The 55,257-nt window shown below is 68.1% G+C and carries 45 protein-coding genes, 3 tRNA genes and 3 pseudogenes; 24 read left to right on the top strand and 27 right to left on the bottom strand.

Features of this window, described 5'->3' with window-relative positions; genetic code table 11:
- Position 1 precedes the first annotated feature (1 nt).
- Positions 2-340 (top strand): helix-turn-helix domain-containing protein, encoded by a 339-nt coding sequence (locus tag H623_RS22350; protein ID WP_084485478.1) that lies wholly within the window; start codon positions 2-4, stop codon positions 338-340.
- On the opposite strand, the gene H623_RS0100955 is transcribed toward H623_RS22350, so the two are convergent.
- From H623_RS0100955 to H623_RS17085, 5 genes are all read right to left on the bottom strand, one after another.
- Positions 299-374 (bottom strand) — tRNA-Lys (locus H623_RS0100955). The genes H623_RS22350 and H623_RS0100955 overlap by 42 nt on opposite strands.
- A 161-nt stretch (positions 375-535) precedes the next feature.
- Entirely contained in the window at positions 536-1,276 is a 741-nt protein-coding gene (locus H623_RS0100950) for a class I SAM-dependent methyltransferase (RefSeq protein ID WP_022899077.1), read from the bottom strand.
- A 13-nt stretch (positions 1,277-1,289) separates the two neighbouring features.
- The gene (locus H623_RS17090) at positions 1,290-3,116 is read right to left on the bottom strand and encodes a 2-isopropylmalate synthase (RefSeq protein ID WP_022899076.1); all 1,827 of its coding nucleotides are present in this window, start codon (positions 3,114-3,116) and stop codon (positions 1,290-1,292) included.
- Between the two features lie 275 nt (positions 3,117-3,391).
- Complete coding sequence (locus tag H623_RS0100940; RefSeq protein ID WP_022899075.1) at positions 3,392-4,123, bottom strand: VIT1/CCC1 transporter family protein; 732 nt, start codon at positions 4,121-4,123, stop codon at positions 3,392-3,394.
- Positions 4,124-4,132: 9 nt separating this feature from the next.
- On the bottom strand, positions 4,133-5,965 hold the full coding sequence (locus H623_RS17085; protein WP_022899074.1) for a glycoside hydrolase family 15 protein: 1,833 nt from the start codon (positions 5,963-5,965) through the stop codon (positions 4,133-4,135).
- A 30-nt stretch (positions 5,966-5,995) separates the two neighbouring features.
- Here H623_RS17085 and H623_RS0100930 point away from each other — a divergent pair, with 30 nt between their 5' ends.
- A complete protein-coding gene (locus H623_RS0100930; protein ID WP_211217954.1) occupies positions 5,996-7,372 on the top strand; it encodes a glucose-6-phosphate dehydrogenase in 1,377 nt (458 codons plus the stop codon).
- Positions 7,373-7,507: 135 nt separating this feature from the next.
- Here H623_RS0100930 and H623_RS20800 read toward each other — a convergent pair whose 3' ends face one another.
- Together H623_RS20800 and H623_RS0100920 are read right to left on the bottom strand one after the other, a co-directional pair.
- The gene (locus H623_RS20800) at positions 7,508-8,137 is read right to left on the bottom strand and encodes a hypothetical protein (RefSeq protein WP_022899072.1); all 630 of its coding nucleotides are present in this window, start codon (positions 8,135-8,137) and stop codon (positions 7,508-7,510) included.
- 132 nt (positions 8,138-8,269) lie between these two features.
- The gene (locus tag H623_RS0100920; RefSeq protein ID WP_022899071.1) at positions 8,270-8,470 is read right to left on the bottom strand and encodes a hypothetical protein; all 201 of its coding nucleotides are present in this window, start codon (positions 8,468-8,470) and stop codon (positions 8,270-8,272) included.
- A 181-nt stretch (positions 8,471-8,651) separates the two neighbouring features.
- On the opposite strand from H623_RS0100920, the gene otsA reads away from it, so the two are divergent.
- From otsA to ilvC, 6 genes are read left to right on the top strand one after another with little or no spacing between them, the layout of a single operon-like run.
- Complete coding sequence (gene otsA / locus H623_RS17075; protein ID WP_245558843.1) at positions 8,652-10,247, top strand: alpha,alpha-trehalose-phosphate synthase (UDP-forming); 1,596 nt, start codon at positions 8,652-8,654, stop codon at positions 10,245-10,247.
- Entirely contained in the window at positions 10,244-11,026 is a 783-nt protein-coding gene (gene otsB / locus H623_RS0100910) for a trehalose-phosphatase (RefSeq protein ID WP_022899069.1), read from the top strand. The genes otsA and otsB overlap by 4 nt, the downstream gene beginning before the upstream one ends.
- A 60-nt stretch (positions 11,027-11,086) precedes the next feature.
- A complete protein-coding gene (gene ilvD / locus H623_RS0100905) occupies positions 11,087-12,781 on the top strand; it encodes a dihydroxy-acid dehydratase (RefSeq protein WP_022899068.1) in 1,695 nt (564 codons plus the stop codon).
- A 53-nt stretch (positions 12,782-12,834) separates the two neighbouring features.
- On the top strand, positions 12,835-14,655 hold the full coding sequence (locus H623_RS0100900) for an acetolactate synthase large subunit (protein ID WP_026939771.1): 1,821 nt from the start codon (positions 12,835-12,837) through the stop codon (positions 14,653-14,655).
- A gap of 3 nt (positions 14,656-14,658) precedes the next feature.
- Entirely contained in the window at positions 14,659-15,168 is a 510-nt protein-coding gene (gene ilvN / locus H623_RS0100895) for an acetolactate synthase small subunit (RefSeq protein WP_022899066.1), read from the top strand.
- 54 nt (positions 15,169-15,222) lie between these two features.
- Positions 15,223-16,251 (top strand): ketol-acid reductoisomerase, encoded by a 1,029-nt coding sequence (ilvC, locus tag H623_RS0100890; protein WP_022899065.1) that lies wholly within the window; start codon positions 15,223-15,225, stop codon positions 16,249-16,251.
- A gap of 142 nt (positions 16,252-16,393) precedes the next feature.
- Here the strand turns inward: ilvC and H623_RS0100885 are convergent, their stop codons facing one another.
- Positions 16,394-17,266: an NAD-dependent epimerase/dehydratase family protein gene (locus H623_RS0100885; RefSeq protein ID WP_245558841.1), complete on the bottom strand. Its 873-nt coding sequence runs from the start codon at positions 17,264-17,266 to the stop codon at positions 16,394-16,396.
- A 195-nt stretch (positions 17,267-17,461) separates the two neighbouring features.
- Between H623_RS0100885 and serA the strand changes: the two genes are divergently transcribed.
- Positions 17,462-19,057 (top strand): phosphoglycerate dehydrogenase, encoded by a 1,596-nt coding sequence (serA, locus tag H623_RS0100880; RefSeq protein ID WP_022899063.1) that lies wholly within the window; start codon positions 17,462-17,464, stop codon positions 19,055-19,057.
- Between the two features lie 17 nt (positions 19,058-19,074).
- On the opposite strand, the gene H623_RS0100875 is transcribed toward serA, so the two are convergent.
- A complete protein-coding gene (locus H623_RS0100875; protein ID WP_022899062.1) occupies positions 19,075-19,323 on the bottom strand; it encodes a DUF6458 family protein in 249 nt (82 codons plus the stop codon).
- A 374-nt stretch (positions 19,324-19,697) separates the two neighbouring features.
- Here H623_RS0100875 and H623_RS0100870 point away from each other — a divergent pair, with 374 nt between their 5' ends.
- The 4 genes from H623_RS0100870 (at position 19,698) to H623_RS0100855 (ending at position 23,283) form a co-directional block, all read left to right on the top strand.
- Complete coding sequence (locus H623_RS0100870) at positions 19,698-20,759, top strand: 3-isopropylmalate dehydrogenase (protein ID WP_022899061.1); 1,062 nt, start codon at positions 19,698-19,700, stop codon at positions 20,757-20,759.
- A 98-nt stretch (positions 20,760-20,857) separates the two neighbouring features.
- Entirely contained in the window at positions 20,858-21,967 is a 1,110-nt protein-coding gene (locus H623_RS0100865) for a branched-chain amino acid aminotransferase (protein WP_022899060.1), read from the top strand.
- A 15-nt stretch (positions 21,968-21,982) separates the two neighbouring features.
- Positions 21,983-22,756: a fumarylacetoacetate hydrolase family protein gene (locus H623_RS0100860; protein ID WP_022899059.1), complete on the top strand. Its 774-nt coding sequence runs from the start codon at positions 21,983-21,985 to the stop codon at positions 22,754-22,756.
- 38 nt (positions 22,757-22,794) lie between these two features.
- The gene (locus H623_RS0100855; RefSeq protein WP_022899058.1) at positions 22,795-23,283 is read left to right on the top strand and encodes a hypothetical protein; all 489 of its coding nucleotides are present in this window, start codon (positions 22,795-22,797) and stop codon (positions 23,281-23,283) included.
- 20 nt (positions 23,284-23,303) lie between these two features.
- Here H623_RS0100855 and H623_RS0100850 read toward each other — a convergent pair whose 3' ends face one another.
- Positions 23,304-24,467 carry an aminotransferase class V-fold PLP-dependent enzyme gene (locus tag H623_RS0100850; RefSeq protein WP_022899057.1) on the bottom strand — a complete coding sequence of 388 codons (1,164 nt, stop codon included), beginning with the start codon at positions 24,465-24,467 and terminating at the stop codon, positions 23,304-23,306.
- Positions 24,468-24,548: 81 nt separating this feature from the next.
- On the opposite strand from H623_RS0100850, the gene H623_RS0100845 reads away from it, so the two are divergent.
- From H623_RS0100845 to H623_RS22300, 4 genes and pseudogenes are all read left to right on the top strand, one after another.
- On the top strand, positions 24,549-25,523 hold the full coding sequence (locus H623_RS0100845; protein ID WP_033371020.1) for a LysR family transcriptional regulator: 975 nt from the start codon (positions 24,549-24,551) through the stop codon (positions 25,521-25,523).
- Positions 25,524-25,577: 54 nt separating this feature from the next.
- Complete coding sequence (gene gltX / locus H623_RS0100840; protein ID WP_026939768.1) at positions 25,578-27,107, top strand: glutamate--tRNA ligase; 1,530 nt, start codon at positions 25,578-25,580, stop codon at positions 27,105-27,107.
- 234 nt (positions 27,108-27,341) lie between these two features.
- Positions 27,342-27,413 (top strand) — tRNA-Gln (locus H623_RS0100835).
- Positions 27,414-27,533: 120 nt separating this feature from the next.
- Positions 27,534-27,987: pseudogene (locus tag H623_RS22300) on the top strand (transposase family protein); the annotation flags it as partial.
- Here the strand turns inward: H623_RS22300 and H623_RS0100830 are convergent.
- Both H623_RS0100830 and H623_RS17070 read right to left on the bottom strand, forming a co-directional pair.
- Complete coding sequence (locus tag H623_RS0100830) at positions 27,960-28,595, bottom strand: acyl-CoA-like ligand-binding transcription factor (RefSeq protein ID WP_211217953.1); 636 nt, start codon at positions 28,593-28,595, stop codon at positions 27,960-27,962. The pseudogene H623_RS22300 and the gene H623_RS0100830 overlap by 28 nt on opposite strands.
- On the bottom strand, positions 28,552-30,102 hold the full coding sequence (locus H623_RS17070; protein WP_022899055.1) for an MFS transporter: 1,551 nt from the start codon (positions 30,100-30,102) through the stop codon (positions 28,552-28,554). Before H623_RS17070 ends, H623_RS0100830 begins: the two co-directional genes overlap by 44 nt.
- Before the next feature lie 72 nt (positions 30,103-30,174).
- Between H623_RS17070 and H623_RS17065 the strand changes: the two are divergent.
- Positions 30,175-30,732 (top strand): annotated as a pseudogene (locus H623_RS17065) (transposase); the annotation flags it as partial.
- Between the two features lie 60 nt (positions 30,733-30,792).
- On the opposite strand, the gene H623_RS0100815 reads toward H623_RS17065, so the two are convergent.
- From H623_RS0100815 to H623_RS0100805, 3 genes are all read right to left on the bottom strand, one after another.
- Positions 30,793-32,583, bottom strand: a complete 1,791-nt coding sequence (locus H623_RS0100815; RefSeq protein WP_022899053.1) for a DEAD/DEAH box helicase — start codon at positions 32,581-32,583, stop codon at positions 30,793-30,795.
- 56 nt (positions 32,584-32,639) lie between these two features.
- Entirely contained in the window at positions 32,640-34,094 is a 1,455-nt protein-coding gene (locus H623_RS0100810; protein WP_022899052.1) for a sugar porter family MFS transporter, read from the bottom strand.
- A gap of 95 nt (positions 34,095-34,189) precedes the next feature.
- Complete coding sequence (locus H623_RS0100805) at positions 34,190-34,822, bottom strand: TetR/AcrR family transcriptional regulator (protein ID WP_051143029.1); 633 nt, start codon at positions 34,820-34,822, stop codon at positions 34,190-34,192.
- 169 nt (positions 34,823-34,991) lie between these two features.
- On the opposite strand from H623_RS0100805, the gene H623_RS0100800 reads away from it, so the two are divergent.
- Positions 34,992-36,683: a CocE/NonD family hydrolase gene (locus tag H623_RS0100800; protein WP_026939766.1), complete on the top strand. Its 1,692-nt coding sequence runs from the start codon at positions 34,992-34,994 to the stop codon at positions 36,681-36,683.
- 73 nt (positions 36,684-36,756) lie between these two features.
- Here H623_RS0100800 and H623_RS20795 read toward each other — a convergent pair whose 3' ends face one another.
- From H623_RS20795 to H623_RS20790, 8 genes are all read right to left on the bottom strand, one after another.
- A complete protein-coding gene (locus H623_RS20795) occupies positions 36,757-38,001 on the bottom strand; it encodes an MFS transporter (RefSeq protein WP_022899050.1) in 1,245 nt (414 codons plus the stop codon).
- Positions 37,998-38,714: an NUDIX hydrolase gene (locus H623_RS0100790; protein ID WP_022899049.1), complete on the bottom strand. Its 717-nt coding sequence runs from the start codon at positions 38,712-38,714 to the stop codon at positions 37,998-38,000. Before H623_RS0100790 ends, H623_RS20795 begins: the two co-directional genes overlap by 4 nt.
- A gap of 425 nt (positions 38,715-39,139) precedes the next feature.
- The gene (locus H623_RS0100785; protein ID WP_022899048.1) at positions 39,140-39,943 is read right to left on the bottom strand and encodes an HpcH/HpaI aldolase family protein; all 804 of its coding nucleotides are present in this window, start codon (positions 39,941-39,943) and stop codon (positions 39,140-39,142) included.
- The gene (gene hpaH, locus H623_RS0100780; protein ID WP_157560850.1) at positions 39,928-40,752 is read right to left on the bottom strand and encodes a 2-oxo-hept-4-ene-1,7-dioate hydratase; all 825 of its coding nucleotides are present in this window, start codon (positions 40,750-40,752) and stop codon (positions 39,928-39,930) included. The genes H623_RS0100785 and hpaH overlap by 16 nt, the downstream gene beginning before the upstream one ends.
- The gene (gene hpaD / locus H623_RS0100775) at positions 40,713-41,879 is read right to left on the bottom strand and encodes a 3,4-dihydroxyphenylacetate 2,3-dioxygenase (RefSeq protein WP_022899046.1); all 1,167 of its coding nucleotides are present in this window, start codon (positions 41,877-41,879) and stop codon (positions 40,713-40,715) included. Before hpaD ends, hpaH begins: the two co-directional genes overlap by 40 nt.
- A gap of 126 nt (positions 41,880-42,005) precedes the next feature.
- Positions 42,006-43,547 (bottom strand): 5-carboxymethyl-2-hydroxymuconate semialdehyde dehydrogenase, encoded by a 1,542-nt coding sequence (gene hpaE, locus H623_RS17055; protein WP_211217955.1) that lies wholly within the window; start codon positions 43,545-43,547, stop codon positions 42,006-42,008.
- Positions 43,548-43,567: 20 nt separating this feature from the next.
- Complete coding sequence (locus tag H623_RS17050) at positions 43,568-44,398, bottom strand: GntR family transcriptional regulator (RefSeq protein ID WP_022899044.1); 831 nt, start codon at positions 44,396-44,398, stop codon at positions 43,568-43,570.
- Positions 44,395-46,098 carry a fumarylacetoacetate hydrolase family protein gene (locus H623_RS20790; protein WP_022899043.1) on the bottom strand — a complete coding sequence of 568 codons (1,704 nt, stop codon included), beginning with the start codon at positions 46,096-46,098 and terminating at the stop codon, positions 44,395-44,397. The genes H623_RS17050 and H623_RS20790 overlap by 4 nt, the downstream gene beginning before the upstream one ends.
- Before the next feature lie 86 nt (positions 46,099-46,184).
- Between H623_RS20790 and H623_RS0100755 the strand changes: the two genes are divergently transcribed.
- Positions 46,185-47,582 carry an MFS transporter gene (locus H623_RS0100755; protein WP_022899042.1) on the top strand — a complete coding sequence of 466 codons (1,398 nt, stop codon included), beginning with the start codon at positions 46,185-46,187 and terminating at the stop codon, positions 47,580-47,582.
- Positions 47,583-47,622: 40 nt separating this feature from the next.
- On the opposite strand, the gene H623_RS0100750 is transcribed toward H623_RS0100755, so the two are convergent.
- Entirely contained in the window at positions 47,623-49,296 is a 1,674-nt protein-coding gene (locus tag H623_RS0100750) for a thiamine pyrophosphate-binding protein (protein WP_026939764.1), read from the bottom strand.
- 447 nt (positions 49,297-49,743) lie between these two features.
- On the opposite strand from H623_RS0100750, the gene H623_RS0100745 reads away from it, so the two are divergent.
- Positions 49,744-50,382 (top strand): histidine phosphatase family protein, encoded by a 639-nt coding sequence (locus H623_RS0100745; RefSeq protein ID WP_022899040.1) that lies wholly within the window; start codon positions 49,744-49,746, stop codon positions 50,380-50,382.
- A gap of 82 nt (positions 50,383-50,464) precedes the next feature.
- Here H623_RS0100745 and H623_RS0100740 read toward each other — a convergent pair whose 3' ends face one another.
- A complete protein-coding gene (locus tag H623_RS0100740; protein ID WP_022899039.1) occupies positions 50,465-51,103 on the bottom strand; it encodes an MBL fold metallo-hydrolase in 639 nt (212 codons plus the stop codon).
- A 53-nt stretch (positions 51,104-51,156) separates the two neighbouring features.
- Here H623_RS0100740 and H623_RS0100735 point away from each other — a divergent pair.
- Together H623_RS0100735 and H623_RS0100730 are read left to right on the top strand one after the other, a co-directional pair.
- Positions 51,157-52,020, top strand: a pseudogene (locus H623_RS0100735) (diacylglycerol/lipid kinase family protein); the annotation flags it as partial.
- Between the two features lie 286 nt (positions 52,021-52,306).
- Complete coding sequence (locus H623_RS0100730) at positions 52,307-53,809, top strand: HNH endonuclease signature motif containing protein (protein WP_022899037.1); 1,503 nt, start codon at positions 52,307-52,309, stop codon at positions 53,807-53,809.
- Here the strand turns inward: H623_RS0100730 and H623_RS0100725 are convergent.
- The gene (locus H623_RS0100725) at positions 53,793-54,449 is read right to left on the bottom strand and encodes a hypothetical protein (protein ID WP_245558839.1); all 657 of its coding nucleotides are present in this window, start codon (positions 54,447-54,449) and stop codon (positions 53,793-53,795) included. The two genes, H623_RS0100730 and H623_RS0100725, sit on opposite strands and share 17 nt — an antisense overlap.
- A 308-nt stretch (positions 54,450-54,757) precedes the next feature.
- On the opposite strand from H623_RS0100725, the gene H623_RS0100720 reads away from it, so the two are divergent.
- Positions 54,758-54,830: transfer RNA gene (locus H623_RS0100720), tRNA-Glu, on the top strand.
- Between the two features lie 109 nt (positions 54,831-54,939).
- Here H623_RS0100720 and H623_RS0100715 read toward each other — a convergent pair.
- On the bottom strand, positions 54,940-55,257 hold a 318-nt coding region (locus H623_RS0100715), incomplete at its 5' end, for an integrase core domain-containing protein (protein WP_022899035.1).

Here is a 55,257-nt window from a genome sequence, read left to right as displayed (position 1 = left end):
TATGTTCGACATCGCGATATTGAATATTCCGGCCACCACGTCTAATGTGGGACGCATGAGCATTACGATGCCGAATGTCAACGCCGGCCGAATTCCAGAGTGGAGCGTCGCCGATAGGCTGCGGAAGGCACGCGAGTCTGCTGGGCTGGAGCAGGTCGAGCTCGCGGACGCCGCGGGTATCTCGCGAGGGACGATCAGCGCCGCGGAGAACGGTTACCGCGTGCCGAATCGCGCCACGCTTCAGATGTGGGCGCTCGCGACCGGCGTGCCGCTCGGATGGATCGAGCAAGGGGAAGTGTGGTGCACCCCCAGGGACTTGAACCCTGAACCCACTGATTAAGAGTCAGTTGCTCTGCCGATTGAGCTAGAGGTGCATGATTCGTCTCTCACTTGGAGTGCCGAACCGAAGCACAACGATAGCATCCACCTCGGGCTCAGGTCGAATCGGCTCCGGGCTCGAATCCGCTGACGCTTCGGCACTGAGCTCGCACCGTCACGCTTCAGGTTCCGACGCTCGAGACTCGGTCCCGCACGCTCACTGTTCGGGCTTCGTCGCGATGAGGAGCCGGGTCGGGAACCACGGGCCGGTCCACCACATGCGCCAGCCGAGCCCGCGATTCTCCGCCACGGTGAGCCCGGCCTCGCGCACTGTCGCGTCGTATTCGCGCACCTTCTCGATATCCACGATCGCCAGGCGTCCGCCGGGCCTGAGCACCCGCACGGCCTCGAGTACGGCGGTACGGCGCGCCTGGGCGCTGCGGATGTTGTGGATGGCGAGGCTCGCCGTCACAAGATCGAACGACGCGTCGGCGTAGGGAAGAGAGGTCATGTCGCCCGTGTCAAAAGTGATGCGGGCATCCACGTCGTTGGCACGCGCATTGCGCTGCGCCGCCTGAACCGAGTTGCGGGACTGGTCGACGCTGCGCCACAGGTCGATCCCCGTCACGTGCCCGGTCGGCAGCTGTTCGGCCAGCAGCACCGACACGGAAGCGTGGCCGCACCCCAGGTCGAGCGCCTCCTCGTCACCGCGCAGGCGGAGCGCCGCGATGACGCCCCGCCAGACTTCGAACTTTCCCACCAGTGTGGAGCGCAGGTAGAAGAACGTGCCGATGGCAGCGATCACCGCGAGCACGGTGAAATATATGGGCAGCCACAGTGCGGAGCCCAGCACGCTCACGACGATCGCCGCTATCGCGAAGACGACGGCGCAGCCGCCCCACCCCCAGGGCACTCCTGGGGCGTCGATACCGTAGTTTCCGGCGGGGCGTGCGGACATCGTCGTCTCCTCCTCACACCGCGGAGAAGGCCGACTCGTGCCTCAGGACACGAGCCGCCGCCATCACGGCCGCCGTGGTCGAGGTGAGAACGGAGCGGTCGCGTCCGGCGACCCATCGGGGACCGTCGGCACCGCGGAACTCCACCAGAGTAACGGCGTCCGAGTCGTTTCCCGCGGTCATCGATGCTTGCACCAGTGACAGCACGTCGAGCCGGATGCCCCGCGCAGCCAACGCCTGCGCGATCGCCTCCACAGGTCCGACGCCCACGTGCTCGCTGACGTGCTCCGCTCCGTCGACGCACAGACCGACGCGGACGCGCTCGACCGCCTCGTGGTCGGTGACGGCCTCCTCGGTGACGTCGAGGGCGACCAGCTCGAGAGCAGCGGAGGAGTCGGGCGTCGGCAGGTAGGCATCCTCGAACAGCGACCACAGGTGCTCTGCCGTGACCTCGGCGCCAGTGTCGTCGGTGTGCTGCTGCACGTGGCGCGCGAAGTCGATCTGCACGCGACGCGGAAGCGTCAGGCCGTACTCGGTCTCGAGCAGGTAGGCGATGCCGCCCTTGCCGCTTTGCGAGTTGACTCGGATGACCGCGTCGTAGCTGCGCCCGATGTCCGCCGGATCGATCGGCAGGTACGGCACGCGCCACGCTGCCTCGGACTCGGGCACGCCTTGCGCCGCGGCGCGCTCGCGATGCTCGGCGAAGCCCTTGCGGATGGCGTCCTGGTGAGTGCCGCTGAACGCCGTGTGCACGAGGTCGCCGACGTACGGATGGCGCTCGGGCACGGGCATCCGAGTGCAGAACTCGACGGTGCGCCGCACCTCGTCGATGTCGCTGAAGTCGATCATCGGGTCGATGCCTTGGGCGTGCAGGTTCAGGGCGAGCGTGGCGATGTCGACGTTCCCGGTGCGCTCGCCGTTGCCAAACACGCAGCCCTCCACGCGTTGTGCGCCGGCGAGCACTGCCAGCTCGGCGCACGCGATTCCCGTGCCGCGGTCGTTGTGCGGATGCACCGACAAGATCACCGAGTCGCGCCTCGCCAGGCTGCGGTGCATGTACTCGATCTGATCGGCGTACACGTTCGGCGTCGCCACCTCCACGGTGGCCGGCAGGTTGAGGATGACGGGCCGATCGTGCGAGGCATCCCACAACTGCGTGACCTCGTTGCACACGTCGAGCACGAAGTCCGGCTCGGTGAGGTTGAACACCTCGGGCGAGAACTCGTACCGCACATTCGCCGCGTCGCCGGTGAGTCGCAGGATGTCGGCCGCACCGTTCATGATCAGTCGCGTCAGCGACGTGCGGTCGTGGTTGAGCACGATATCGCGCCACGTCGGTGCGGTAGCGGCGTACATGTGGATGACGACCGGGTTGCGGATGCCTCGCACCGACTCGACAGTGCGCTCGATGAGCTCGCGTCGTGCCGGGGTGAACACCACGATCGTGACGTCATCCGGGGCGATCGGCTCGCCCGACGCTGCGGTCTGTGCGATCAGCCGCACGAAATCGAAGTCGGTCTGCGAGGCAGACGGATAGCCGATCTCGATCTCCTTGTATCCCATCGCCACGAACAGCTCGAAGAGCCGTCGCTTGCGCGCGGGATCCATCGGCTCGGCCAGTGCCTGGTTGCCGTCGCGCAGGTCGACGGGCACCCAGAGCGGGGCGTGCGTCAGCCGGTTCGACGGCCACGAGCGCTCGGTGAGCGGCACGGGAACGCGATGGAAGACATCCGTGTAGCGATGCGAGGGCATCTGCGAGTGACGTTGACGGTTCCACGCCGGGGCGTCGGCGGGAACGGCGCCGGAGGGCGTGGCGATGGTGGGAAAAGCGGTGCCGGGCATGATCGTGTGATCCTTCTTCTTCTGGTCGTGTCGACCGGCACGCGACGACCTCCACGGCGGGAGGCCGGTCGTCGATCAGGCCCCGCCGTGGCGGCGAAGAAGAAGGAGCCCGGAACGAAGCATGGGGCGAAGGTAGCACCGACGAGGCCGGCGCGTCCAGCGCCGCGGCGTCGGCCTCGTCCCTCGGCGCGGCGGTAGGCCGGCCGCCGGCTTGCCGGTTGCGGGCTCCGGTTCCCGACTGCCGGTTCCCCGTTCACGCATTCCCGGTTGCGGGATCAGGCGCCGTTGACGCCCAACAGGTGTCCCACGAGGTATGTCGCGGCAACGGCGATCGCGCCGAAGATGAGCTGGCGGATCGCCCCGCGCCACCATGCCTTGCCCGTGAAGTGGGCGGCGAACGCGCCCGCCACGAGCAGCCCGACGCCTCCGACCCCGAGTCCGAGCCCGAGCGAGGACGAGCCGAACAGGAACGACAGCAGCGGAACGATCGCCCCGATCGAGAACATCACGAACGACGAGATCGCGGCGATCCAGGGCGACGGCTTGGAGTCGGGATCGACGCCGAGCTCCTGAGTGACGTGCACGCGCAACGCCCGGTCCGGATTGCCGTGCACCTCCTCCGCCGCTTTAGCGGCGGTCTCGGACGACATGCCCATCTCCTGGAACATGCCGGAGAGCTCGCGCATCTCGCCGACCGGATTGCGGGTGAGGGCGCTGCGCTCGACCGCCGCCTCCTTGTCGACCTGTTCGTTCTGCGTCGTCACCGAGGTGTACTCGCCGAGTGCCATCGAGAACGCGCCGGCGACGAGTCCGGCGAGACCCGTGATGATGATCGTGTCTCGGGATGCCCCTGCCGCGCCGATCCCCGCGATCAGCGCGATGTTCGTGACGAGGCCGTCCATGGCGCCGAAGACGGCCGCGCGCAGCCAGCCGCCGGAGACATCCGAGTGGCTGTGGTCGTAGTCGTGGGGATCGCGAAAGTGGCTCGGCGCGAGTGGATCGGGCACCCCGACAGCCTACTGATCGGTCGCGTCGATCCGCCGTGACGGGGAGCCGCCGCCGACGAGCTCGTCGGCGAACCCCTCGGCTCGTGCGATGGCGTCGGCGGCCCGCACGAGCGCCAGGTGCGACAGCGCCTGCGGGGTGTTGCCGGCCTGACGTCCCGACGTGGGGGAGTACTCCTCGCTCAGCATTCCGACGTCGTTCGCCAGATCGCACAGTCGATGCATCAGGTCGTTCGCGGCGTCGAGCCTTCCGGATCGTGCGTATTGCTCCACGAGCCAGAACGAGCACGCGAGAAACGGATACTCCGTGCCCTGCAGGCCGTCCAGCCCGGTCTCGGAGCGGTAGCGGAGCAGGAAGCCGTGGTGCATCAGATCCTGCTCGATCGCCTCGACGGTGCCGAGCATGCGCGGGTCGTCGGGGGCGACGAAGCCGACCTGTGAGAGCTGCAGGAGCGAGGCATCCACCTCGGCCGTCTCGAAGTGTTGGGTGAACGTGTTGCGTCGTGCGTCGTAACCGCGGTGCTCGATCTCATGGCGGAGCGCGGCACGACGCTTGCGCCAGTGGGCGACGGGCCCCTCGAGGCCGAACTCCTCGGCGCCGCGCACCGCGCGGTCGTAGGCGGCCCACACCATCACGCGCGAGTGCGTGAAGTCGCGGGCCGGCCCCCGGATCTCCCAGATGCCCTGGTCGCGCCTGGCGCCGACCTTGTCGAGCTGCCCCATCAGGGCGCACTGCAGTGACCACGAGAAGTCGTTCTCGGGGATGCCGCCGAGCCGCGCATCGTGGAGAGCGATCATGACTTCGCCGATGACATCCGCCTGGAACTGCGTGGCAGCGGCGTTGCCGATGCGCACGGGGGATGCCCCGTGATAACCGGGCAGCGAGTCCACGACGTACTCCGGAAGGAAGCGCTCCCCGGAGAGCCCGTACATGATCTGCACGTCGACCGGGTCTCCGGCCAGTGCCCGTAACAGCCACCAGCGCCAGTGGTCGACCTCGTCCTTGTAACCGTGGCCGAGCATGGCGCTCAGCGTCTGCGATGCATCGCGCAACCAGACATAGCGGTAGTCCCAGTTGCGACTGCCGCCGAACTTCTCGGGCAGCGACGTAGTGGCTGCTGCGGCGACGCCGCCGGTCTCCGCGTGGGTGAGGGCACGCAGCAGGAGAAGCGAACGCAGTACCTCGTCGGAGTACGCACCGCGGTGCCGGAAAGTCGACGCCCAGTCGGTCCACCATTTCTCGGCCATGCGCAGGTCGGCCTCAACGTCGACGGGATCTGGAACCGGCTTGTGCGACGGGTACCAGCTCAGCGTGAGCTCCACCAGGTCGCCCTCGCGCACCGTGAACGTCGCTTCATGGGCGTGGTCCGTCGCCTTCAGCGGGATGCCGCGCATGACGAGGGCGTCCGGACCGGCGACGGCCTGCAGCGTGTGATGTTCGTCGTGCAACTGACGCACCCACGGCACGCTGGACGCGTAGGCGAATCGCATGCGCAGGTCGACACGCATCTCCACTTCTCCGGAGACACCGCGCACCCGCCGCACGAGGTCGGCGCGGTGGTCGCCGCGCGGCATGGCGTCGATCACTTCGACCACGCCGGTCGAGGTGGTCCAGGTGGTCACCAGCACGAACGTCGAGCCTCGGTACTCGCGTGTCATCGTGGCGTTCTCGTCGGTCGGCGCCAGCTTCCACCTGCCGTGATCCTCGGTGCCGAGCAGAGCGCCGAAGACCGATCCGGAGTCGTAACGGGGCAGGCAGAGCCAGTCGATGCTGCCGTCTTTGCCGACGAGTGCCCCGGTGTAGCAGTCACTGATGAGTGCGTAATCCTCGATTCCCAACGCCATGAGGCCATCCTCGCAGGTAGCGTGGACGGCATGGCTGAGGCAGTGCAGACCCTGATCATCCTCGGTGCAGGCGGCGACCTGACTTCGCGCCTGCTGCTTCCGGCGCTCGGACAGCTGCTCACGAAGGAGGACTCGCGGCGCGTCACACTGCTCGGCGCGGGATCTCAGGCCTGGAGCGCAGCGCAGTGGAAGGATCGCGTACGCGAGGCGTTCGCCACGGTGCAGGCGGAAGGTCCCGCCGTCGACGCGCTGCTGGAGAGCACGGACTATCTGACCGCCGACGTGACGAAGCCCGACGAACTGCGAGGACTGCTCGGGGAAGCCCACGGCACGCCCGCGCTGTACTTCGCGCTCCCGCCCGCCGTGACGAAGCGGGTCTGCGACGCGCTCGCCGATGTCGAGCTTCCCGAGGGGACGCGGCTCGCGCTGGAGAAGCCGTTCGGAACCGATCGTCGAAGCGCTGCGGCGTTGAACGGAAGGATCGCGACTCTGGTTCCGGAGAACCAGGTGCACCGCATCGACCATTTCCTCGGGAACTCGACAGTGCAGAATCTGTTCGGACTGCGATTCGCGAACCGCATCTTCGAGCCGGTCTGGAACGCGGAGCACATCGCCCGCGTCGACATCGTGTTCGACGAGACGCTCGGGCTGGAGAACCGGGCGGGCTACTACGACCACGCGGGCGCGCTGATCGACATGCTCCAGAGCCACCTGCTCCAGGTGCTCGCCGTCACGGCGATGGAGCCCCCGGCGACCATGCACGCGGACGACCTGCGCGATGCCAAGGGGATCGTGCTGCGCGCCACACGGGTGCGAGACGACGATGCCGAGGCGAACAGCCATCGCGGGCGCTACACCAAGGGCAAGATCGAGGGCCGCACCCTGCCGTCGTACGTCGACGAAGAGGGCGTGGATCCCGCGCTGGGCACCGAGACGCTGGCCCAGGTGGAGTTCGCCGTCGACACCTGGCGGTGGGCAGGGGTCCCCTTCACGCTGCGCTCCGGCAAGGCGATCGGCGTCTCCCGGCACGAGATCGTGATCACATTCCGCGACGCGCAGCGGGTTCCGACCGGGCTCCGCGGGCCGGTGCGGCCGACCCGCCTGCGCATCACGCTCGGACCCGACCGGATGACGCTCGAGTTGAACACCAACGGTCCGGGCGACCCGCGGCACCTCGACCGATCGGTGCTCCAAGCGGACTTCGGTCCGGGCGGCCTATTGGCGTACGGCGAGGTGCTGGGCCAACTGTTGGACGGCGACCCGTCGCTTTCGGTACGCGGCGACACCGCCGAGGAATGCTGGCGCATCGTCGCACCGGTACTGAAGGCATGGCGTGACGGCGACGTGCCGCTCGACGACTATCCCGCCGGGTCGGAGGGACCCGCGGACTGGCCGGCCATTCCGTAGGCGTTCCGCTCGGGCGCCGTATCGTTCTCCGCGAGTGGCCGCCCGCGCTCCGGGCCACCGCCCGTGCTCTACGCGACCGACCAGGACACTTCTCGTGAGGGCCGCGTCAGCGAGGGCCGGGGGAGAGAACGCGCGTCATCGCACCAGTTCGCGCTCGAAGTGCGCTCGTGCCACCTCGCCGGTGACGGGACGCTTGAGGTCGGTCCATACGGTGATGGGTGCCGGCTCCCACTGCAGCGCAACCGCCTCTTCGTCGAGCACCGCCTCGTCGTCGACATCGGGCTCGTCGTGCCGGTGCGCCGGCCCGTGACCGTCGTCGGGCTCATCCGCTCCCGCAGCCGCGACGACGGGGGCTTCGTCGAACTCGGAGTCGTCCTCGGCGACGACCGTGCTCGCGGCGTCGGCCACAGCCGTGTCGCTGCCGTCACCGGAGGCCTGTCCGCCCGTGACGATCGGAATCGCGCCGGTGCGCGTCTCCACCGTGATGGTCTGGCCGGCTTCCAGCTGAAGCTGGGCGCTGCGGAGCGCATCCGTCACATCGGCCGCCACCTGGTGCGCGAGCACGGTGCGGAACAGGTCGTCGGTGTCGTCGGGCCGCCGGCGCCTCACCACCCACTCGCCGCCTTCTCCGATCGCGGCGGCGATGCGGGTGTGCACGAGCTCGAAGATCTGCTCGTCGGCGAGGCGGGGACGAGGGGTCTCGGCCGGCGCGACCGAGACGATGGGGGCCACCGCAGGTGCGGCGTGCCTCCGGCGACCGAACATGGTGGAGCTCCTTACGATGTCACGGCGGTGAACCGTTCCGTGACAGTCTGACGGATGCCCCGCGGCGGCCCGGCCAGACACGCCGCCGGCGAGTGCAGCCAAGCTTCGCCCACGCGCGTTTCGCCTCGGCCGCTACTTCTTCTTGTTCTTCTTCGTCTCGAGCTCGCGCGACCTGTCGTGAACGCTGGTGACGACGACCACGAGGGAGAGCAGCCAGCTCGCCCACGCGAGCGCCAACCGCCAGTCCCGAGGGCCCCGGCGGGTGGCCTGCGCGACGCCGATCACGCCCATGGCAGTGCTCACGACACCCCAGTTCAGCAGGTACTTGCGCATGCCGCCCCCTTACGCTCCTCCCACACGGTACACACCGTGGAGGGCGTGTGTCAGCCCCAATCGGGGCCTCCGGTCGGCTGGTAACGTTGCCCTACGCCGACCATGGTTCCAGCTCAGGAGGCGGTCACCGGTGCCGAAACAAGAACGCGACGCGCCTGCAAGTGGCACGCGGGCGTCCCGCATTCCGAAGTCCCGCAAGTTCGACCTGGTGATCGTGTCGAACCGGCTCCCCGTCGACCACGTCTCCGGCGAGGGCGCGAACGCGGTCTGGCGTCCGTCGCCCGGCGGCCTCGTCGCCGCTCTCGAGCCGATCATGAAGACCGAGGACGGCGTCTGGATCGGGTGGGTGGGCATCCCCGATGCGCACTTCGATCCGTTCTCGGCCAACGGCATCGACATCAAACCCGTCGCACTGAGCGCGCAAGAGATCGAGTACTACTACGAAGGTTTCTCGAACGACACGCTCTGGCCGCTCTACCACGATGTGATTGCACCACCGAGCTACCACCGGGAGTGGTGGGATGCCTACGTCAAGGTGAACCGACGGTTCGCGGATGCCGCGATCGCCTCGGCCGCGCCCGGTGCCGTCGTGTGGGTTCACGACTACCAGCTGCAGCTCGTGCCCAAGATGCTGCGCGACGCGCGACCCGACCTGGTGATCGGGTTCTTCGACCACATTCCGTTCCCGCCGTACGGCATCTACTCCCAGCTCCCGTGGCGCCGGCAGGTCGTCGCGGGGCTGCTGGGCGCCGACGTGATCGGATTCCAGCGGCTCGCGGATGCCGGCAACTTCGCCCGTGCGGTCCGTCGCCTCTTCGGATACGAGACCCGCGGCTCCGTCATCGACGTGCCGCTGGCCGAAGGGGAGGCCGACGGCCACCGGCATGTCAAGATCAACCGACGCGGTCAGCGCGTGCGCACCGTGCTCGCCAAGCAGTTCCCGATCTCGATCGACGCGCAGCACTACCAGGAGCTGGCGACCCGCCCCGAGATCCAGGCCAGAGCCAAGGAGATCCGCGAGGAGCTCGGCAATCCGACGACGATCATGCTCGGCGTCGACCGCCTCGACTACACGAAGGGCATTCACCATCGTCTGAAGGCCTACGGTGAGCTCTTGCGCGACCAGGCGATCCCGGTGGACGACGTCACACTCGTGCAGGTCGCGAGCCCGTCGCGCGAGCGCGTGGAGACGTACAAGGTGCTCCGAGACGAAGTCGAGCTGACCGTGAGTCGCATCAACGGCGACTACTCCACGATCGGGCACACGTCCATCGGCTACCTGCATCAGGGCTACCCGCGGGAGGAGATGGTCGCGCTCTACCTGGCGGCCGACGTCATGCTGGTCACGGCGCTGCGCGACGGCATGAATCTGGTGGCGAAGGAATACGTGGCGAGTCGCGTGGACAACGACGGCGTGCTCGTCCTCAGCGAGTTCACCGGAGCATCCGACGAGCTCAAGCAGGCGCTGCTGGTGAACCCGCACGACATCGAAGGGCTCAAGGCGGCCATCGTTCGGGCGATCGAGATGCCGAAACGGGAGCGCACGCACCGCATGCGTGTACTCCGCAAGCGCGTGATGACGCACGACGTGCAGCGCTGGTCGGCGACGTTCCTCGACGCGCTCACGCACGTGACGCAGAACGACGACTTCGGCGCGCACGAGAAGACGCAGGCGCCGTCACCGGCACCGGGGGCGACGTCCACGGCGTCGGCGGCCGCAGGGGCCAGCGCCGACACCGGCGACGCATCGGGCGCGACGGAGCCGCGCGCATCGTGAGCACGACGACCGACACTTCCGAGATCGAGCGCGCCGTGGCGCATCTGGCCGACGCGAAGCGACTGCTCGTCGCGCTGGACTTCGACGGCACGGTCAGCCCGCTCGTCGACACCCCCTCCGAATCCCGGGTGATCCCGGAGGCGAGAGCCGCGTTGACCGCGCTGGAACGGATGCCCGACACCTGGGTCGCGTTCGTCTCCGGACGGCCGCTGGACGGGCTGGTGCGCGTGACCGAGGCCGACGACTCCGCGCTCCTCATCGCCTCGCATGGAGTGGAGGTGCGCCTCACCGGCGGCGGCGTGGACGTCGGCCTCACCGACACGGAGCGGGTGCGACTGGCCGCGCTCGCCGCCGACCTGGAGCTGATCGTCTCCGAGACGCCGGGCTCGAAGCTCGAGCGCAAGCCGGTCGGGCTCGGACTGCACACGCGCGGCGTCGAGCCCGACGTCGCCCGAGCTGCCGACGACCGTGCTCGCGAGGCGGCACAGCGGCGCGGGGGGTTCCTCGAGCGCGCGGGCAAAGACATCCTCGAGTTCGCCGTGCGCGACGCGACCAAAGGCGACGGCATCGAGCGGCTGCGCAAGCACGTGCGGGCGACCGCCGTGCTCTACGCCGGAGACGACGTCACCGACGAGGACGGCTTCGCCGTGATGCACGCCGGCGACGTGGGGGTCAAAGTGGGCACGGGGCGTACGGCTGCACGCTTTCGGGTGGCGGATCCTGATGCCGTCGCGGCCCTCCTGACGCGCCTCGCCGAACTGCGCGGTCACGTCGCGTGAGAGCGCCGGCCGCGCACCGCTGGCGCGCGGCGGGTGCCACCGACCTCTAAACTCGACCTCATGCCAGAGATCGACATGAAGCCGCGCAGTCGGGTCGTCACGGACGGCATCGAAGCCACCACCAGCCGCGGGATGCTCCGCGCGGTCGGCATGGGCGACGAGGACTGGGACAAACCCCAGATCGGCATCGCGAGCTCGTGGAACGAGATCACGCCGTGCAACCTCTCGCTCGATCGCCTCGCCCAGGCGGCGAAGGAAGGCGTGCACGGCGGGGGAGGGTACCCGCTCGAGTTCGGCACGGTCTCGGTCTCCGACGGCATCTCGATGGGTCACGAGGGCATGCACTTCTCGCTCGTCTCGCGCGAGGTCATCTGCGACTCGGTCGAGACGGTCATGATGGCGGAGCGGCTCGACGGCTCCGTGCTGCTGGCGGGCTGCGACAAGTCGATTCCCGGCATGCTGATGGCGGCCGCCCGCCTCGATCTGGCCTCGGTATTCCTCTACGCGGGGTCGATCGCCCCCGGTTGGGTGAAGCTCAGCGACGGGACTGAGAAGGATGTCACGATCATCGACTCCTTCGAAGCCGTCGGCGCCTGCAAGGCCGGCACCATGAGCCTGGAGGATCTCAAGCGCATCGAGTGCTCGATCGCGCCGGGTGAGGGTGCCTGCGGCGGCATGTACACCGCGAACACGATGGCGTCGGTCGCGGAGGCGCTCGGCATGAGCTATCCGGGCTCTGCGGCGCCGCCCTCGGCCGATCGTCGTCGCGACTACTACGCGCACCGCTCGGGCGAGGCCGTCGTGAACATGCTGCGACTCGGGTTGACGGCCAGGGACATCCTCACCAAGGAGGCGTTCGAGAACGCCATCACGGTGGCGATGGCGCTCGGTGGTTCCACCAATGTCGTGCTGCACCTGCTCGCGATCGCGCGCGAGGCCGAGGTGGACCTGACGCTCGACGACTTCAACCGCATCGGCAACAACGTGCCGCATATCGGCGATCTGAAGCCGTTCGGCAAGTACGTGATGAACGACGTCGACCGGCACGGCGGCATCCCGGTGCTGATGAAGGCACTTCTCGACGCCGGCTTGCTGCACGGCGACTGCATCACGGTGACGGGCAAGACAGTCGCCGAGAACCTGGCGGAGTTGAGCCCGGAGCCGCTCGACGGCGAGGTGCTGCGCAAGCTGGACGACCCGCTGCATCCCACCGGTGGCCTGACCATTCTCAAGGGCTCGTTCGCGCCCGACGGCGCCGTGGTGAAGACCGCAGGGTTCGACGCCGCCGTCTTCGAGGGGCCGGCCCGCGTGTTCGAGCGCGAGCGCGAGGCGATGGACGCCTTGACCGAGGGTCGGATCGTGCACGGTGACGTGGTCGTGATCCGCTACGAGGGACCCAAGGGCGGTCCGGGCATGCGCGAGATGCTGGCCATCACGGCGGCCATCAAGGGCGCAGGCCTCGGCAAGGATGTACTACTATTGACAGACGGTCGATTCTCAGGCGGCACAACCGGTCTGTGCATCGGCCACATAGCACCCGAAGCAGTGGACGGTGGTCCCATTGCCTTCGTGCGCGATGGTGATCTGATACGGGTCGATATCGCGGCTCGCTCCCTCGACCTACTTGTCGACGAGTCTGAGCTGGCCTCCCGCCGGGAAGGCTGGGAGCCTCTTCCCCCGCGCTATACCCGTGGCGTTCTCGCGAAGTACTCCAAGCTCGTGCACTCCGCTGCGGAGGGCGCGATCACGGGGTAACCGACGCGATCAACTCTCTTCATCGTTCGCAGCGTAAGGAAAACCGTCCCCCCATGACAACGGAACCTCGAGCCGTGCCGACTTCGGCAGCGCGTGCTGCCGGGGCCGACGGCACCTCCGACAAACCAGATCTCATCACCGGCTCCGCCGCGATCCTGCGATCGCTGGCCCGCCTCGGCGTCACGGATGTCTTCGGCATTCCGGGCGGCGCCGTCATCCCGTTCTACGACGAGCTGATGGCGCAGAACGCCATCCGGCACATCCTCGTGCGGCACGAACAGGGCGCCGGGCATGCCGCCGAGGGCTACGCCTCGGCAAGCCGCCGCGTCGGCGTCGCCATCGCCACCTCCGGGCCCGGCGCGACCAACCTGGTCACGGCGATCGCGGATGCCCACATGGACTCCGTGCCGACCCTCTTCATCACGGGCCAGGTGTTCTCCACCTCGATGGGGACGGATGCCTTCCAGGAGGCGGACATCGTGGGGATCACGATGCCGATCACCAAGCACTCCTTCCTGGTGAAGCGGGCGGAGGACATCCCGGCGACGATCGCGGCCGCGTACCACATCGCCTCGACCGGGCGCCCCGGTCCCGTGCTCGTGGACATCACGAAGGACGCGCAGCAGAACCTGATGGAGTTCTCCTGGCCGCCCGTGGTCGACCTGCCCGGGTACCGTCCGGTGACCAAGGCGCACGGAAAGCAGGTTCACGCGGCGGCACGTCTGCTCGCGGAATCGAGCAAGCCCGTGCTGTACGTGGGCGGCGGGGTCGTTCGTGCCCACGCGTCCGATGAGCTCGCCGCCCTCGCCGAGGCGACAGGGGCGCCCGTGGTCACGACGCTGATGGCGCGTGGCGCGTTCCCCGACTCGAACAAGCAGCACCTCGGTATGCCCGGCATGCACGGCACGGTGGCCGCGGTGCTCGCGCTGCAGGACGCCGACCTGATCATCTCGCTCGGCGCGCGCTTCGACGACCGCGTCACCGGCTCGGTGGCGGGCTTCGCGCCGCACGCGAAGATCGTGCACGTCGATGTCGACCCCGCCGAGATCTCCAAGATCCGGCACGCCGACGTCCCCATCGTCGGCGATGCCAAAGACGTCATCGCCGACCTGACCGCCGCCTTCGAGCACGAGGTCGCCGCCGTCGGCGGCCCGGACCTGAGCGACTGGTGGGCGAAGCTCGACGAACTGCGAACGCAGTTCCCTCTGGGCTACACGCCGACCAGTGACGGGCTCCTCGCGCCGCAGGCGATCATCAAGCGCATCGGCGAGCTGACCGGGCCGGAGGGCGTCTACGTCGCCGGCGTTGGCCAGCACCAGATGTGGGCGGCGCAGTTCATCCAGTACGAGCGGCCGAACGCCTTCCTCAACTCGGGCGGTGCAGGCACGATGGGCTACGCGGTGCCTGCGGCGATGGGCGCGAAAGTCTCGCAGCCCGACCGGGTGGTGTGGGCGATCGACGGCGACGGATGCTTCCAGATGACCAATCAGGAGCTCGCCACCTGCACGATCAACGACATTCCGATCAAGGTCGCGATCATCAACAACTCGTCGCTCGGCATGGTGCGCCAGTGGCAGACCCTGTTCTACGACGGCCGCCACTCGTTCACCGACCTGAACACCGGTCACGAGACGGCGATGATTCCCGACTTCCTCAAGCTGGCGGAGGCGTACGGTGCCCTCGGCATCCGCGTCACCAAGGAAGAGGAAGTGGATGCCGCCATCAAGCTCGCGCTCGAGACGAACGACCGCCCGGTGGTGATCGACTTCATCGTGAGCCGCGACGCCATGGTGTGGCCGATGGTTCCGCAGGGCGTCAGCAACTCGAACGTGCAGTACGCGAAGGACCACGCACCGAGTTGGGGAGAGGAGTAGGCCATGGCCACGCACGTGCTGTCGTTGCTCGTCGAAGACAAGGCGGGTCTGCTCACCCGCGTCGCCGGGCTCTTCGCCCGCCGCGGATTCAACATCTCGTCGCTCGCCGTCGGCGTGAGCGAGGTGCCCGGACTCTCGCGCATCACCGTGGTGGTGGACGTCGAGGACGCCCCGCTCGAGCAGGTGACCAAGCAGTTGAACAAGCTGGTCAACGTGATCAAGATCGTGGAGCTCGACATCGATCAGTCGGTGCAGCGCGAGCACCTGCTCATCAAGGTGCGCGTGGACCACACCACGAGGTCGCAGGTGCTGGAGGCCGTGAACCTCTTCCGTGCTCGCGTCGTCGACGTGGCCACGGACGCGCTCGTCATCGAGGTGACGGGCGACACCGGCAAGACCGAGGCACTGCTGCGGGTGCTCGAGCCGTACGGCATCAAGGAGATGGCGCAGTCCGGTCTGCTGGCGATCGGCCGCGGGTCGAAATCGATCACCGACCGCGTCTTCAAGAACTAGCGAACCGTCTTCAAGAACTAGCGAACTTCGAACAACAAGGAGAAACAACACCCCATGGCTGAGATCTACTACGACAACGATGCTGATCTGACGATCATCCAGGGCAAGAAGGTGCTCGTCGTCGGCTACGGTTCGCAGGGCCACGCCCACGCGCAGAACCTGCGCGACTCGGGCGTCGAGGTGCGGATCGGTCTGCAGGAGGGCTCCAAGTCCACGCAGCGCGCCCAGGAGGCGGGCTTCCAGGTCGTCACGCCCGCCGAGGGCACCTCGTGGGCCGACGTCATCGTCATCCTCGCCCCCGACCAGGTGCAGCGTCACCTCTACGCGAAGGACATCGCCCCGAACATCAGCGACGGCAAGGCGCTGGTCTTCGGCCACGGCTTCAACATCCGCTTCGGCTACATTCAGGCGCCGGAGGGCGTGGACGTGGTCATGGTCGCCCCGAAGGGTCCGGGTCACACCGTGCGCCGCGAGTACGTCGCGGGCCGTGGAGTTCCGGTGATCGTCGCCGTGGAGAACGACGCGACAGGCAACGCCTGGGCTCTCGCGCTGAGCTACGCGAAGGGCATCGGCGGCCTGCGCGCCGGCGGCATCAAGACCACGTTCACCGAGGAGACCGAGACGGACCTCTTCGGCGAGCAGGCCGTGCTCTGCGGTGGCGTCTCCCACCTCATCCAGGCCGGCTTCGAGACGCTGACCGCCGCCGGCTACCAGCCGGAGATCGCGTACTTCGAGGTGCTTCACGAGATGAAGCTCATCGTCGACCTCATCTGGGAGGGCGGCATCTCCAAGATGCGCTGGAGCGTCTCCGACACCGCCGAGTACGGGGACTACGTCTCGGGCCCGCGCGTGGTCGACGACCACACCAAGGCGGCCATGAAAGGCATCCTCGACGACATCCAGTCCGGCGCCTTCGCCGAGCGCTTCATCGCCGACCAGGATGCCGGTGCTCCGGAGTTCCTCGCCGACCGCAAGGCGGGCGAAGACCACCCGATCGAGTCGACAGGTCGTGAGCTGCGCAAGCTCTTCGCGTGGAACTCGTCGAACGACGATGACTACGTCGACGGCGAAGTCGCTCGCTGACGCCCGGATGTCGCTGGCCGCGGTGTGAGTCGCGGCCAGCGACGATCGACGGGAGACCGCGAATGCCGCAGCACCTCGCCGTCGAGATTGCGATGCACGTCCGAAAGCGCGCGTAGCGCTTCCATGCGGCGGCACGCGCGGTTCAGGGCTGAGCCACACCGCCTTCCGGCAGGGTGAATCCCTGGCGCCAGCTACTGAAACGCGGCCGCCATCCGCGGCTGCGCGCGAGTGCGTTCGACACCGGGCGGCCCTCGCGCAGGTCCGACGGGATGCTCGGCGGAGGTGCGCCGACCGCGGCGGCGTAGACGGGCATCCACTGGGCGGCCTCGGCCGGCTCGTCGTCGACGATGTTGACGACGCCGTGCGGCCAGTCGAGTGCGAGCACCGTGGCGGAGGCGGCATCGGCGACATGCACGAAGTCGATCACGCGCGCCATCGGGCGCAGCCGGCCCTCGAGCGCGGCGAGCGTCTCCGGCGCCCCGGGCGCGCGCCAGGTTCCCGGCCCGTAGAACTGGCCGTAGCGGAGCACGACGCCGTTCGGCAGTTCGAGCACCGTGCTCTCCAACTCGGGCACGCCCGGCGTGACGCCGGCGGCGAACGGTTCGTCCTCGGTGGCGAGCGTGTCGCCGTCGGGGACGACCCAGCTGATGCTCTGGGCGATCATGCGATCCACGCCGTGCCGGCGCGCGGCATCCACCAGCGTGCGCGTGCCCTCGATGCGCACGCGGGAGTTCGCGGCGAAGTCGAGGTCGGCGAGGGCGGTGAGCTCGTGGAGCACCGCGTCGGGGCGGGAGCGCGCGAAAGCCTGCTCGACGGACTCGGTGTCGTAGACATCCATCACGAGAGGACGTGCGCCGGTCGCCTCGATGACGCTCGCCTTGCCCGCGTCCCGGCTGGTGGCCCACACTTCGTGCCCGGCGGCGACGAGCGCCGGAGTGAGCTGTCGTCCGATGGCGCCGGCCCCGCCGGCCAGGAGTATGCGCATGCGCCGTTCCCTCGCTTCACAATTCGTCATGTTCGGTTGCGTCGCGTGCGCGGCTCGCGGCCGCGGCGATCACGTTCTTCCGCCAGGTTAGGCCCGTGGTGCACGTGCTCATGTGCGCAGGCGGGCCCAGGAGGACACTAAGGTTGAGGTGACCGCGCCCCGCTGCCGTGGCGTGCGGGCATCCGCCCACGCTCCCACCGCTCGCTCCACTCGAAGGGTTCCTCTGTGTCGAAACCGGTCGTTCTGATCGCCGAAGAACTGTCACCCGCCACGGTTGAGGCCCTCGGCCCCGACTTCGAGATCCGCCACGTCGACGGCACCGATCGTCCGGCGTTGCTGGAGGCGCTGTCCGACGCGGATGCCGTGCTCGTGCGTTCCGCGACCAAGGTGGACGCCGAGGCGATCGCGGCGGCGCCGAACCTCAAGGTCGTCGCGCGCGCGGGCGTGGGCCTCGACAACGTCGACATCAAGGCGGCCACGCAGGCCGGCGTCATGGTCGTGAACGCACCGACCTCCAACATCATCTCCGCGGCCGAGCTCACCGTCGGCCACATCCTGTCGCTCGCCCGGCACATTCCGGCGGGCAATGCGTCGCTGTCGGGCGGCGAGTGGAAGCGCTCGAAGTACACCGGGACCGAGCTGTACGAGAAGACCGTCGGCATCATCGGGCTCGGTCGCATCGGTGCGCTCATCACGGCACGTCTGCAGGCGTTCGGCATGTCGATCATCGCCTACGACCCCTACGTCACGTCGGCGCGCGCGCAGCAACTGGGTGTGCAGCTCGTCGGTCTGGACGAGCTGTTGCAGCAGGCCGACTTCGTGACCATCCACATGCCGAAGACGCCAGAGACCATCGGCATGATCGGCGACGACCAGCTCGCGCTGATGAAGAAGAGCGCGTACATCGTCAACGTCGCCCGCGGCGGCCTCATCGACGAGGACGCCCTCTACCGCGCCCTCACGAGCGAGACGATCGCGGGTGCCGGCCTCGACGTGTTCTCGGCGGAGCCGCCGCTCGAATCACCGCTGATCGCTCTGGACAACGTGGTCGTGACGCCGCACCTCGGCGCGTCGACGGCCGAGGCGCAGGAGAAGGCGGGTGTGTCGGTCGCGCGGTCGGTGCGGCTGGCGCTCTCCGGCGAGCTCGTGCCCGACGCGGTCAACGTGGCGGGCGGAGTCATCGACCCCTACGTGCGTCCCGGCATCCCGCTGCTTGAAAAGCTCGGCCAGGTCTTCAGCGGACTGGCGAAGAACAGCCCGATCACGAGCGTCGACGTCGAGATCCGCGGCGAACTGGTCGAGTACGACGTGAGCGTGCTGAAACTCGCGGCGCTCAAGGGAATCTTCACCAACATCGTGAGCGAGAACGTCTCGTATGTGAACGCGCCGGTGCTCGCCGAGCAGCGCGGCATCGAGGTTCGACTGCTGACGGATGCCGCCAGCGAGGAATACCGCAATGTCCTGACCCTGAGCGGTGCGCTGGCCGACGGTTCGCAGGTGTCGGTGTCGGGCACGCTGACCGGGCCGAAGCAGATCGAGAAGATCGTGGGCATCGACGGCTACGACGTGGAAGTGCCGCTCGCGAAGCATCTGATCGTCATGGTGTACGACGACCGCCCCGGCATCGTGGCCGTCTACGGCCGCGAGTTCGGAGAGGCCGGCATCAACATTGCGGGCATGCAGGTGGCACGCACCACGGCAGGCGGCAAGGCGCTGAGCGTGCTCACCGTGGACTCACCGGTTCCCGACGGCATCCTGGAATCGGTGCGGGCGGCGATCGACGCCGACGTGCTTCAGGCGATCGACATCACGGAGTCGTAGGGCGCGACGAGAGGCGTTCAGCCGCGGTCGTCGCGTCGCGTGCTATCGATCTGCTCGCCCGTGCGTGGGTCGATCGTGCTGCTACGGGTGACCCGCGAGGTGCGTTTGCGGGTGATCAACACGATTCCGATAACCGTGATCACCACCCCGGCACCCATCAGGATGTAGCCGACCAGTTGCAGGTCGATCCACGTCGGCGTGACGTTGATGGCGAACGCCAGTATGGCGCCCACGACGATGAGGAAGATTCCGCCTCCGAGGCTCACGCGTGCTCCTAACGGTCGTGACGATGGCGACAGCCTACGATCCGAAAGGGCGTGCAGCCACGGGGTTGCGCCGCCGCGGGCCATGTGTGTGCGTGCCGCCGCTGGCCATGTGCGTGCCGCCGCGGGGACGTGTGCCGGCACGTCCGCACGTGCCGAAGTCGTCAGACGCGTTCTGTATCGCGGGGCTGCCGGATCGGAAGGGGCTACCGCGTCAGAAGCGCCTGGCGCTCTTGCTGCCATCGCTGAGGAGTACGCGGACGTCGCGATCCCGTGGTGATACGAGGGAAAGTTGCGCCTCGGCATAAGCCATCGGTTCGTCGTCGAGTCCCCTCACAGCGCGATACGCTGGTATACCAAACGTTCGAAGGAGTTCCATGTCGCGTCAGGTCGCTCTCGCCGTCATCCCCGGTGATGGAATCGGTCCGGAGGTCGTCGCCGAGGCGATCAAGGTGCTCGACGCCGTCGTCGATCCCGCGGTCGACTCCGCCGACGTGGTCTTCGAGAAGACCACGTTCGAGCTGGGTGCCGCACGTTACCTGGCCACGGGCGACGTGCTCACTGACGACGACCTCGAGGCGATCTCCCGTCACGATGCCATCCTTCTCGGCGCCGTCGGCGGCAAGCCCGGCGACCCGCGATTGGCCGGCGCCAACATCGAGCGCGGCCTGCTGCTCAAGCTGCGGTTCGCGCTCGACCACTACGTGAACCTGCGTCCCACGACCATTCTCCCGGGCGTCAGCAGCCCGCTCGCCGATCCCGGCGATGTCGACTTCGTCGTCGTGCGCGAGGGCACCGAGGGCCCCTACGTCGGAAACGGCGGCGCCATCCGCGTCGGCACACCGCACGAGATCGCGAACGAGGTCTCCGTGAACACGGCCTTCGGCGTCGAGCGCGTCGTGCGCTACGCCTTCGACCAGGCCGAGAAGCGGCGCAAGAAGCTCACCCTCGTGCACAAGACCAATGTGCTGGTGCACGCCGGCGGTCTGTGGAAGCGGATCGTCGACGAGGTGGCGTCGGAGCATCCGGACGTCACCGTCGACTACCTGCACGTCGACGCGGCCACCATCTTTTTGGTCACCGACCCGGCGCGTTTCGACGTGATCGTCACCGACAACCTGTTCGGCGACATCCTCACCGATCTCGCGGCAGCGATCAGCGGCGGGATCGGACTCGCGGCATCCGGGAACATCAACCCCGACGGTGCGTTCCCCAGCATGTTCGAACCGGTGCACGGCTCGGCGCCCGACATCGCCGGGCAGGGCAAGGCTGACCCGACCGCCGCCATCCTCTCCGTCGCGCTGCTGCTCGATCACCTCGAGCTCGCGGACGCCGCCGCCCGCGTCCGTGCGGCCGTCACCGCGGACCTCGCCGAACGTTCCGGCGCACGCAGCACGAGCGAGATCGGCGACGCGATCGTCGCCCGCCTCGCGCGCTGATCGCCCGAGACACGCGTCAGCTCGCTGACGTAACCTGAATCCGACGCGAGAGCGCCTTCCGCTCGCACGCGTCTCACGACCTTCAAAGGGGAACACCGATGACCATCCCGCTCACCGACGTCACGCCACTGCTGTGGCAGGTCACGCCGAATCCGGAACCGACCAGCGTCGAAGAGCGGGAGAAGATCCTGACCGATCCGGGGTTCGGAGAGCATTTCACCGACCACATGATCGACATCTGCTGGTCGGCGCAAGGCGGCTGGCACCGGCCGCGCGTGAGCCCCTACGGTCCGATCCAGCTGGAGCCGTCGGCCGCCGTGCTGCACTATGCCCAGGAGGTCTTCGAGGGTCTCAAGGCGTACCGCCACGCCGACGGGTCGATCTGGACGTTCCGCCCGGAGTCGAACGGCCGCCGCATGCAGCGCTCGGCACACAGGCTCGCTCTGCCGGAGCTTCCGGTGGAGTACTTCGTCGAGTCGCTGCGGCGCCTGATCGCTCTCGACGGCGACTGGGTGCCGTCGGCGCCTGAGACGAGCCTCTACCTGCGGCCGTTCATGTTCGCCAAGGAGGCGTTCCTCGGTGTGCGGCCGGCCAACAAGGTGGCTTTTTACCTCATCGCCAGCCCTGCCGGTGCGTACTTCAAGGGGGGCATCGCACCCGTGTCCATCTGGCTCTCCGATCAGTTCTCGCGTGCCGGGGTCGGCGGCACAGGCTCGGCGAAGACGGGCGGAAACTACGCGGCCAGCCTGCTTCCGCAGTCCGAGGCCTATGAGCACGGCTGCGCCCAGGTGCTGTTCCTCGATTCCAACGAGGGCAAGTACCTCGAGGAGCTCGGTGGCATGAACGTCGTGCTCGTCTACAGCGACGGCACGCTCGTCACGCCGGCATCCGACTCCATTCTGGAAGGGGTCACGCTCGACTCGATCCTGCAGCTGGCCCGCGACCGCGGGCACCGCGTCGAGCAGCGGCCGGTCTCACTCGACGAATGGAAGGCCGGGGTCGCCTCCGGGGACATCGTCGAAGCGTTCGCGTGCGGCACCGCCGCCGTGGTCACCCCGATCGCGCAGCTCAAGGGCCGCGACTTCTCGATCGGCGCGGCGGATGCCCCGGCCGGTGAACTCACGATGTCGCTGCGCCAGGAGCTGACCGACATCCAGTACGGACGCGCCGACGACAAGCACGGCTGGCTGACGCGCCTGGACTCCTGAGAGGCACGACGAACAGTGAAGATCGCACGTTTCAGCCACGACGGCACGCTCGCATACGGCATCCTCGACGAGGACGAGCGCGAGTGGGTCGTGCTCGCCGGCGACCCGATGTACGCCGGCTTCGACACCACCGGCGAACGGGTGAAGGTGACGGATGCCACGTTGCTGGCCCCGGTGCTCCCGCGTTCCAAGGTGGTCGCCATCGGCAAGAACTACCGGGACCACGCCGCCGAGATGGGCGGTGAGGCTCCCGAGGCGCCCCTGATGTTCCTGAAGCCGAACACGGCGGTCATCGGACCGAACGACGCCATCGTCCTTCCGCCGCAGTCGGAGCGGGTCGAGCACGAGGGCGAGCTCGCTGTCGTGATCGGCCGCATCGCCAAGGACGTCTCCGCCGCGAACGCGCTCGACTACGTGTTCGGGTACACGGCCGCCAACGACGTCACGGCCCGCGACCTGCAGCGGGCGGACGGCCAGTGGGCCCGAGCGAAGGGGTTCGACACGTTCTGCCCGCTCGGGCCGGTGATCGAGACCGAGTTCGATGCGGCATCCGCGACCATCGAGACCACGGTGAACGGCGAGGTGCGGCAGTCGGGAAATGTCTCGGACCTGGTGCACGGCATCCCGGAGCTAGTGGAGTACGCGGCAAGCGTGTGGACACTGCTGCCCGGCGACGTGATTCTGACCGGAACGCCGGCCGGCGTCGGGCCGCTGGTGGCCGGTGACCGCGTCGATGTGTCGATCTCCGGCATCGGCTCCCTGTCGAATCCGGTGCGCGCGAAGGGTTGAGCATCCGCCCGACGCAGCCGCACCCCTAGACTGCGGGCATGACCGAGGGCTGGAGCGAACTCTTCGTCGCCGTCGCGGGTGCTGCCGCCGCGCTGGCCGGTCTGATCATCGTGGCCATGAGCGTCACGATCAAAGAGATCATCGCCTCGCGCACGCTGCCCTCGCGGGCGGCGGCGACCATCAGCTCGATGGTGCTCATCCTCGTGCTCTCCGTGCTCGGACTCATTCCCGACCAGAGCGACACGGCGTTCGGCGTCGAGGTCGTGGTGGCCAGCGCGATCGCGCTGGTCCCTCCGGTGCTCATGTCGCAGCGTGTGCTCAGCGATCGCAGCTACCACGCCAGCGTCGGCACCCGAGTGTTCCGCGTGGTGGTCGGTCTCGTCCCCGTGCTGCTCGCACTCGCGGGCGGCGTGCTCGTGATCGCCGGATCCGAGACGGGGATGTTCCTCATCGCCGCCTCGATCGCGCTGGTCTTCGTCACCTCGATGCTGAACGCCTGGGTGCTGCTCGTCGAGATCCAGCGCTAAGGCTGGCCAGCTCGCTCTCCTCAGCCGGCCAGAGCGGCCAGCGCTCGCTCGACATCGCCTTCGTCGTTCCAGACGTGGAAGGCGACGCGCGCCCGTCCTGCACGCCCCGACGCGACGAGTCCCGCCGAGGTGAGCCGTTCCAGCGCGGCTGAGCCGGGATCGCTCCACGTGACGATGGCGCTGCCGAGCTCGCGCGCGCTTCGCTGCAGCCCGAGTCCGTTCGCGAAAGCATCGGCCAGTGCCACGTCGTAATCGTGAACCCGACGGATGTTCGTGCTCGCGAACAGTTCGATCGCCGGCGCTCCTGCCGCGAAGGCCTGCCAGGCCGGCGAGACGTCGAAGCGGCGCGCGGAGGAGGCGAGCGGCGCCGACGGGCCGTAGCAGGCATCCCACGGGTTCTCGCCCGCATACCAGGCCGCGTGGATCGGGCGCAGCTCCTCGATGAAGCGCGGAGCGACGCTGAGGAAGCAGACGCCGCGCGGGGCGCAGAGCCACTTGTAGGTGTGGCAGACGAGGGCGTCGGCGGTGCACGGTTCCAGCGGCAGCCAGCCGGCGGCCTGGGTCACGTCGCAGAGCACGCGGGCTCCGACCGCGTCGGCGGCGGTCCGGATGCTCTGCGCGTCGGCCACCTCGCCGGTCGCGGACTGTACGAGCGAGTAGGCGACCAGGTGCGTTCGGGTGGTGATGGCATCCTCGAGTCCGGTCAGCGGCGCGTGACGCACGCGCACACCGCGGTGCTCCTGCTGCAGGAACGGAAAGACCATCGAGCTGAAATCGCCGTCGACGCAGAGCACCTCGGCGCCGTCGGGAATGGACGCGGCGATCATGCCGGCGAACACCGACGTCTGCGAGCCGATCGCGACGTTGGCGGTGTCGACGTCGGCGAGGCGGGCGAACGCGTGGCGGGCGCGGGTGACCGCCGCGTCGTAGTGTGCCGGGCCGGCGAATCCCGCGCTCCACAGGTCGAGGTCGTCGAGCGCCGCAGCCCGCGCGGCCGCGGGCGGGAGGCCACCGGTGCAGGCGGCGAGGTATCCGGCGCCCAGCCCCTCGAACTGAAGGCGCAGCCGGTCGAAGCCGTCGTCGGTCGCCGAGTCGTGGGTTGTGGGCCTGTCGTAGGCACCGGCTGTGTCGTCGGCAGCCGAACGCGGCGCGGCCGGTGCGGCCGGGGCGGAGGAGGAGCTCATGCCTCGAGTCTCGGTGCCACTCGAATATTGCACAATCGCAGGTGTTCGATCGATTCCATAACGCGCGCTTATGATTTGTGGATGACCTTGCAGCTCGATCCGTCCGGCTCGCTGGAGCTCGACGCGCACACGCTCCGCATCGTCCGTGCGCTCGTGGAGCACGGCTCCCTCACCGCGGCGGCCGCGGCACTCGGCTACAGCCAGCCGGCGCTGAGCCAGCACCTGCGCCGGGCGGAGGTGCGCATCGGCATGCCGCTGACCACGCGTTCGGGCAGGGGAGTGCGGCTGACGGAGGCGGGTCGCGTGCTCGCCCGGCACGCCGGCACGATCACGACGGCGTTGGATGCCGCCGCCGGCGAACTCGCCGAGCTCGCGGGCCTTCGTGCCGGCCGAGTGCGGTTGGCGGCATTCCCGACCGCGTCGTCCACACTGGTGCCGCAGGCGCTGCGCGCGCTGGCGGCGGAGCATCCGGGCATCGGCGTGAGCTACCTCGAGGCGGAGCCTCCCGAAGCGGTGGATGCCGTGCGCTCGCAGCAGGCGGATCTCGCGATCACCTTCAGCTACCCGGGCGATCGCGTCGATCCGCACGGCGAGAGCGCGAAGGGTCTCGTCGTGGTGCCGCTCTGGCGAGACGAGATGATGGTCGCGCTGCCCGCCGGCCACGCCGCGGCGAAGCAGCGCTCGGTGGAGTTGGCGGCACTCGAGAGCGAGAACTGGATCGGCGGATGTCTGCGGTGCCGCGGTCATCTGCTGCAGCTGGCCGAGGCATCCGGTTTCACGCCCTCGATCTCGTACGAAACCGACAACTTCACGGCGGTGCTCGGCATGGTGTCCGCGGGGCTGGGCGTGGCGCTCATCCCGTCGCTGGCGCTGGTGCCGTCTAACGTGCCGGGCGACGTGGTGATACGACCCACGGCGAACCGGGACAGTCGCACCCTGCACCTGGTCGGGCCGCAGGGCGGGGATCGGGTGCCGGCCATCGCCGCGACCGCGCGGGCGATCCTCGGGCTCGACGCGGCATCCTGGGGCCTGAAGCCGCCGCCGACCGAGGGCTGATCGGCGCGGGCGATACGGAAACGCGCCCATCCCGGCCCCGTAGAATCGAGGACGATGTCCGAGACCTCTGCACCGTCCCTGTATCCGTTCAGTTCCGCCACGGGAAGCGACGTTCGGTTGCGCTTCTGCCCGTCGCCCACCGGCACCCCGCATGTCGGGCTCATCCGCACGGCGCTGTTCAACTGGGCGTATGCGCGGCACACCGGCGGCAAGCTCATCTTCCGCATCGAGGACACCGACGCGGCGCGTGACTCCGAGGAGAGCTACGAGCAGATTCTCGATGCCCTGACCTGGCTCAATCTGGACTGGGATGAGGGGGTCGAGAAGGGCGGCCCCGATGGCCCGTACCGGCAGTCGCAGCGCAGCGAGGTCTATGCCGCGGTGCTTGATCGGCTGATCGACGCCGGGCACGTGTACGAGAGCTACTCGACCCCGGAGGAGATCGAGGCGCGCAACGTCGCGGCCGGGCGGCGGAAGCAGCACGGCTACGACAACGGCGATCGCGATCACACCGAGGAGCAGCGCGAGGCGTTCCGCGCCGAGGGGCGGCAGCCGGCGCTGCGGCTGCGGGTGCCGGACTCGGATCTCGGCTTCGACGACCTGGTGCGCGGAGAAATCACGTTCCCAGCCGGATCGTTCAGCGACTTCGTGGTGGTGCGCCCGAACGGCAAGCCGCTCTACACATTCGTGAACCCGGTGGACGACGCACTCATGCGCGTGACCCACGTGCTGCGCGGCGAGGACCTGCTGCCCTCGACGCCGCGCCAGATCGCGCTGTACCGGGCGCTCATCGACGTGGGCATGACCGATTTCATCCCGCGCTTCGGACATCTGCCGTCCGTGCTCGGCGACGGCAACAAGAAGCTTTCGAAGCGCGACCCGCAGTCGAACCTGTTCCACCACCGCGACCGCGGCTTCATCCCGGAGGGTCTCGACAACTACCTGGCGCTGCTCGGCTGGGGATACTCGCACGACCGCGATGTGTTCTCGCTCGACGAGATGGTCGAGAAGTTCGACGTCGCCGATGTGAACCCGAACCCGGCGCGCTTCGACCAGAAGAAGGCCGAGGCGATCAACGCGGACCACATCCGTCTTTTGGATGTCGCGGACTTCGCGCGGCGCACGGTTCCGTATCTCGTGCAGGCGGACGTCCTCAGCGAGCCTCTGACCGACCGTCAGCAGGAGATTCTGGATGCCGCGGCGCCGCTCGTGCAGGAGCGCGTGCAGGTGCTGGGGGAGACGCCCGGCATGCTCGGCTTCCTCTTCACGGATGCCGCGGCGCTGCGCTACGAGGACGACGCGCTGAAGTCGCTGCCCGACAACACCGGCGAGGTGCTGGCGTCGTCGATCGAGGTGCTGGAGCGGCTCGGCGAGCACCTGTGGCAGCACGAGGGCATCGAGGTCGCGCTGCGTGCCTCGCTCATCGAGGTGCTCGGGCTCAAGCCGCGGGTGGCGTTCGGCCCGCTGCGGGTGGCCGTGAGCGGCCGCCGGGTGTCGCCGCCGCTGTTCGAGTCGATGGAGATCCTCGGCAAGACGGAGACGCTGGCGCGGCTGCGGCGGCTGGCGGCGCACGTCGCTGCCTAGCGGAGCAGTAGCGCCGCTAGAGCACCACCTCGTCACTTATTCAGGCTATTTCGCCGTTCGTCGATATATCCGGCTCCTGGGTCGAAATGGCCTGAGTCAGTGACACGGATGGGCCCGATCGAGCGGCAGCGGCACGTTTTGGATGCCGCCCCCTCCGTACGGTAAAGTTGACACTCGTGCCGCTCCGAGAGCGGCTGCGACCGGGGTTCGTCCCCGGCATCGGCGATACGCCGGTGGGGTATGGTGTAATTGGCAACACGGCTGATTCTGGTTCAGTTGTTCTTGGTTCGAGTCCAGGTACCCCAGCAACAAGATCGTTGAGAATCCGCGGCAGAAAAGCCCATTCGCAACATTGACCAGTCGGCCCGTTTCCGGGCAGGCTCACCACTTTGGTCACCAGATTGCCCCTCACGAGGGCCTCGCGCCATTTACCGGTATCGGTGTGGGATTCGTGGCGTGATGTGCCGGAGTCGTTCGGGGCGTGGCAGACGGTGTGGACGTGGCATCACCGGATGGCACACTGTGCGCGCCACAGGGGGCTGGATCGGATTACACGAGTCTGCTGGACGAGCCGCCTGATCACGGCGTCGGCCGCTCGCGGGGGATCAACGCCGTGATCCCCGAGCCCGACGATCAGAAAGGACACCGGAAGCGCCGTGGTTCACGAGGCGGTCGGCCAGTTCGCCTGGACCGTGACGATTACAAGAACCGCAACGTCATCGAACGCCGATTCTGCGACGTGAAACAGTGGCGAGGCCTCGCCACCCGATACGACAAACACGCCATCGTCTGCCGCGCGGCAGTCCTCATCCACACCGCAACCGCCTGGACCGGACATCTATCAGATACGCCCTACGCGCCGAAGCCTCGCTGCAGGTGAAGGAGTGTGCGATCCATGGCCTCGGCCAAATCGGCATCAGGATCGGATTCGAGGTTCAGGATTGCGGCGACGCCGGCGCCTATGATCGCGCCCGCCAGAGCACGAGCTGCAAGGGCGTCCGGCGATGTTTGCTCGCGTTCGGCAACCAAACCTGCTATCAGAGCAGTGCCCTGGAAGAGCCGATCGAACATCCGAGCGCGGAGTTCGGGAACGGTAAGGATGAGCGCAATGCGTTCGTGCTGGCGAGCGCGTTCAGTGTCGCTTAGCTCGGCGAACAGCGCGCTCATCGCCCGGCGGATGGCCTCGATCGTCGTGAGGTCGCGAGGCTGGTCTCGCAGAGCTTCAATGAAGATGGGATCGAGGTCGTCAAGCAGGACTACGTCCTCTTTGGTGGGGAAGTACCGGAAGAAGGTGCTCTCGGAGACCTCGGCGGCGGCGGCGATTTCGACGATCGTGGTCGTCTCGTAACCGTTGAGTCGGAATAGGCGCAGTGCCTCAGCCTGGATGGTGACGAGAGTCTTGATGCGTTTGCGCTCGCGGAGGCCGAGACCCGGCCGGTCATTCCTAGGCATCGGATGGTTCCTTTCTCGCCGCGTCGCCGTGTGCATCCATAATGCCCTGCGTCTCCCTGCGCCCGGGCATGAATAACACGGCGAGAATGATGCCCGCGATGGCAAAGCCTGCGGAGGTGAGCAGCGCTGCTCCCAGCCCTGCGGTGAATGCGGATCGCACAGCCGCCAGCAGGACGTGGGAACCTGTCTTCTCGGCGATCGCGACCCCGGCGAACACGCTTTGCCCAGCAGCCGAAACTGTTAGGCCGGGCAGGTCGTCGTCGTTCAGGTGAGCGAGATAGATCGCACTGACCGCGCTGCCGAGTATGGCGCTGCCGAACGGTGCGGACAGTTTCTGAATGAGCTGCACGATCGCTGATCCCGAGCCGCTGTTCACCGTGTCGAGTTGGGACAGCGCGGCGGACGAGGACGTCGCCAGGGCAAGCCCTACGCCGAGGCCGAGAAGGAACATCCAGGTCGCGATCGGCCAGAATCCGGTGTCGGGTTGTGTACTCGCACCGAGCAGTGCGCCGGCGGCGATGATGACGAATCCTCCTGTGATCGCGGTACGCCAGCCGGCGAGACGGGCCACCCGATCGGCGACGATCGCGCCGGCGACCAGGCCGGCTAGCAGCGGAAGGAGTCGCAGACCCGACGCGATAGCGGTGGCGCCCTGTACGCCTTGGAAGAACTGTGGCATGACAAACAGGACGCCAATCATCGCCAGGCCGACGACGCCACCGAGGATCGCTCCCCAAGTGAACGCGGGCGACCTGAACAGCGTCAGGTCTAGTAGCGGTTCTTTACCTGCGGCGATCACTCGTCGCTCCCAGAACAGGAAGCCGGCGAAAACCACGGCACCAGCGATCATCAACGTGAGCGCTAATGGGCTCGTCCATCCATCCTGCCCGGCCTCAATCACGCCATAGGTCATCCCAATCAGGCCTGCAGTGGAGACGGCGGCCCCGGTCAGGTCGAAGCCCGCCTGCCCCGGCGCCTTCGACTCGGGGACCAGCGCCAGAACCCCGATGGCAGCCAGCAGCGCGACCGGAGCGTTCATGAGGAACACCCACCCCCACCACAGGTGCGTCAGCATCCAGCCGCCTAGCACCGGCCCCAGCGGCAGTGCCAGGAAGTTCACGCCCTGATAGATGCCGACGGCCTTCGGCCGCTCGCGCTCGTCGAACAGCACCGCCAAGACCGATAGCGCCGTCACAGTGATCGCTGCGCCCGCAGCACCCATCGCCAGTCGCGCAATCAAGAAAGCGGTCGGGCTGGTGGAGAGAGCACACCACACCGACGACGCGCCGAACAGGGTCACCGACGCGAAGAGCACACGCTTGCGGCCCATCCGGTCGCCGAGCCGCCCGGTCGGTAGCACGGTGGCAGCCAAGACGAGGAGATATCCCGAGGAAAACCACTGCAACTGCGACTCCGACGCCTTCAGCTGCACGGCCAGCGTCGGCGAGGCCACGCTGAGGATCGTGCCATCCATGCTCACGACCAAGATCGCCAGCATGAGGCCCAGAAGCGCCCACCACCTCGCTCCGCCCGTCTGAATCATCTGACTGTTCCATCCATCTGATAGTAACTATCATATGATGGTAACGCTCCTAATGTAGGGACACCCCACGAGGTTCTTGACCACGGACACCCGGGTCTCGTGGAGGCGATCGCGGCGAACCTGCCCGGTGCTGCCTGGCAACGCTGCCGCACCCACTACGCGGCGAACCTGATGTCGGTAACACCGAAGGTCATGTGGCCGGCGGTGAAAGCGATGCTGCACTCCGTCTACGACCAACCCGACGCCAAAGCTGTCGCTGCGCAGTTCGACCGGCTCCTGGACTGTGTCGACGGCAAACTCCCCGACGTGTTCGACCACCTCGACGCTGCCCGCGCCGACGCCCTCGCGCTCACGAGCTTCCCCGAAGGGCTCTGGTCGCAGATCTGGTCGAACACCCCGAACGAGCGCCTGAACCGGGAAATCCGCCGCCGCACCCACTCCGTCGGAATCTTCCCCAACCGCGACGCGATCATCCGCCTCGTCGGAGCCGTCCTCGCCGAGCAAACCGACGAATGGGCAGAAGGCCGCCGCTACCTCGGACTCGACATCCTCGCCAAGTCCCGCCTCACCCTCATCACGGAAAACGGACGCGAGGTCACCGAGCAACCGACCCTAGAACTCAGCGCCTGACCCTCTCAACGAAGGACACCGCACCACATCACTACCCGGGACTTGACCGTTTTCTCGTTCCTAGCGACGCCGCGCGCCGCCGCCGCGGTCTGGGCGCAGCTCGATCAGCTTGCCGCTGATGCGCGTGCCGGCGAGGCGGGAGAACACGTCGTCGGAGAGTCCGGCGGGCAGCTCGACGAGCGAGAAGTCAGGGCGGATGTCGATGGCACCGAAATCCTCCCTGCTCAGGCCCCCTTCGTTGGCGAGTGCGCCGACGATCTGGCGCGGCTGCACTTTCTGCCGCCTGCCGACGGCGATGCGGTAGGTGGCCATCCGGCCACTCGCCGGACGGGCGCGCCGCTCCGGTCGATCGGTCAGGCCGCCTCGATCGTCCCCACGATCACGGCCGTCGCGCCGGCCCCGTCCGTCGCGACCGGAACGGTCGGCGCGTGAGTCGCGGTCGCCCCTGGCCTCCCGCTCCTGATTGCGCAGTGCGCGCTGCTCGCGTTGTTCGCGGCGTACATCCTCCTCCGAGAGCAGCAGCGGTGTGTCCCCCTGGGCGACGACGGCGAGAGCGGCAGCCACATCCTGCTCGGGAACGTCGTGGTGCTCGACATAGTGCCCGATGATGTCGCGGAAGTCGGCGATGCGGGACCCCTGCTCGAGAGCGGCGGTGATCGCTTCGTCGAAGCGGCTCAGCCGCGTGGCGTTGACGTCTTCGACGCTCGGCAGTTGCATCTGCGTGAGCGGTTGGCGCGTGGCCTTCTCGATGGCGGTGAGCATCCGTCGCTCTCGCGGCGTGACGAAGCTGATCGCGTCGCCCGTCCGCCCGGCGCGCCCCGTGCGGCCGATGCGGTGAACATACGATTCGGTGTCGATCGGGATGTCGAAGTTGACCACGTGGCTGATGCGGTCGACGTCGAGACCGCGCGCCGCGACATCCGTTGCGACGAGAATGTCGAGCTTGCCGGACTTCAGCTGGTTGACGGTGCGCTCGCGTTGCGCTTGCGCGACGTCGCCGTTGATCGCTGCCGCCGAATAGCCTCGGGCGCGCAACTTTTCGGCGAGCGTCTCCGTCTCGCTCTTGGTGCGCACGAACACGATCATCCCCTCGAAGTTCTCGACCTCGAGGATGCGCGTGAGAGCGTCGACCTTCTGCTGATACGAGACGACCAGGTAGCGCTGCGTGGTGTTCGCGGAGGTCGTCGTCTTGCGTTTGATCGTGATCTCGTCGGGGTCATGCAGGTACTTCGCCGAGATGCGTTTGATCTGGGCAGGCATGGTTGCCGAGAAGAGCGCGACCTGCTTCTCGTCCGGCGTGCCCGCGAGGATGGTCTCCACGTCTTCGGCGAAGCCCATCTTGAGCATCTCGTCCGCCTCGTCGAGCACGAGGAACTTCAGCTCGCTGAGGTCGAGGGTGCCCTTGTCGAGGTGGTCCATGATGCGACCGGGCGTGCCGACGACGACGTGAACACCGCGCCGAAGCGCGGAGAGCTGCGTGCCGTACCCCTGGCCGCCGTAGATCGGCAGCATGCGGATGCCGTGCAGGTGCGTCGCATACGCCTCGAACGCCTCGCAGACCTGGAGTGCGAGTTCGCGAGTGGGGGAGAGCACGAGTGCCTGCGGCGTCTTCTGACCCGGATCGAGACGGGACAGGACGGGCAGCGCGAACGCCGCGGTCTTGCCGGTGCCGGTCTGTGCGAGTCCGATCACGTCGCGCCCGGCCATCAACGGGGGGATCGTCGCGGCCTGGATCGCCGACGGCGTCTCGTAGCCGACGTCCTTCACCGCCTTCAGCACCGGGTCGCTGAGGCCGAGCTCGGTGAACGTGGGTTCTGGCTCAGGTTCTGTCTCGGGTGCCGACGTCGTCATAGTCCCACGGTAGTCGTCGCTGTCGCGTACTCGGCGCCGACCCAGCCCTCAGTCATTCACCGCGATGTCGAAGGTCGCGACGGGTCCTTCCGGTTCACGGGGCCGTCGAACAGCTGCACCACCTGCTCGACGGAGTGGCCCTTCGTCTCGGGCAGGAAGAAGTAGACGAAGGCGATTCCGATCACGCAGAGAACCGCGAAGACGATCATCGTCCAACCGAGCCCCATGCCGACCTGCATGATCGGGAACGCGAGGACCAAGCCGTAGTTCGCGAGCCAGTCGACCGCTGCGCCGATTCCGGACGCACGCCCGCGCACCGCCGTCGGGAAGACCTCGCCCTGCAGAAGCCAGCCCGTTCCGCCGATCCCGATGGCGAAGCAGGCGATGAACAGACCGAATCCGATCATGACGACGAGCAGCTGAGCCATGCCGGACAGGAACGACGCGCCATACGAGCCGACGAGCAGGAACACCGCCATGCCGATATAGGCGCCGATGGCGAGGCGTCGACGTCCAACGCTATCGATGAACCGGAAGGCGAAGTAGGTGGCGATGACGTTCACGACGGCGAGGATTCCGGCCGCGATGACGCCAAAGATCTCCGATTGCACCGCCGACGTGCCGGGGTGGACGAAGTAGGGCGTGAGCAGGTGCGGACCGTAGTAGAACGCGACATTGATGCCGGTGATCTGCTGCAGGATGAAGAACACGCACACGATCACGAGGGCGCGCCTGACGGGCTTGGTCCACCTTGTCTGGCCGGCGACGCGTTCCTCCTCCGCGCGTACCGCGAGCGCCTCGGCATGAACCTGTTCGCTGGTCGCCTCGAGTCCGAGCAGGTGGAAGGCTTTGAGAGCCTTGTCTTCGTTGCCGTGCTCGAGCAGCCATCGCGGCGACTCCGGCATCCGCGCTCGCATCACGAGCGAGATGATGGCGGGAATGAAACCGATCCCCAGCATGACGCGCCAATCCACTGTCGTTGCTGCTTTCGGGGCTATCCACAGCACGATCACCGCGATCACGTAGGCCGCGAGGATGCCGATGGTGATCATCCATTGTTGGATGATGGCGAGCGAACCACGTCGGCGCTTCGGGGCGAACTCGGAGATGTAGGCGGTCGCGATCGCGGAATCGGCTCCGATGGCGATGCCGATGATCACGCGCCCGACAGTGAGCGTGACGGGCTCGAATGCGAATGCGGAGACGATCGAGCCGACCGCGAACAGCGCCGAGTCGGCAAGAAGCAACGATTTGCGTCCAAACCTGTCGGTCAATGGCCCCGCGGCCAGCGCTCCGACGAACGACCCCAACGATGCGCCTGCAACGATGATTCCGGTCGCCACCGGCCCGAGTTTGAAGGGGAGGAAGACCAGAGCCGAGCCGATGTTCGAGGAATCGAACCCGAACAAGAATCCACCGATGGTCGCCAAAACCGCCAAGTAGATGTAGAAGCGGCCGATATCGCGCGTGTCGAGCGCCTGAAGGAGCCCGCCCTGAGTGCTGTTCTCCATGGCGCGCAAGTTACGCTCGCGCTTTTGCCGTGGGCAGGGGATGCGAATTTGCAGAAGCTGCGGTATGCACTGCTGCACTCGTACGTGCGTGGCGGTCAGTGCTTGAGCAGACCCGCCGCCAGCGTCGCCTCCATCCACCCCACGAACTCGTCGAGCGAGTAGCCGGCGCGCACGACGAGCAGCTCGTACGACTCGGGACTGGCGATCGCCCAGGCCGTGTCGCGTGCGGCCTCTCGGGTAAGGCCCGGGCGCAGATCGTCCTCGGGGATGTGCGCGACGATCCTCTCGAACGTGCCCCGGCGCAGCAACTGCAGCAGGTTCCAGTCGGCGGCGATCTCCTCATCGGTGGCGGCGGCATCGCGGTGCAGCCTCCAGGCGAGGGAGGATGTCTCCGCCGTCTTCCCGACGATCTGCGCTAGCAGAGTCGTGACCTCGCGCCCCGTCTTGCCCTCGAACAGCGAGCCGACGGCATCAGGTGAGCCGTAGCCGGCCTTCAGGCTCTCGGTCATGTACGCGCGCAGCAGGGCGCGCTTGCTGCCCCACGCCAGATACAGCGTCTGCACGGTGACGCCGGCGCGCTTCGCGATGCGGCTGACCGTCGCGCCTGCGTAGCCGCTCTCGACGAACTCCTCGGCGGCAGCGCGCAGCAGGCGGTCCTGCGTCTGACGGCGGGACGCGGCACCGACTCTCGCCTGACGGCTCGGTCCACCGCTCACTTCGGATGCCATGGCACTGAGCGTACCCGACGCTATAGAGTGGCACTCAAATCCATGCTGATGCGCAGCACGGCGGATTGCACGTCGTCATAGTCAATCCAGTCGGGAGCACCGGCGAGAGCCGAATCGATCGCGGCCGGCCTTGGACCGGTCGTCGATCACGAAGAGAGCGGAGGGCAGCATGCCGAACGTTCGAGACGTGCCATGGCGTCGGCCGGGTCGAGCGGGATACGCGCGCCGGCGCATCCGGAACGCATTTCGTCCACCCGTCTCGGTCGTGCCCGCGCCGCCGGAGCTCGTGCAGGAGCACGACGTGGAGGTGCCGATGCGCGACGGTGTGGTGCTAAGCGTGAACGTGTACCGGCCGGCCGGTGACGGGCCGTTCCCCGTTCTCGTGAGCGTGCATCCGTACGGCAAGGACGTGCTGCCGAAGCGCACGCGGCGCGGGTGGAAGTTGAACTTCCAATTCCGCATCATGAACCAGTCGGAGCCGCTGCAGATCTCGGAGCTGACGGGCTGGGAGGCACCGGATCCGGTGTGGTGGGTCAGCCGCGGCTACGCCGTGGTCAACGCGGACGAGCGCGGCGCGGGGCACTCCGACGGCACCGGCTCCCTGCTCACCGACGCGGAGGGCCGCGACAGCCACGACCTCATCGAATGGGCGGGGGAGCAGGCGTGGTCCAACGGCAGCGTGGGGATGCTCGGGGTCTCGTATCTCGCGCTGTCGCAGTACAAGGCGGCGGCGTCGCATCCCTCGCACCTGAAGGCGATCTGCCCGTGGGAGGGCTTCACCGACGCCTACCGCGACTTCATGACCCCGGGCGGCATCGCCGAGACCGGGTTCTCGCGCATCTGGCAGGCCGTGACCAAGCGGGCGGCGCGGCTCAGCGACGACTTCAAGACGGAGCGGCGCAGGCATCCGTTGCGCGACGAGTGGTGGGAGTCGCTGACGCCCGCGCTAGAGCAGATCACCGTGCCGATGCTGGTGTGCGCCAGCTTCTCGGATGCGAACCTGCACAGCGTCGGATCGTTCCGTGCGCTGCAGCACGTCGCGTCGGCCGAGCGGTTCGGATACCTGCATCGGGGACCGAAGTGGGCGACGTTCTACGGCGAGGAGGCCAAGGGGGCACAGCTGGCCTTCTTCGAGCGATACCTGCGCGGGAAGGATGCGCCGCCGCCGCGCGTGCGGCTGGAGGTGCGCGAGAGCCGTGACCGCATCGTGGAGGTGCGCGCCGAAAACGAGTGGCCCCTGGCGCGCACCGCCTGGACGCCGCTCTACCTGGGCGCCGACGGACGGCTGACGGATGCCCCGGGTACGGTCGGCGCGACATCCTTCGATCTGAGACGGGATGCCGCATCCTTCACGTTCACGTTCGCTCACGACACCGAGATCACCGGCCCGATGAACCTCGTGCTGTGGGCGTCGGCGGAAGGCGCGGCTGCGGACGCGGCGCGCGACGCGAACCTGTTCGTCGGCGTCGAGAAGCTCCACAACGGTGCCGTCGTGCCGTTCGAGGGCTCGTACGGCTACGGTCGCGACCGGGTGGCGCAGGGGCGGCTGCGCATGTCGATGCGCGCGACGGATGCGCAGGCATCCACTCCCCATCAGCCCGTGCACACGTTCGCGAGCAGGCGCCGGCCGGACCCGAACGAGATCGTGCGGCTGGACATTCCGCTGTCACCGTCGGCGACGCTTTTCCGTGCGGGGGACGAGCTGCGGCTGCTCGTCGCGGGCCGCTACCTGGAGCCGCAGAACCCGCTGTTCGGGCACTTTCCGGCGCGCTACGCGCCGAGCGGGCGCGGGCGGTGCACGCTGCACTGGGGGATGGATCACCCCGCGCGGCTCGAGGTGCCGGTGATCCCGCGCGGGTGACGGTCTACGACGCAGGAAGCCGAGAAGCTCAGGAATGAGCAGCGTTCCATGGAGGTTGTGCCGCGCGGCATGATCACCCTGCTGCGCTCGAAGAATCGCCGGCGGCCGGCCGGCCTCTCTGTCGGGTGCTCGGCCTGGCGCCGCGGGCATCCTGTCGGGAGGCGCGGCCGACGGCGAGCGTGATGACGAGCGCGATCACCGTGAGGGCGGCGCACGCCAGGAACGCTCCGGAAAAGCCGGCGCTCGTGCCGGCGATAGCGAAGATGCCGCCGGAGATGATGGCCCCGATGCGGCGAGTATTGGTATACAAGCCGGAGGCGAGCCCGGGCCTCGGGATGATGTCGAGAAACAGCGTGATGCCGATGCCCGAGACGGTGGCGAAGAACCAGGCGTTGAGGAGTTGCGCGGCCACGAGGCCGATCGGGTCGTGCACGAACGCCATGACGGCGTAGTACGCCATGCCGGCGATGATTCCGACGGCGAGGAGCGAGATCTGGCCGAACCGGTTGCTGAGGCGTCCGAGCAGGATGAGGGCCGGCACCTCGGCGAGGGCGGCGACGCCGAGCGCGATGCCGCCCCAGACCTCGGGGAGGTGCAGCGAGTCGACGGTGAACAGGGCCATCGCCGAGGTCACCATGGCATTCGTCGCCTGCAGCAGCACGAATGCGAGGACGATGGCGACCACACGGATGCGGGAGAGGGGGACCGTCGCGTCGCCTGCCGACTTCGGTACATGGCGGGCGCGGGCGTGCGTTCGGCGAAGGCCGAGGACGACGCCCATCCCCGCCAGCGAGATGATGACGATAGCCGCGAGCACGGTCCTGATCCCCAGTGCACCGGCTAGCAGCATGGCCGCCGGCGGTCCGGCGACCCACGCGACGGAGACCATGGCGCGGGTATTCATGACTGCCGAGCGTCCGGTGCCCGCCGCGCGGAGGTAGGCGAAGAACAGCGAAGAACCGACCGCCGCAGGCCCGCCGAGCACGACGAGACCGAGAACTGCCACCGTCAAGGAGACGCTGAACGCCAGAACCGCCGCCAAGGCCAAACTGAGCACGCCGCAGACGAGCATCCAGGTCAGATAGTTCGAGCGTCGGTCGGCCAGGACCGGGATGACGACGGAGGCGACGAAGCCGCTCGCGTTGTAGAGAGCGAGGGCGAGACCGACCTGTGCGTTGCTCGCGTGCAGCAGTGTGGAGAGCAGCAGGGCAAGGGCCGTGTTGAAGAACGCGAACTGGAGACCCCAGGCGAACGCGGCGCCCTGGGTGAAGAAGCCGGTCAGTCGCCGAGGGCGTTCGAGAAGTGCGGTGTCAGTCAACTCTCCACGGCCCGTTCGCGCGAGGCATCCCAGGGCACGGCCCAGCCGGCGGCGTCGAAGATGCGGTCGAGCACGATCGCGGTGAATCCCCACACGATCGTGCCGTCGATGTCGAAGGCCGGCCCTCGGAAGCGGGAGCCGAAGCGCTCGACGACGAACGTGAAGCGGGATGCCGGGTCGAGCATCCTCGAGACCGGTGCCTGCCACACGCGCGTCGTCTCGGCCGGATCGATGGCGCGCAGCGGGATGGGGTTCGCCCACCACGCGAGCACCGGTGTGACGCGGTGGTTGCTCGCGGCCAGCGGCAGCGCAGGCAGCGTGGCGAGCACGTCGACTCCCGTCGGGTCGAGCCCGGTCTCCTCGGCGGCCTCGCGGAGGGCGGTCTGCACGGCGTCCGTGTCGCCCGGCTCTGCCCGACCGCCGGGAAACGAGACCTGCCCGGCGTGCTGACGCAGCGTGGATGCCCGCACCTGCAACAGCACATCGAGCTCGGCCGGCGCCGTGATGGGCGACGCACTCGGGGTAGGTGAGGTCGCCTCGGCGCGCCCTGCATCCTCGCTGAAGAGCACGAGCACCGATGCGGGACGTGCATCGACGCCGACGGGCAGACGTTCCAGCGCGGCCGGGTCGACGACGTTCGCGAGGCCGGCGAGCAGCTCACGTGTGCTTCGCGGCGGACTCGCAGGCGTGGCAGCGGAGGGTGGTTCGGTCATGTCCCGGCAAGCCTAGAGGGGGCCGACGCGGCGTGCGCAGGCTCTTCGACTCCGCGCCGCGTTCAGAGCGTACGGAACGTGTGCTGGCCCCAGATCGCACGAACCGCCGTGGCCATGCGCGCTTCAGCTTCACCCCGTCGTCGGCGACTCCGCCTCGGCCGTTCGTAACTCAGGCCATATCCGGTCAGATGACAGATGTATCGATGTGGCGTCGTATGTCCTGAAATACTGTCTCGGCGTCTCGGCGTCTCGGCGTCTCCGGGTCTCCGGGTCTCCGGGTCTCGGGGTCTTGGCGTCTTGGCGTCTCCGTGTCTCGGGAGCCATCGCCCCGCCACGGATGGTCCGAAACCGCGCTCTCTGAGTGCCGGTCGACGCGCTGCGCTCTCCGCGGACTGCGCGGTGAGCCGAACGGCGGGACTTTCGCGTCAGTACGACGCCCGCTGCGCCCGGTCCGCCTCCGGCACCCAGCGTGCCGCGAACGCCTCCGACCCACGCGCGAGCAGTCCGACGTCGGCGCCGACGAGGACGAAGCCGGCACCGGCCTCGGCGTAGGACTGCGCGGCATCCGGATCGAATGCGTTCACGCCGATCGGCTTGCCCGCACTGCGAATGCCGTCGAACGCGCGGTGCACGGCGGCCACCACGTCGGGATGCGTCTGCTGTCCGATCAGGCCCATCGACGCGGCCAGATCGCTCGGCCCCACGAAGACGCCGTCGATGCCGTCGACGGCGGCGATCTCGGCCGCGGCATCCACCGCGTCGACCGTCTCGACCTGCACGAAGAGCGAGACGTGTTCGTCGGAGTGGGTCAGGTATCCGTCAACCCGGTTCCAGCGAGCCGACCGGGCCAGTGCCGAGCCGACGCCGCGGCGCCCGCGCGGGGGATAGCGCACCGCCTCGACCACGGCACGCGCCTGCTCGGCCGACGACACCATCGGCACCAGGATGTTCTGCGCGCCCAGATCGAGCACCTGCTTGATCACGACGACGTCGCCGACGGGCACGCGCACCAGCGGCGTGATCGGGTACGCGGCCACGGCCTGCAGCTGGGCGAGCGTTCCCTCCAGGCCGTTGGGGCAGTGCTCCATGTCGATCAGCAGCCAGTCCAGGCCGCTGCCGGCGCAGATCTCGGCGACCAGCGGCGACCCGCTGCACACCCACATGCCGGCCAGGGGGCGAGATGCCTCGCTCAGCACAGCGCGGAACGTGGGGCTCAGACGAAGCGGCATGTGATGGTCCCCATCCGGTTGTAGTCGCAGAGCACGCTGTCGTCGCGCGAGACCCACATCGGCCGGGTGAACGATCCGGCCAGGATGATCTCGCCCGCCTCGAGGCGAGCTCCGTGCTGATGGAACTTGTTCGCGAGCCAGGCCACCCCGGTCGCGGGGTGGTTCAGCACACCGGCTGCGACGCCGGTCTCTTCGATGGTCTCGTTGCGATACAGCAACGCCGAGACCCAGCGCAGGTCGAGCTGATCCGGACGCATCGGGATGCCTCCCAGCACCATTCCGCCGTACGCCGCGTTGTCGCTGATCGTGTCGACGATCGTGCGCCCCTCGAGCTCGATGTGCGAGTTGAGCACCTCGAGGGCGGGCGTGACGTACTCGGTGGCGCGCAGCACGTCGAACAGTGTGCAGTGCGGGCCTTCGAGCGGGTCCTTCAGCACGAAGGCGAGCTCGACCTCGATGCGCACGTTCGAGAACTGGTCGACGGCGATCGCGGAGCCGTTCTCGTACACGGTGTCGTCGAACATGACGCCGTAGTCCGGCTCCGTGATACCCGTCGCCGCCTGCATCGCCTTGGACGTCAGCCCGATCTTGCGGCCCACGATGCGGCGTCCCGCAGCCAGGTTCGTGTCGCGCCAGACGCCCTGGATGGCGTACGAGTCCTCGATGGTCGCCTCCGGGTACCTCGCGGTGATGCGCGGGATCACGCCGTGCGTGCGATCCGCTTCGGCGAGCTCTGCCGCGATGCTCCTGATGGTGCCGTCGTCGAGGCTCACAGCTGGTGCCCCAGCTTGTACTCGCCCTGCTTCCATTCGGGCATCGAGCCCTCGCCCTCCTCCTCGCGCGTGTACGAGAAGCCGTCGGCGCCGATTGTCACGCTCAGCTCGCTCGCCTCGGTGCGCGCGGTGAGCGGCTGGGGCTCGCCGTCCAGATCGAGCACGAGCGAGGCATCCGTGTACCACGACGGCACGACGGGGTTGCCCCAGAAGTCGCGGCGCTGGTTGTCGTGCACGTCCCACGTGACGACCGGGTTGTCGGGGTCTCCGGTGTAGTAGTCCTGCGTGTAGATCTCGACGCGGTGGCCGTCGGGGTCGCGCAGGTAGAGGTAGAAGGCGTTCGAGACGCCGTGCCGGCCGGGGCCGCGCTCGATGCGGTCCGACATGCGCAGGGCGCCGAGCTTGTCGCAGATCGCGAGGATGTTGTGCTTCTCGTGCGTGGAGAACGCGATGTGGTGCACGCGCGGTCCATCGCCGCCCGTCATGGCGGTGTCGTGGACCGTGGCCTTGCGACGTACCCAGGCGGCGTAGACGGTGCCCTCGGCATCCTGGATGTCTTCGGTCACCCGAAAGCCCAGGTCTTGCATGAACTTCACCGCGCGCGGCACGTCGGGGGTGACCTGGTTGAAGTGGTCGAGACGCACGAGCGCGCCCGGCGAGTAGAGGTCGTACCGCCACGCGAGACGCTCCACGTGCTCGACGTCGTGGAAGAACTCGTAGGGAAATCCGAGCGGGTCGGTCACGCGAACCGAGTCGCCGACGCCCTTGACGAAGCCCGAGGTGCAGCGCTCGACGCGGCAGCCGAGCTCGGTGTAGAACGCGACGGCCTTGTCGAGATCCTCGGGCGTGCGCACGCGGTAGGAGAGCGCTGCGATCGCGGGCACGGGACCCTCGCGCAGCACCAGGTTGTGGTGGATGAACTCCTCGAGCGAGCGCAGGTAGACGGCGTGCTCGTCCTCCTCGGTCACGGTGAGTCCGAGGACGTTCACATAGAAGTCGCGCGAGCGCTTGAGATCGCTGACGACGAGTTCCATATACGCGCAACGCAGGATGTCCGGGGCCGGCGCCTGTGGCGTGGGCGTGGGGTTGTCGCAGTCGATCGGCGCCTCCTGGGAGACGAAGAAGCCCGACGACGTCAGTGTCATGTCTTCACGATGGGTCATGGTATTTCAGCGTCCTTGCTTGTATCGGTCTCTGAGCGAGGAGTGAAGCGACGAGTCGAAGTGTGTGGCGGGGTGTGCCCTTCGACTCGCTTTCGCTCGCTCAGGGAGCATGGGGTGGTGGCGGCGTCAGCGCGGGTCCGGGTCGTCCAGTTCGACCTCGGTGTGGTGCTCCTGCTTGCCGAAGGTGGGATTGTGCACCCTGCCGAGCGTGATGTGCACGGCCTGCTGGTCGGTGTAGAAGTCGATCGATCGGTAGCCGCCCTCGTGTCCAAGGCCGGATGCCTTCACCCCGCCGAACGGAGTGCGCAGGTCTCGCACGTTGTTCGAGTTGAGCCACACCATGCCGGCGTCGATCGACTGGGCGAAGTTGTGCGCCCGCTTCAGATCGTTCGTCCAGACGTACGCAGCCAGCCCGTACTTCACGCCGTTGGCGAGCTCGAGGGCCTCCTCGTCGCTGTCGAACGGGGTGATGGCGACGACCGGGCCGAAGATCTCCTCCTGGAAGATGCGGGCATCCGGCTTCACATCGGCGAACACGGTCGGCGCGACGAAGTTGCCCTCGGGGAAGCCCTTCGGCCGGCCGCCGCCGGCGACCAGGCGCCCCTCGCTCTTGCCGAGCTCGACGTAGCTCATCACCTTCTCGTAGTGCTCGGGATGCACGAGCGCGCCGACCTCGGTGTCGGGATCGTGCGGATAGCCGACCTTCACGCGCTTCGCCTGCTCGGCATAGCGCTGCACGAACTCGTCGTAGATGGAGCGCTGAACGAGGATGCGACTGCCCGCGGTGCAGCGCTCGCCGTTGAGCGAGAACACGCCGAAGATCGTGGCGTCGATCGCGGCGTCCAGGTCCGCGTCGGCGAAGACCACGGCGGGCGACTTGCCGCCGAGCTCCATCGACAGGCCCTTGAGGAACGGTGCGGCGTTGCCGAAGATGATCTGCCCGGTGCGGCTCTCTCCGGTGAACGAGATGAGCGGAACATCCGGATGCTTGACCAGCGAGTCGCCGGCGAAACCCTCTTCCCCGTAGCCGTTGACCAGGTTGAACACGCCCTTCGGGAGGCCTGCCTCCTCGAAGATGCCCGGCCACAGCGACGCCGACAGCGGAGTGAACTCGGCCGGCTTCAGCACGACGGTGTTGCCGGTCGCGAGAGCGGGACCGAGCTTCCACGACTCGAGCATGAACGGTGTGTTCCAGGGCGTGATGAGCCCGGCGACGCCGATCGGCTTGCGGTTCACATAGTTCATCTGACGACCGGGCACCTTGAACGCGTCGTCCGCCTGGGCCACGACCAGGTCGGCGAAGAACCGGAAGTTCTCGGCGGCGCGACGGGCCTGACCGAGCGCCTGGGTGATCGGCAGGCCAGAGTCGAACGATTCGAGCTCGGCCAGCCGCGCGTCCCGCGACTCGACGATGTCGGCGATGCGGTGCAGCACGCGGCTGCGCTCGCGGGGGAGCATCTTCGGCCACGGGCCCTCGTCGAACGCCTTCTTCGCCGCGGCGACGGCGCGGTCGATGTCGGCCTTCTTGCCCGACGCGGCCTTCAGGTACACCCGGTTCGACACCGGCTCGATCACGTCGAACGTGTCGCCGTCGACCGAGTCGACGAACTCGCCGTCGATGTAGTGCCGGATGCTCGTGGGCAGGTCATCGGGCACGTGCCCGGTCATCGTGCTGGTCGTGGTGTCTGTCATGATGCCTCCGTCTCGGTGAGGAGCGTGTCGGTGGTGGTCTGGGTGCCGGTGGTGTTCTCCGCGTCGGTGGTGGACGCGTCGGAAGTGGACGCGGGGCCCGCGTTCGCGTCGTCGTGTCCGTCGGGATGCCGCGCCGCCAGGAACGCTTCGAGCGTCGCCCAGCGGTGGTACCGGGCCGCGAGTTCGATCTCGAGCGGATCGGCGTGCTCGCGGATGAGTCGCACGATCTCGCGGTGCTCCTCGACCGAGTGCCGGGCACGCTCGGGAACGAACGCGAACGTCGTGTCGCGCACGCCGGGCAGGCGGTGCCAGCCCTGATGCACGAGCTCGAGGAGGGTCGGATTCGGGCACGCCTCGAACAGCGTGCTGTGGAACCGGTGGTTGAGCGAGGTGAACTCGTGCGGGTCGAAGTGGTCGAGCAGACCGGCCATCGACTCGTTGATCGCGAGTGCGCGATCCAGGTCGGCGTCCGTCAGCGAGGGTGCGGCCAACGAGGTCGCGCACCCTTCGACGAGACCGAGCGTCTGCATGATGTGCACGTACTCGGTCTCATCGACGAGCGCGACGCGTGCACCCACATTGCGCTCGAACGTGACGAAGCCTTCGGCCTCCAATCGCCGGATCGCCTCGCGCACCGGCACGACGCTCACGCCGAGATCGGCTGCGATGGTGCCCAGCACCAGCCGGTATCCCGGTGTGTAGCGGTGGTCGACGATGCGGTCGCGGATGAACGCGTACGCCTGCTCCGACTTGCTCCCAGCAGGCTTGCTCCCAGCAGGCTTGCTCCCGGCCGGCTTGCCCCCGGCTGGGGCCTCGACGCCGCTCATCGCTGCTCCGGTCCCGTGACATCCCGCTCCGCCGCATCGGGTCGTGGCGATGCATCGGATGCCCCGCGCTGCTCATACCGCGCCCGCCACTCCTCGTTCATCGGGAACAGCCCTTCGAGCCCGTGGCCGGTGGCGGTCTGCTCGGCGACGAAGGCATCCTGCTGCTCCTGGGCGAGTGCGGCATCCGCGACCTCCTCGGCCAGCGTCGGGGGAATGACGATGACCCCGTCGGCATCGCCGACGATCACGTCACCCGGCTGCACGGTGGCGCCGCCGCACGCGATGGTGAGGTCGGCATCCCAGGGCACGTGCTGCCGGCCGAGCACTGACGGATGCGCTCCGTTCGAGTAGACGGGCAGACCGACGGCGGCCACGGCGTCGTGGTCGCGGATCGCACCGTCGGTGACCACCCCGGCCGCCCCCGCGGCGTTCGCGCGGATGGCCAGGATGTCGCCCAGCGTGCCCGCCGTGCCGTCGCCGCGGGCCTCGATGACGAGCACCTCGCCCTCGCGCACGGAGTCGAACGCCCGCTTCTGGGCGTTGTAGCCGCCGCCATGGCTGCGGAAGAGGTCTTCGCGGTTCGGCACGAAACGCAGCGTCTTCGCCGTCCCGACGAGCTTCGCGTTCGGATGCAGCGGCGCGACCCCGTCGATGAACACGTTGTTCAGCCCGCGCTTGCGCAGCTGGCTGGAGAGGCTCGCCGTCGGCGCCTGCTCGAGCTTGGCGCGCAGCGCGGGGGAGAGGCCCGTGGATGCCGGTGCCTGCGTCGCTTGGGCCGCTTCGGCCGCTGTCGTGGTCGCGCCGATCGCGGCGGCGTCCGTGGCGTCCGCGTGGGCGCTCGCGCTCGTCCCGGCTCCCGTGCTCGCCCCGGAGCCGACGGGCGGAAGCCCCGCGGCCTCCCGCGATCCCCAGGCCTCGGCGCGTTGCGTGTCGTCGACAGCGGGTAGCGAGCCGAGTGCCGGGTCGAAGCCGTCGGATCCCTGTGCGACGGCGGTGACCAGCCGACCGGAGGACGGTGCTGACGGCGCGGTCGGGGCATCCACTTCGACCTCGACGGTGTCGCCGGGGACGACCACCGAGGAGCCGGCGGGCGTGCCGGTGAGGATCACGTCGCCGGTCTCGAGCGTGAAGTGCTGCGAGAGGTCGGCGACGATCTGGGCGAGCGGGAAGAGCATCCCGGCCGAGGTGTCGTCCTGAGCGAGCTCGCCGTTCACCCAGGTGCGGATGCGAAGCGCCGCCGGGTCGATCGTGCGCGCGTCGACGAGGTTCGGGCCGAGGGGCGTGAAGCCGTCGCCGCCCTTGGAGCGCACGTTGGACCCCTTGTCGGCGGCACGCAGGTCGTAGAGCCCGAAGTCGTTCGCGGCGGTCACCCATCCGACGTGGGTCCAAGCGTTCTCGACGTTGACGCGTCGCGCCGAACTGCCCATGATGAGGGCGATCTCGCCCTCGAATGCGAGCAGTTCGGTGCCCGCCGGCCGCTCGATGGCGCCGCCCGTGGCGGCGACCGAGCTCGACGGCTTGAGGAAGTAGGAGGGGGCCGCCGGCCGGCGGCCGCGCTGGTCGGCGCGCGACACGTAGCTCAGGTGTACAGCGACGATCTTGCCCGGCCGGCAGGGGAGCGCGGCGAACCGTGGATCCGCGCTCGCGGAGGATTGCCGCGTCGCCTCGGTGGCATCCGTTGCAGTGGTGTCAGTGCCCATGAGCTCCCTCGCCCTTGTGGTGTATCTGAAATCGTATATGATCAGTCGGCATCCGGCAACGGAGCCCATTGACAAAGGAGTCACGAATGACTGAACCGAAAGTGAACAGCTCCTCCGGGAGCAGCCTGACCCCCACCGGAACCATCGCGACAGCCCTCGATCGGCGCAGGGTCGCGATCGCCACGGTCATCGGAACCACTGTCGAGTGGTACGACTTCTTCATCTACGCGTTCGCGGCAGGTGTGGTCTTCGCCCAGCTGTTCTTCGAGCCGATGGGCAAGGACTTCGCGCAGATCGTCTCGTTCTTCAGCGTGGGCGTGAGCTTCCTCTTCCGACCGCTTGGCGCTTTCCTGGCTGGCCACTTCGGTGACAAGATCGGCCGTCGCCCGATGCTGGTCCTGACACTGCTCCTGATGGGCGGCGCCACGACGCTGGTCGGTGTGCTGCCCACGCACGCGGTGATCGGGATCTGGGCGCCGATTCTCCTGATCCTGCTGCGCGTTCTGCAGGGCATCTCGGCCGGCGGCGAGTGGGGCGGCGCTGTGCTGATGGCCGTCGAGCACGCGCCGAAGAAGAAGCGCGGTCTCTTCGGCGCGGCCCCGCAGATCGGTGTGCCGATCGGCCTGCTCCTGGCCTCGATCGTGCTTGCCGTGATGGAGCAGATCGCACCGGGGGATGCCTTCCTCGCCTGGGGCTGGCGCGTCCCGTTCCTGCTCTCCGTCGTACTCGTCATCGTGGGCTATTGGGTGCGTTCACGGGTGAGTGAGAGCCCGGTGTTCCAGGAGATCGCCGAGCGCAAGGAGAAGGCGCGCATGCCGATCGTGCAGCTCCTGCGCCGCCATCTGCTGCTCGTCATCATCGCGGCGCTGGTGTTCGCCGGCAACAACGCGGTCGGTTATATGACCACCGGCGGCTACGTGCAGCACTACGCCACCGCCGCGAACGGCCCCATCAAGCTCGACCCGGGCCCCGTGTTCTGGATCGTTGCACTCTCCGGCGTGCTCTGGCTCATCTCCACCTGGGTCGGCGGCTGGCTCTCGGATGTGCTGGGCCGGCGCACGACCTACATCATCGGGTGGATCCTGCAGGGGATCGGCGTCTTCCTGCTCTTCCCGCTGACGAACCTCGGCACGCTGTGGTCGCTCTGCGCGGCGCTGTTGATCCTGAGCGTGGGCCTCGGGTTCACCTACGGGCCACAGGCTGCGCTGTATTCCGAGCTGTTCCCGGCATCCATCCGGTTCTCGGGAGTGTCGATCTCATACGCGATCGGTGCCGTGCTGGGCGGTGCGTTCGCGCCCACCATCGCGCAGGCCATCTTCCAGTCGACCGGTTCGACGAGCGGCATCACCTGGTACCTGGCCGGGATGACGGCGATCGGTCTGATCGCAACGCTTCTGCTGCGCGACCGCACGGGCATCCCACTCGGACCGGAGAACGAGGCCGAGCAGGAGAAGAGTCCGATCTACGGCATGTCGAAGGTCTGATCGGCCTCACCAGCGCGTGCGTACCCGGAGCTCGCCGGCATCAGTCGCCGGCGGGCTCCGGCACGCCGTTCGCGCGGATCACCTCGCGCTGGTGCGGCGAGATCACGTTCGGCGAGATGCGGCAGTCCAGCAGTAGGAACCGACGCTCGGCAGCGGGCGTCGCAGTCCAGCTCTCCAGCCGGTCGAGGTCGGCGAGCGAGCGCACCACGACGCCCTCCGCCCCCACGGAGGCGGCCAGCGCCGCGAAGTCGACGTCGGGAATGAGCATCGGCTCGCGCGCCAGCCCCTTGAGCCCGTACAGGTTGACCTCGGCACCGTAGGCGGCGTCGTTCCAGACCACGGCCATCCCGTGCCCACGGGCCACGCGCACGGCGGTCTCCAGGTCGGCGAGCGCCATGAGCCCGCCGCCGTCGCCGGTGGAGAGCACCACCGTCGACTCCGGCTTGGCGAGCGCAGCGCCGGCGGCCGATGGCATCCCGAGTCCGATGGACTGGTAGGCGGTGCCGACCATGAGCATCCGCTCGGGAGAGGCCACCTGCCAGTACATGTTGGGCCAGCCCATGAAGTGGCCGCCGTCCTGCACGACCACGCGGTCGTCGGGGAGCAGTTCGGCCAATCGCGCCGCGACGGCGCGGGGGTCGAGTCGGCCGTCGGAGGCGAACTCGCCTGCGCGTTCTCGCCGGGTGAGCGCTGTGACGTCGATCGTCTCGCGCCAGCCACTGGGCGAACCGCCGCGAGCGCGCAGGCGCTCGACGAGTTCGCCGGCGACGAGCCGAGCGTCACCGCGCACGAAGCGTCCGACGTGCGGATGCGTCGCGGCCTGCGCCGTGTCGACCTGCACCACCTGCGTCTGCGGGGCGAAGAGGTCGCCGAACCGCATCGTGAACTGGTTGAGGGATGCGCCGAACACGATCGCGACGTCTGCCTCGTGCACGAGATCCATCGCCGGCTTCGCTCCGAATCCGCCCGTCACGCCGAGGTCATGGCGAGAGTCGGGGAAGATGCCGCGGCCGAGCGCGGTGGACGCGGTGACCGCGCCGGTCGCCTCGGCCAGCTCGCCGAGGTTCGCGCCGGCATCCGCGAGCCAGGCTCCGCGTCCGGCGAGGAGGAACGGACGCCTCGCGCCGGCCAACGCGTCGGCGACGAGATCGAGCGTGGCCAGCGTGAACGGGTCTGCCGGCTGCATCGGAGACGGGACGCGCGGCTCCGGCGCAGGTGGCACAGGCCCGGCCTCGAGCGCGGCGACGTCGTAAGGGATGGCGAGCACGGTGGGAACCCGGTAGGTGAGCGCGTGCTCGACCGCGATGATCGTGGTGGCGGCCGCATCCGCTCGGCCGACCGTGTAGGTGCGGGCGCCGACGGCGGCGGCCAGTGCGATCTGGTCGACGTCCCACGGTCGCGGCCCGGAGGTCGGCTCGTCTCCGACGACGAGGATGAGCGGGATGCGCGCCTGCACCGCCTCGGCGAGCGCGGTGAGCGTGTTCGTGAACCCGGCGCCGTAGGTTGCGGTGGCGGCGGCGATGCCGCCGCAGACGCGGTAGAACGCATCCGCGGCGACGACGGCGCCGGCCTCGTGCCGCACGGGCGTGTAGACGGCGTTGGTCTCGCGTTCGAGGGCGTCGAGGAAGTAGGCGTTGCCGTTGCCCATGATGCCGAAGACGTGGTCGAGGTGGCGGGCGAGAGTGAGCGCGACGTGGGCGGAGACGGTGGACACGACGAAGCCTTTCGAGACGGTGACGATACGGAAGATGCCGTATGTGTCTCGCGCGCCGTGCATGACAGCGGTTTCGTGCCCCTTTTGCGAGCACCGGGGGCCAGCGGGCCTCCGGACGGCTCGATCTTACCGAGTGGCCGCGACGCCGGCCTGTCGTGCGGGGGCGGTCGCTCGAGCGAGCGGCTTCGCGACTCTGCGCACTGGTTCACGGCCCCGGCGCAAGGGTTCACGGCCCGGCGCAATGGTTCGCGACCCCGTGCAAGGCTTCGCAGCTGAGTTTGGAAGTCAAAAAATGCAAACGATGGCGCGTCTGTTCGCGTTTCTTGACTTCGAAACGGATGCCGGTGCCCGGCACCCGCTGTCGCGGGCGGTCGATGCGCGTGCCGGGCGCCTGTGCCGCTGGGCGATCTGTCAGAGTGGTCTCGGCACGAAGAGGCGGGAGCGCGCATGTCGGACGGCGATACCGATCGGAATGGACGGCTGGTGTTGATCCGGCACGGCGAGACGCCGTGGAGCAGGGTCGGCAAGCACACGAGCTGGACCGACCTCACGCTCACCGAGCGCGGTGAGCAGCAGGCGCGGGACCAGGGGTCGATGCTGCGCGGCCACAAGTTCGCCATGGTGCTGTGCAGTCCGAGGATGCGCGCGCGCCGCACGTCCGCGCTGGCCGGCTATGCGCATCCCACGATCGACGACGACCTCGTCGAGTGGGACTACGGCGGGTACGAGGGCATCACCACGAAGCAGATCGTCGCTTCGCGTGACGGCAAACCGTGGGATCTCTGGAACGACGGCGTCATCCCGGGCGAGCAGACGCCGGGGGAGAGCGCCGATCAGGTGATGGCGCGTGCACAGCGCGTGATCGACAAGTGCACCGACTGCCTCAAGGCCGGCGAAGACGTGCTCCTGGTGGCGCACGGACACTTCTTGCGGATGCTCGCGGTCACCTGGGCGGGCCTGCCCGTCACCGCGGGTGCAGTGATCCGTCTCGACACCGGCAGCGTGTGCGAACTCGGCTACGAGCACGAGCAGCAGGCGGTGCTGCGCTGGAACTGCCCGCCCGATCCGCGCGCCGACTTCAGCTGAGCCGGCCCGCGGCACCTGCACACCGACTTCAGCGGGAACTGCCAGCGCGGGCCGTGCGCCGACTCCAGCTGGAGCTGGGCGCTCACATCTCGTACGTGTCGCCCGGATTCAGGCCGAGGTAGCGCCCGCCGCCCTGTTCCGTCGCCCAGCGGATGCGGGCATCCGCCATCTGTCGCCCGATGACCGAGCTGACCATCTCGTGCGTCGAGAACGAGTGCTTGGGCTTGAGCCCGAGCACGTAGTCGATGAACTCGGAGGCCTTCAACCACGGAGCAGAGGAGGGAACCGCGAGCACGTCGATCTCGGCGAGTTCGGGCGCAGCGAAGGAGTCGCCCGGATAGACGAGCGCGTCGTTCACGATCACACCGACGTTGTCGACGACCGGGATCGACGAGTGGATGACCGCGTGCCGGCCGCCGAAGAACCGTAGCGTGAACGGGTCCGCCTCGACCGTGTCGCCCGGGTGCACGACGTGCACGTCGAAGTCGGACGCGGCCTTGGCGACGCCTTCGGGGCCGTAGATGACGGCATCCGGACTCTGCTCCAGAATGCGGTTCAGCTGCTCGGGCGTCCAGTGGTCGGCGTGCTCGTGGGTGATCACGACGGCGACCGTGTGGCCCGCTTGCGTGATCGGCGTGGTGAACGAGCCGGGATCGATGAACAGCCGTTTGTCGTCGTCCTCGAGAATGAGGGCCGCATGCTCGAGCTTGGTGAGTCTCATGGCTCCATTGTGGCGCGTGAGGCGTGCGATCCGTCTTCCGCCATAATCGGGTCATGACCACCGCCCCGGGCACCGGTGCCCCGCTCGGGGCGAGACTGCGGATCGCGCTCGCGATCAATCCGCAGGCGTCGTTCGGCCTTCGCAGCCACGACGGCCCGGCCGTCGCACGTGCGCTGGAGGCTTCCGGTCACGACGTGCTCGTGATCGCACAGCCGAACTACGAGTTGCTGCGCCGGGAGACCGCGAAGGTGATCGACGGGGGAGGTGTGGACGCGCTCGTCGTCGTCGGCGGTGACGGCATGGTGAGTCTGGGGGTGAACATCGTGGCGGAGACCGACGTCGCGCTCGGCATCGTCGCGACGGGAACCGGGAACGACACCGCGCGAACGCTGGGGCTTCCGATCGACGATGTGGAAGCATCCATCGGCGCGCTCGAGGATGCGCTCTCCCGCGGCCCGCGACGTGTCGACCTCGGTCGGGTGCGTCACGGTGGGCTCACCACATGGTTCGCCGGCGTGCTGTCTGCGGGTTTCGACGCGCTCGTCAACGAGCGCGCGAATCGCATGGTGCGGCCGCGCGGACCGCGGCGATACACGATCGCGATGCTGCGTGAGCTGCTCACCTTCCGTTCGGTGAAGTACCGGCTCGAGGTGGATGGCGTGGCGGAGAACGTCGACGCCATGCTCGTGTCGGTCGCGAACGGCCGGTCGATCGGCGGTGGCATGAAGATCGTGCCCGATGCGCGGCTCGACGACGGCATGCTCGACCTCTTCATCGTCGATCGGATGCCTCGGCTTCGGCTTCTGAACGTGTTCCCGCGCGTCTTCCGCGGCGAGCACACCGATCTCGCCGAGGTGCACATCACACGGGTGCGAACGGTGCGCATCGAGGCGGATGGCATCGTCGCGTATGCGGACGGGGAACGCGTCGGCGCGCTGCCCGTCGAGGTCACCGTAGTGCCGGAGGCGCTGCTGCTGTACGGCTGAACGGGCGTTGCGCGGCTCCTGCACGGGTGAGCGGCGTTGCGCGGCTCCTGTACGGGTGTGCGGCGCGTCCTCTGGCGGCCCAACGCGCCGCGCTCGGAGGCTCGGTCGGCTGCATCTCTCCGTCCACAACTGGGGGCGAATCCCGTTATCCACAGAAATCCGCTCTGATCGGGATTTATGGTGTCGAAGTGTCGGTGGTTGCCGGTTGACTTGATGCGTGGACGATCTCACCGAACGACTCACTGCGGCGGCAGCCTCTGCTCTGTCAGCGGTGCGATCGGTTGTTGCCGTACACGAGGTCTCGAGCCTGCCTGACAACGCGCTTCTGGCGACGGTTACCGCCATAGAAGACGTCGGGCGCGCTATCGACGCATTGCGCGTCGCGACGGCCGCCGAGGTCGTCGAACGTTCCCGCCCGTCGCTGGGGTCGGACCGGTTGTCGAGGCGCAAGGGATGCCGCAACGGGTTCGAGCTTCTCGCCCGTCTCACGCAGGTTGCCGAACGTACAGCGGTTGCGCGTGCGCGGCTGGGTGCAGGCATCCTGCCCCGTGAATCGCTCATCGGCGAGAGCCTGCCGCCGAAACGGCCGATCGTGGCGCAGGCGATGGATGCCGGAACTCTCGGCCTGGACTCCGCGACTGCGATCGCGTTCATGCTGAACACGGTCGCCGATCGTGCCGAGCCAGGAATGCTGGCTGCAGCCGAGGAGTCACTCGTTGGTTCGGCTCTTGGCGTGGATGCCGAAACGGGGGAGCAGACCGTGCCGTTCACCGCCGACCAGACACGGGTGCAGGCAGTGCAGTGGCAGGCGGCGTTGGACCCCGACGGAGTGAAAGCGGACGAAGAGCGGGCGCGTGTCGGGCGCGGCATCACGAAGACGGGATCACGCGGCGGCTTGATCCGTTACCGCATGGAGTTGCTGCCTGAGATCGCCGGCCGATTGGAACGCATCTTCGACTCCTGCCTCACGCCGAAGGTGACCGGACGTTTCCTGACTGCCGAGGAGCAGGCGGAGGCACTCGTCACCGGTGACGACCGCACTCCCGCACAGCAGAGGCACGATGTGTTCGCCGCGGTCCTGGATGCCGCCTCCCGCAGTGCCGAGCTGCCCACGATCGGCGGCGCGTTCCCCACCGTTCTCGTCAGCGTCGGCGCCGACGAGTTGGCCAGCGGCAGCGGTGCGGGGTGGATCGATGGCATTGAGGAGCCGGTCTCGATCGACGCGGTCAAGCAGTTCGCCTGCACCGGGGGTGTGCAGAAGGGATACTTCGCTCCGGACGGTCGGCTCCTCGCGCTCGGATCCCCGGAACGAGGCTTCACCCCGCAGCAGCGCCGCGGGATCACCCTGCGCGACGGCGGATGCCTGATCCCCGGCTGCACGATCCCCGCCGGCTGGTGCGAAGTGCACCACGTCGAGGAGTACTCCCGCGGCGGCCCCACCCACACCGATAACGGTGTCCTGCTGTGTTGGCATCACCACCACACGATCGAAACGTCCGGATGGGAGATCCAGATGCGGACGGGCGTGCCCTACGTGCGACCACCGGTCTGGATCGACCGCGAACGCGAATGGCGGCGGGCAACGAAAGCGCGGACCAGGCCGGGCGCGATACAGGTCGAGGCCAGGGGAACAGGTGTCGAGGACGAGCGCCGGGTTCAAGGCCGGGTGAACGAGCTCGGCGTCAGCGGAACAGAGCTCGGCGTCAGGAGAACAGGGTGAGCGCCTCTGCGTATCGAGCCGGGTCGGCGCACGTCTCGGCGGTGACGAGGATCGCATTCCTGCCGACAATGCGCGTGAACGTGCCCCGGCACGGGATCTCGACGATCGTCGTGAGACCCGCCCGCCACGCGAGTACGAGCGTATCGAGGGCTCGTCTCTCTGGTTGCTCGTCCACCGGTGCGAGGTGACGGACGCTCCGGCCGTCGACGAGGCGTTGTTGCCACGGCTGGTATTCGTCCGTGAACGCGTCACGTCCGAATCGGTGCGACCACGTCGGTCCCACGAGCTCGAGGAGCGCACGTTCGCGTTCCTCAGAACCGCGTTTCAGCGCTTCGAGGCGCTCGAACGCGCTGCCGTCGAACGGCGATGCCGTGTGCAGCAAACAGTCCCGCCAGAGTGCGGGCCAGGCATCCTGCCACTCAGAGATCGGCATCGATTCTCGTTCCGACGAGCGCACCGGCTCGGGTGTGACGGTGAGCCGCGGCGGCAGATCCTCACCGGCTCGAGCGGCATCGTCAAGATCGAGCTTCCACGCCTCGCGAACCCACAACAGATCGAGGAGTGACTGCGCGTCGTCCACGATCGTCAGGACCATGTCATGCGGCCACGGGTCGCCGGGGAGGGGTCGGGTCGAGCGCATGAGGGGCTCCTTCGAATCGGCGATGTGGCCCGAGCGTGAGCCGGCGATGCGGCCAGAATGCGAGTCGGCGAGGAGGCCAGAACGCGGATCGACGAGGACGTCAGAGCGCGAGCCGACGCGGCCGCAACCCAAGCCGACGCTGCCAGGATGCCACCCGATTGCGGCAAGGGGCGTGCGGGCTTCCGCACTGTGCGGATTTCCGTGGTTCATGCGGCTTTGGTGGGTCCGGACCCCGTGCCGCCTCGGTTTGGAAGGCATCCCCGACGTATGGCATACTCGATGAGTTGCCTTTTCACGGCAACGGCAACGGCCCCATCGTTTAGCGGCCTAGGACGTCGCCCTCTCACGGCGGTAACGCGGGTTCAAATCCCGCTGGGGTCACAGCAGAAGCCCGGTCTCTTCTTCGGAAGGGACCGGGCTTCGTTGCGTTGGCCGGCCGCCCACCCGGGCTTATCGGCCAGAAAGAGTGGATGGGTTCGGGCGTGTCTGTCTAGTTGTGATGTCCAGGCAGGTTGTTGAGTCTGGTGATGGGTGGGGCTCCGATTGCGGAGTGGTGCCTGTGGTGATTGTAGAAGTGCAGCCAGCCCGGTAAGGCTCCTCGTCGCGCGGTTTCTGAGGGGTAGAGCCGGGCGTAGGCCCAGCCGTCGGCGAGGGTGCGGTGGAACCGCTCGATTTTGCCGTTGGTCTGGGGCCGGTAGGGGCGGGTCTTCTTCGGTGTGATCCCGAGCTCGGCGCAGGCATTGCGCCAGGCGTAGGACTTGTAGGCGGAGCCATTGTCGGACAGGACGCGCTCGACGGTGACGCCACG

The sequence above is a fragment of the Humibacter albus DSM 18994 genome (genome assembly GCF_000421825.1).
GTDB classification, from domain to species: Bacteria; Actinomycetota; Actinomycetes; order Actinomycetales; family Microbacteriaceae; genus Humibacter; species Humibacter albus.
The sequence above is the reverse complement of the archived record's forward strand: the minus strand, read 5'-3'. Positions and strand labels throughout refer to the sequence as shown.

Bases quoted from the DNA above. Each gene is read 5' to 3' on its own strand.
- H623_RS22350 (WP_084485478.1), top strand. From the start codon at position 2: ATGTTCGACATCGCGATATTGAATATTCCGGCCACCACGTCTAATGTG.
- H623_RS0100950 (WP_022899077.1), bottom strand. From the start codon at position 1,276: ATGTCCGCACGCCCCGCCGGAAACTACGGTATCGACGCCCCAGGAGTG.
- H623_RS17090 (WP_022899076.1), bottom strand. From the start codon at position 3,116: ATGCCCGGCACCGCTTTTCCCACCATCGCCACGCCCTCCGGCGCCGTT.
- H623_RS17085 (WP_022899074.1), bottom strand. From the start codon at position 5,965: ATGGCGTTGGGAATCGAGGATTACGCACTCATCAGTGACTGCTACACC.
- H623_RS0100930 (WP_211217954.1), top strand. From the start codon at position 5,996: ATGGCTGAGGCAGTGCAGACCCTGATCATCCTCGGTGCAGGCGGCGAC.
- H623_RS20800 (WP_022899072.1), bottom strand. From the start codon at position 8,137: ATGTTCGGTCGCCGGAGGCACGCCGCACCTGCGGTGGCCCCCATCGTC.
- H623_RS0100920 (WP_022899071.1), bottom strand. From the start codon at position 8,470: ATGCGCAAGTACCTGCTGAACTGGGGTGTCGTGAGCACTGCCATGGGC.
- ilvD (WP_022899068.1), top strand. From the start codon at position 11,087: ATGCCAGAGATCGACATGAAGCCGCGCAGTCGGGTCGTCACGGACGGC.
- H623_RS0100900 (WP_026939771.1), top strand. From the start codon at position 12,835: ATGACAACGGAACCTCGAGCCGTGCCGACTTCGGCAGCGCGTGCTGCC.
- ilvN (WP_022899066.1), top strand. From the start codon at position 14,659: ATGGCCACGCACGTGCTGTCGTTGCTCGTCGAAGACAAGGCGGGTCTG.
- ilvC (WP_022899065.1), top strand. From the start codon at position 15,223: ATGGCTGAGATCTACTACGACAACGATGCTGATCTGACGATCATCCAG.
- H623_RS0100885 (WP_245558841.1), bottom strand. From the start codon at position 17,266: ATGACGAATTGTGAAGCGAGGGAACGGCGCATGCGCATACTCCTGGCC.
- H623_RS0100870 (WP_022899061.1), top strand. From the start codon at position 19,698: ATGTCGCGTCAGGTCGCTCTCGCCGTCATCCCCGGTGATGGAATCGGT.
- H623_RS0100865 (WP_022899060.1), top strand. From the start codon at position 20,858: ATGACCATCCCGCTCACCGACGTCACGCCACTGCTGTGGCAGGTCACG.
- H623_RS0100855 (WP_022899058.1), top strand. From the start codon at position 22,795: ATGACCGAGGGCTGGAGCGAACTCTTCGTCGCCGTCGCGGGTGCTGCC.
- H623_RS0100850 (WP_022899057.1), bottom strand. From the start codon at position 24,467: ATGAGCTCCTCCTCCGCCCCGGCCGCACCGGCCGCGCCGCGTTCGGCT.
- H623_RS0100845 (WP_033371020.1), top strand. From the start codon at position 24,549: ATGACCTTGCAGCTCGATCCGTCCGGCTCGCTGGAGCTCGACGCGCAC.
- gltX (WP_026939768.1), top strand. From the start codon at position 25,578: ATGTCCGAGACCTCTGCACCGTCCCTGTATCCGTTCAGTTCCGCCACG.
- H623_RS0100830 (WP_211217953.1), bottom strand. From the start codon at position 28,595: ATGCACACGGCGACGCGGCGAGAAAGGAACCATCCGATGCCTAGGAAT.
- H623_RS17070 (WP_022899055.1), bottom strand. From the start codon at position 30,102: ATGATTCAGACGGGCGGAGCGAGGTGGTGGGCGCTTCTGGGCCTCATG.
- H623_RS0100815 (WP_022899053.1), bottom strand. From the start codon at position 32,583: ATGACGACGTCGGCACCCGAGACAGAACCTGAGCCAGAACCCACGTTC.
- H623_RS0100810 (WP_022899052.1), bottom strand. From the start codon at position 34,094: ATGGAGAACAGCACTCAGGGCGGGCTCCTTCAGGCGCTCGACACGCGC.
- H623_RS0100805 (WP_051143029.1), bottom strand. From the start codon at position 34,822: ATGGCATCCGAAGTGAGCGGTGGACCGAGCCGTCAGGCGAGAGTCGGT.
- H623_RS0100800 (WP_026939766.1), top strand. From the start codon at position 34,992: ATGCCGAACGTTCGAGACGTGCCATGGCGTCGGCCGGGTCGAGCGGGA.
- H623_RS0100790 (WP_022899049.1), bottom strand. From the start codon at position 38,714: ATGACCGAACCACCCTCCGCTGCCACGCCTGCGAGTCCGCCGCGAAGC.
- H623_RS0100785 (WP_022899048.1), bottom strand. From the start codon at position 39,943: ATGCCGCTTCGTCTGAGCCCCACGTTCCGCGCTGTGCTGAGCGAGGCA.
- hpaH (WP_157560850.1), bottom strand. From the start codon at position 40,752: ATGGAAGCAGGGCGAGTACAAGCTGGGGCACCAGCTGTGAGCCTCGAC.
- hpaD (WP_022899046.1), bottom strand. From the start codon at position 41,879: ATGACCCATCGTGAAGACATGACACTGACGTCGTCGGGCTTCTTCGTC.
- hpaE (WP_211217955.1), bottom strand. From the start codon at position 43,547: ATGACCGGGCACGTGCCCGATGACCTGCCCACGAGCATCCGGCACTAC.
- H623_RS17050 (WP_022899044.1), bottom strand. From the start codon at position 44,398: ATGAGCGGCGTCGAGGCCCCAGCCGGGGGCAAGCCGGCCGGGAGCAAG.
- H623_RS20790 (WP_022899043.1), bottom strand. From the start codon at position 46,098: ATGGGCACTGACACCACTGCAACGGATGCCACCGAGGCGACGCGGCAA.
- H623_RS0100755 (WP_022899042.1), top strand. From the start codon at position 46,185: ATGACTGAACCGAAAGTGAACAGCTCCTCCGGGAGCAGCCTGACCCCC.
- H623_RS0100745 (WP_022899040.1), top strand. From the start codon at position 49,744: ATGTCGGACGGCGATACCGATCGGAATGGACGGCTGGTGTTGATCCGG.
- H623_RS0100740 (WP_022899039.1), bottom strand. From the start codon at position 51,103: ATGAGACTCACCAAGCTCGAGCATGCGGCCCTCATTCTCGAGGACGAC.
- H623_RS0100725 (WP_245558839.1), bottom strand. From the start codon at position 54,449: ATGCGCTCGACCCGACCCCTCCCCGGCGACCCGTGGCCGCATGACATG.